Genomic DNA, 57,409 nt, shown 5'->3' with positions numbered 1-57,409 from the left:
TTCCCGTATCGAGCAACCTGCCGATCTTGACGTGGTGCGGACCTCCTACGACCGCGTCGCGGACAACTACGTCGAGATGAACCTCGGTGACATCACGACGTACCCCTGGTTGCGGACGGCGATTGATGGCTTCGCAGCCGCGGTGCACGGTCTTGGCCCGGTACTAGACGTCGGATGCGGTCCTGGAGCTGTGACCGCCTACTTGGCGGAGCGCGGCCTCGATGTCTCCGGGGTTGACCTGTCGGCCCGGATGATCGACCACGCCCGGCGGTTACACCCCGACCAGCGATTTGACGTTGCCTCGGCAACTGACCTGAATCTGGTCGACTCGTCGCTCGGAGGGATTCTCGGGTGGTGGTCACTGTTCAACCTGCCCCGGCACATTCTTCCCCTGGTACTGGGGTCCTTCGCCCGAGCCTTGGTTCCGGGCGGGCACCTCATCATCGGTACCCACATGGGTGACGGCGATATCGAGCGAACCGAGGCGTATGGCGCGGTTCCGGTTGCGTGGACTACTCACCTCTGGCAGCCCGACGATCTATGGGCCCTCTTGGCTGCGGCGGGCCTCGATCCGGTGGCTGAACTGCGGCTCCCCGAGAGTGTGGCCGGGGTTCCCTCATTGGTGCTTGTCGCGCAGCGCGCCTGCCACGGAACTGGCGTCAGCTTGACCCCTTGAAGGCATCGGAGGTCTCCGAGGGGAGGTGAAGGGGTGTCGCGGGTACGGTTCCTCTCTCGCCGGTCGGCCACCAGAGGCTGACTCCCGAACCTGCTCGCCGGCGCAAGCCCAAGTCGCACGCGATCGACAAGTCAGGCCCTGCGCCGGCGACCACTCTTGGGGGCCGTCTCCCGTTCGAGCCAAGCGCTCGCGACTCAGATACCGAACCGGCTTGCCGAGCGCCTCCGCGTAGGCAATCTCCCGTCGGGTTGACTCACCTACGTAGCCGCCCGGATCCACGATGTACACCTCGTCAGCCATGCGAATCTTTTGGAAGTGCACGCCGCCAAGCCGCCCCTTCAGGTCCGAGCTGTCGGCTGTCCAGTCGTAGTCCGGCAGATCGGGGAGGCTGAACATTCCGAGGCTGATCACGACGCAACCTTCCATCGTGAGCCGCTGGTTGACCTCCGCGAACTCAGCCTCAAACTTGGTCGAGCCGCAGAGCGTGATGACCTTCGCCTCACCCTCGGCCGACTGCGACGCCTGCTGGTCGTCCATGAGGTTCATGATCGGTGAACGGCAGGACGAGTCTATCGCCGCCCCCTGGACGTCCGCTCATCAGCGTAAGGCGCTTTGTGTCAAGCGCTTGGTCGGCGCCTCGTCCGTCGCCTGTCCCTGCATAGCGGTGACGGGGGTGTGCCCGGCAGCGTGTAATCGGGTTGAGGAGACGACGGACGGGGCTGCCCATGATGAGCGTCGAGGTCATCGATGTGCCTCAATGCCGCGTAGGGCTCGCCCCGACCGTCCGCTTGATCCGCCGCGGCGAAGGTTCAGGCGGCGAGGTCGGTGGTCTTGGGGTGTCGTGTGCCGTGGGTCGCGATCAGCGGGTCCCAGGCGACGCTGGTGGTGATGACCGCGTGCAGGTGCCGCAGGATCGCGGCCGCGATCACGGTCTGGGCCTGGGTCGGGGTGAGCCTGTTGGTCTCCCGAGTGGTCAGGTGGCGGTAGCGCGCGGCGTAGACGGTGTCGGTCTGCAATGCTCCCCAGACCGCCCGCCAGGCCGCAACCCGGAGCCGTGGTCGGCTCTGGCCGGTGAGCTTGGTGCGGCCGGTGTAGGTGCCGGACAGCTTCTCCGGCGGGGCCAGGCCGGCGTGCTTGACCATCGCCCGGGCGGTGAGGAAGCGGTTCGGGTCGCCGGTCTCGGCCAGGATCGCGGTTGCGCCGACCGCGGAGATCTCGGCGATCGAGGTGGCCAGCTCGGTCAGCTCGAGCTCGTCGAGGACCGCGACCATCCGGGCCTCGGTGTCGGCCAGCCTTCGCTGGTTGTCCGCCCAGTCCTCCAACAGCAGCTGGGTCCGCTCCAGGGCGCCGCGGCGGTGGGCGAGCACGCCGGTCGGATCGGTGAGTGCGGCGAAGAGCTTGCGCACGATCCGCAGGCAGGGTTTCTGCCCGCCCCGCTTGATGATTTCCCGACGCACCGCGGTCTCCAGCCGGGCCAGGCCGAGCCTGCGGGTGCGGGCGAAGTCGCCGCCGTCACGGTCCAGGATCACCGACATCGTGGCGGCCCAGGTGCGCGACCGGAACGGCTGCCGGGCGGTCTTGCAGGGCGGCCGGCCAGACGCATTCGAGAAGGTCGCGCATCTGCTGGACCTGGGCCACCGCCTCGACGATCAACCGCTCCCGGCGGGAACCCAGGTGCCGCAGCCGGCCCCAGGTCTCCTCGACCGGCTCGGGCACGTAGCAGCGCAGCTGGGCGGTGAGCCGGGCGATCAGGATCGCGTCCTTGTCGTCGGTCTTGTCGAAGGTCAGGTCCTCGCTACGACGGGCCCACGAGGTCTGCATCGGCTGCACGCATACGAACGGCATCGACCGGTCCGCGGCCAACTGGCCCAGCACCCGCCACCGGTGACCGGTCGGCTCACACGAGACCCCTGACCTCGGCGAACCCCTTCGCCTCAGCGCGCTCGGCCGCCCAGTCCAACGCCACCCCGAGATCCCATGCCCGGCAGCGAAAGGTCCTCCGGGCCAGCACTTTCGAGTCGTGGTCGCTGTCGTGCGTCAGACTTTCTGGCACAGGGGTTAGTTGATCCCTGAGTCAAGGAGTTGGTGATGAGTAGACCTCCGGTGTTCCCGGTGGAGGACAAGGTCCGGATCGTGTTGTCGGTGCTGGCCGGCGAGATGACGATGGCGGACGCGGCCCGGCGTCACAAGGTGTCGGAGACCTCGGTCGGTAAGTGGAAGCAGCAGTTCCTCGACGCTGGGCGTGCCGGGTTGGCGGCGGGCACGTCGAAGGCGGCGGCGTCGCGGGAGTCCCAGCTGGAGGACGAGGTCGAGGAGTTGAAGGCCGCCCTCGGCGAGGCGCACGTCGAGCTACGGGTGTGGAAGAAGAGCTCTGAGTATCTGGCCCCTTCGAGGACCTCGAGGTGATCCGCGAAGACGCGGCGATGCCGGTCTCGAGGTTCGCAGCGCTGATCGGCATCCCGCGCCGCACCTACCACCGCCGGCTGGCCCGGCACCGCCATGGCGAGCCGGTGAAGGGCCCTTGGCCATCGCCGCAGGTCGAGCGGATCGAGCCGGTCGCGGCGAAGTACGCCGGCCACTGGCCGGCCTGGGGTCACCGCAAGATCCACGCGCTGATGGCGGTCGACGGCCACCTGGCCTCGACATCGACGGTGGAGAGGGCAATGCGCCGGCGTGGCCTGCTGCAGCCGATCGGCTACACCGGCGAACGTCGCGAGCTCGCCAAGGCCCGCAAGGCTGCCTTCGCCGAGCCACCGACCCGCCCGAACCAGGTGTGGCAGCTGGACTTTTCTGAGTACGAGACCACGACGGCAGGCACATGGCGGCTTGCCGGCGTGACCGACTACTTCGCCAAGTACGAACACGGCTGGCACATCTCCCCGACCTGCACCGGCACCGACGCGATCGCCGCGGTCGAGATCGCGATTGCCGAGGCTGAGCGGCTCGGCGGCAAGCCGCTGGTTCAGCTGCTGCCGGTGAACCCTGAGACGGGCAGACCGGTGCGGATCAAGCTGGTCACCGACAATGGCGCCGCGTTCAAAGGTGCGGCGTTCGCCCGGTTCATCGCCTCCCAACCCGAGCTCGTGCACATCCGTACCAGAGGCCGCAGCCCCGGCCAGAACGGTGTCCGCGAACGAGCCTTCGGCTCGCTGAAGTACGAGCACCTGTATCGGCTGGCAGACCAGATCGCCACCCTCGACGACCTATGCCGCGAAGCAGACACCTACCTGCGGATCTTCAACCAGATCAGGCCCCACGAGGCGCTCGCGTTCCACCGACCCATCGAGGTCTACCACGACCCGTCCCTGCACCCCATCCACAACATTCAATCCAAAGATCTTGTGCCAGAAGCTTGACGCGGGACACGGCGACCACCACCATCTGCTTCTTGTCGGCCAGGTCGATGCCGACGATCGCGTTCTCCAGTGGCACCAGCTCGCGTAGTCGAGCCAGCCGCGCGTTGCGGTTCCGATCACCCCTGGACACGCCGTTAGCGTTGGTCATGAACGTCCTCCTGTTTGCGATGGGACACCAAGCCCGACAAGCGCATCAGGAGGACGTTCCTACGCCCCGGATCGACACGCAGAACGTCTTTCTATGCCGCGAGTCGATCGCTCTTGCCGAGAACGCAGGGCGCACCACCGGCGGGATCCCGGTTCGCCCCTCGGAAGGTGATGAATCTATGAACCGCCTCGTAGCACAGGAGCTGTCCGCATGGGCGTTCGGGGATCGTCGAGGGTGAGGTGTCCGATTGCCACCCCGACCTCACGCCACCGCGGGGAGTCGGGATTACCGGGCATGTGAACTCCAGACGTTCCGAATTCGGGCCTCGTGCTGGTTTCGTTGAGCAGGGCGTCGAAGGCGGTCCCGGGATCTCTGAACCTGTCGATAAACGGGAGCCCCTGGCTCATCAAACATGTGGCGGCGTCACGGGCACAGTCTTCAAGATTCCGGCCGTCCTCCATGACATACCAGACGTCAGGGCGATCCGTCGTCGTTGGAGAGCCGTAGGGATGGAACACAGGCTGGCGCAGAGTCTTCCCGAGCGTCGCCGTAAACGTGAGCTCGTAGTCCTTGGGCCGTTCCTTGTCGGGGTCGAAGCAGAGGTAGAACACACCGACCTCGCCTGTGAACGAGTAGGTGGTGCAGCCGACGCCGTGCGCGGTGTACGACGTGAATGACCGAAACGTCACGTAGTCGATGGTGTGCTCGGATCGGCGCCATGCTTGCCGACCTGCGAACTGATCGAAGCCTGCCGACTTCAGGAGCGGACGGACCTTCTCCTGGAGGGCTCGTCCGACGACACGCCCGTCGGGTGGCACCGCGACGGTTGGCTTCGAAGGTCGCCGGCCAAGCATGGTGCGACCCTATGACGAGTTACTGGTCCATGGCACCGTCAGGCGCCGGCCGGAATCGTCCGGATCTGCCGCGGAGAGGGAACGCGGAACTGCCGATGAGCATGCTGGTGCAAATCTGCCCACGCGCCCGGTCGGTCCGGCCTTACGCTGCCGCTCGTGGTCGTTGACGCAGCGGACAGCGAGGTCATCCGCCAGTGCTTGTGGGCCGCCGCCGACGGTCCGTTCTTCCCTGACTGGGAGTTCCACACTCTTCTGGGGTTCGAGCGCGATGAGATCCGCCGCATCGCCCAGCGTTGGCCTGACTGGGATGACGATGTCGAACAGTCGGACGCCGTAAACAACGTCCTCAACCTCCTGGGATACCCGCACGGTCGATGGGACGCATGGCACGACTACATCTCGCCTGTGTCCGAGGATGTGGCTCGCATTTACGCGAGATGGCGTGACGAGGATGGGCAGGACGCCTCAGGCAAGGGCTACTTCGACCGTCTGAGGTAAGCGCACGCACATGCCGCGGAGAGTGAGGCGCGGACTGCCGATGAGGGGGCGTCAGTTCAGCGGCTCTCTATAGAGAACTTCCACGTACGCAATGTGATCGTCAACAACGTCGAGGATCAGCAACCCTGCCCATGGCGCGTCGAGCAGCACATTGCGATGCCCCGGCCCGTAGGCGCCTTCGGGCTTGGGCTCCGTGTAGAAGCTCTGACAGAAGTCGTCTCCGCAGCCGCACTGCGCAACGACAACCAGCGTGTCTACTTGTCCCGCCAGGGCCACCTCGCTCTCGGCCAGCAGGGCATGGCGAAGTTGAGTCGCGAGGGCCGGCCATCGGTCCACGACTAGCTCCATCTCGGGCTGACGCCACTTTGGCTCACGCTCGCCCCTACCGCCGTTCGACCTAGTCAAGGTTGCGGTCTCGCCACCAGTTGGCTCCCTTAGCGGCAAAGGGCGACGGCGTGGTCGCACGCATGAATCTGTCGTCGAGTGCCTTCACCTTGCGACCAATTCGTCGCGCGCGTCCGCCGCCACGGACTAGCAGCGCCTCCAGTTCGTCGCGAGCGTCCAACCCGTCATCGCCGTCGCACTGCGGACATCCGGTGACGTGGCTGGCGATGCCGGCTTCAGTTCGCTCTACGAGGTGTGCCCAGTCCGCGAGGAATGCCTGGGTCCAGGGACCGTTGTCAGTTCTGGCGGGCCGCGGCCGGGAAGGGATGCCGCGTGAATCTGATCGAGTCATCTGCAGCGCCGTGACGTGGCGCGTCCGGTGAGGTTGTCCGCAAGGCTAGTCCGGGCTGGCTGAAGACGCCACCTGATCCGTCCGGTCATGCCGCCGAGCGTGAAGCACGACCATGCCGAGGTGGTGGCGCCGGCCCGGTGGCATGGAACGATCTGCGTGTGACCGCGAGTGAGCCTGTTCACGTCGACTTGATCGACGCACACACCTTCGTCACCACCATGCTCGACGCCGGCGTTGACCTGAGCGACGTCCAGGTCGCCGCCCGCCGCGCCGACCCTGCGTCGCAGCGATTTTGCGTGATACTCCCGGGGAGAGTCGCCCATAGGTCACACTGCCAACTGTGACGGCCCCTGGACACGCCCTCGACGACCTGATCGAAACGGTTCCTTGGTCGAGGCTGGCCCACGCATATGACGTGGCACTCGATGCGCCGTCGTGGCTTCGGGTACTCGCAGCTGGCGTGGAAGGCAGTACCTCCGAGGGCCTTGAGGGGCCGGAGGATTGGCTGCTGACTACTGTCGTGCATCAGGGGACGCCGTACTCCGCTACAGCGCCCGTCCTTTGGATTGCGCGCCGGATCCTTGGCGATGGGTCGACGCACCCGGCTCTTGCCTGGCGCCTGCTGGCCATTTCGGAGAGCGCAACAGCCTTGCGCTGGAGCGCCGAGCGCGAAGATGACCGTCCCGGCGAGGAGCCCGAGCCCCAACGCAGCGCCGCGGGCCAGCCACCGTGGGCAACCTACCTGCCGCTTGGCCGCGAGCTCGCCAAGAAGCAGGGCGGCCGAGTCCACGATGACTACTTCGTCGCAGCCGGGGCGGACGTCGACACACTCACCGCCTGTGTCCTGGGCTGGGAGCAGACGGTCGTGGATTGTGTGCGCGATCGACGCTTCCTCGACGAGGCCATAGATGCTGGAAGCGCAATGGTGCGCCTTGCGCCGTCGTCGGCCCTTGTTCACACGCTACATTCGCTCGTCAGTGGCCCAGAAGACAGCGGACGACGTGCCGCCTCGGCCTTCGCACTTGCGGCATCGGGCTGCGCGACGCCCGACGTTGACGCCCTAATCGACCACGACGGCCGCGCCATTCGGGTGGCTGCGGCCCTGGGATGCCCCGACCATCCGCGGGCCCTGGAGACTCTTGTCGGCGCGGCGCGGCTGCAGACCGCAACTGGGTTCGAGCCACCTTTCCGCGTGGGTTCATAGGTCCCGAACCTTGGCTCGCGTCCGCCCTGTTGGTGACCGTGTTAGGTCGCGTATCGCTCGATGCGGCGGATGACCGGCTGGTCGATGGCCTCGAACAGCAGCTGGCGACGGTTGCGTACGGACCTCTTGGCGCTACGTATGAATGGGGACGCCTTCTTGCCTGGCTGTTGCCGGACCGCTGGCAACCGGCTTCGTACATCGACGTGCCGTCGTCCGACGATCTGTCGAACACCCACGGCCGGCTGCTCGCCGCTCTCGCGCGCAACGACGATCCTTGGGAGCAGGGCGCGGGCAACGCATGTCTCGTCCTCGGACAAGTTGGGCTCCCGCACGACCGTGCGGTCGTCGCCGCGCTCGCAGGCGTGGAAGTTCCCGGCCGCCCATCGTGGTGGCGTCGTTGGACTTCCTGAATCAACTGGTCAGCCCTGCACGGCGCAAATCGGGCCGTACGCACTCTCAGCCGCTCTAGGGGGATGGGTTGACGGTGTGCTCTTGCGACCCGGTACTCGGTATATATGGACACCTACACTTCTGCTTCGGTGCCGGCCGTCTCCGGCGTTGTCGTCGCTACAAGCCCGCTGCTGCGGATGGCCGTCGCCGCGTACTTGGCGCGGTTCAAGGGTCAGTCGCGGATCCACACCGAATCGGACCTGCGCGGTTACCTGAGCTGGTGTGAGGACCGTGCCCTCGATCCCTTCACAGCCGCACGACCTCACATCGCTCTACATCCGGTGGATGCAAGAGGTCCGCGGTTACCGCCCGTCAACGGTCTCGCGGCGCGCGTCGGTGGTCGCCTGGTTCTACCGCACCTGTGTGATCGACGGCGCCCTGGAGCACTCGCCGGCCGAGGCCGTCCTGAGTGCCGGGCCGGATGCTCGATCGAGTTGCATCCGTGGATGCTAGCGAGGCGACCCCTGGCCTGGTCGCTGTGCCAGCCTCCTGCCGCTGGGCCACTCAAAGACCGCTTCGTGGTCTCCCCACTTGAAGGCACGATCCGCCGCGTATACGCAAGCCCAGAAGTCAGCCGGGTTCCGGGCACCATTCAGCAGTTTGTCCAGTCCTGACAGGGAAACTGAGAACCCAAAGCCGTCCTCGAACCACACGTTGTACTGACGCCTCCATCGCTCCGGGAGCACGGCTGGACCCTTGTCGCGGCGCTGGATGTACGAGGCCATGTACCGCATTGTCGTCAGGACGTCGCCTGGTGAGCAACGCACGGACCTGCCGCGAGCACGAGAAGGCGCTGGGCAAGCTCGGAAGTCTGCTCAGCCCAATCCTCCTCGTCAAGTGCTGGGGAGCATAGCGTCGAACGACGACAGTCTGATCAGGTCTCCAAAGGAGTCGGCTGGGAGGCGGTTGGTTGCGGATCAGCGCTGTCTGGGCTGCGTCTGCTGGCTCGCCTCCTGCTCGCGGTGCTGACCGGAGCCTTCCGCCGTGCGCTGGACGGGAATTGAATGCGGCTTGGCACGTTCCTCGCGGACGGGTACGGACACCTCAAGCACCCCCGCGTCGTACCGTGCGTTGATCTGGTCCTCGTCGGCGCCCTCGGGAAGGACGACGCGCCGTTCGAACTGGCCGTAATGGAACTCGGTCGTGCCGCGCTCGTGCTTCTCTTCCTTGCGTTCGGCACGGATGGTCATGAGCCCGTTGTCGACCTCCACCGTGATGTCCTTATCCGGATCTACGCCGGGCAGTTCCGCACGGACGGTGTACGTGTGGTCCTCGATGAACTGCTCGACCCTCATGCTTCGCGCGCCTTGAGTCATCGGCTGGTTCGCCCATGCCAGTGCTTCGGGAAGCCTCTCGGCCCAGTCGAGGAGATCGGGAAGTGTACGTCTTGCGGGGCCACGCCACACTGTCGTCATCGTTCTCATCTCCTTTCGTTCACCGCAAGCCGATCACGAGTGTCCAGGTGACTTAAGGGGCATGTGGCCCTCGCCGCCCCGGGCTTTCGCCTGCCGTACTGGTCGCGCCGAAGCGTCGCGTGTCGACAGTCAGACAAGCGTGCCGAAGATCTGGAAGGCGCGTTCCCAGTGGTCGGTCTGCGGATTTTTCAGGGTGGGATCGATGATTTTGAACGTACGCGCAAGGGCGAGGCTCAGACCGCCGGCGATCTCGGGAAGTCTGTTCTGGGCCTCCTCGCCGAGGGCAGCATCCAGCGGTGGTCGGGCTGCGGTGAGCTGTTCGAGGATGGGGGCCAGCTCGATGTCTTCGTCCAGCTTGCGGAACCCATGAATGCTTTCCTGCAGCCCTTTGGTGATGGGGAGGTCAGACGGCTGGATGATGTCACGTCCATTCGCGTTCGCGGCGGCCTGGCCGATGAGAAGGAGATCGTAAATCTTCGTGTCCAGAAAGTCGTTGTATCGCTTGAGATCGTTCTTGTCGACGTCCAGACGTGCGGCGGCGCGGAAGAACCGCTCGAACCGGCTGACTCCCATGATTGGCATCTGACATCCCCCTTTGTCCTTGCTGGACAGAGTTTCCTTCCACCCAGATCGAGCCGACGGCGGGCTTGCGAATCGGCGTCGAAAGTTTCCAACCCGAGGGCCAGGCATACTTTGCGCGAAGCTCACGACGGAGTAACACTTGCCATCGTAAGGGCTGGTGGAGTCGTGACGTCGGTCGCGTGGAAGCGTGGTGAGCCTCGGGTTCCGCTCGTTCGAGGCGGCCTGGCGCCCGTCAGTCGGAGTCGTTTGCACAACCTGCGAAGCATCGACATCACGCCCGTCATGGAGTATTTCACCTGCTCTGACGGCACACTGCGAACAGGGATGGCACGACATGGCCACCGCAGTAGGCATCGATCTTGGTACGACGAACTCAGTGATTGCCGCGATGGAGAGCGGAAAACCCTCGGTGATCCCGAATGCGGAGGGATCGCGAACGACCCCGTCGGTCGTGGGGTTCACCGAACAGGGAGAACGACTCGTTGGCCAACTCGCGCGCCGGCAGGCGATTCTCAACCCCAAGGGCACCGTCTATTCGGCCAAGCGATTCGTTGGCCGGCGGTTCGAGGAGGTCGAAAGTGAGGCGCACGCCGTGTCATTCGACGTGGCCGAAGGTCCGGACGGCACGGCTCGTTTCAAGATTCGCGACAAGCTCTATTCTCCGGAGGAGATTTCCGCCCTGGTCCTGCGCAAGCTCGCCGAGGACGCGTCGAAGTATCTCGGTGAACGGGTACGAGAGGCGGTCATCACCGTTCCGGCGTACTTCAACGATGCGCAACGCCAGGCCACGAAGGACGCGGGCCGTATCGCCGGCCTCGAGGTGCTCCGGATCATCAACGAGCCGACCGCGGCGGCGCTCGCGTACGGGCTGGACAAACGCGAACATGAGACGGTCCTGGTGTTCGACCTCGGCGGCGGCACCTTCGACGTGAGTCTCCTCGACGTCGGCGACGGTGTCGTGGAGGTCCGCGCGACCTCCGGCGACTCACACCTCGGTGGTGATGATTTCGACCGGCGGCTCGTCGACCACCTGGCCGAGGAGTTCCAGCGGACCGACGGCATCGACCTCCGGCGTGACCCGCAGGCGTTGCAGCGGCTGTTCGAGGCCGCGGAGAAGGCGAAGGTCGAACTCTCGTCGGTCACCCAGACCACGGTCAGCCTGCCGTTCATCACCGCCGACGCCAGCGGCCCCAGGCATCTGAACACGACGATCAGGCGGTCGTCGTTCGAGGAGCTCACCCACGACCTCGTGGAGCGGTGCACCCATCCGGTCCGGCAGGCGATGGAGGACGCCAAGGTCACCGCCGACGACATCGACGAAGTGATCCTCGTCGGGGGCGCCACCCGGATCCCGGCTGTACAGGCTCTGGTCCGGCGGTTGACCGGCGGCAAGGACCCGAACATGACCGTCAACCCCGACGAGGTCGTGGCACTGGGCGCGGCGATCCAGGCAGGGGTGCTCAAGGGCGAGGTGCGAGACGTCCTGCTGCTCGACGTCACGCCCTTGTCATTGGGCGTCGAGACGCTCGGTGGCGTGATGACGAAGGTCATCGAGCGCAACACGACGATTCCCGCCCGGCGGACCGAGACGTTCAGTACCGCGGACGACGACCAGTCCGCCGTCGACATCGTGATCCTGCAGGGCGAGCGCGAACGCGCGGCCGACAACCGCGTCCTCGGCAGGTTCAGATTGGAGAACATCCGGCCGGCGCCACGTGGCGAACCACAGATCGAGGTCACCTTCGACATCGACGCCAACGGCATCCTCAACGTCACGGCGCGCGACAAGGACACGGGCGCGGAGCAGCGGATCACCATCACAGAGAGCTCCAACCTCGACCGGAGCGAGGTCGAACGCATGGTGCAGGAGGCCGAGCAGCACCGGTCCGAGGACACGCGGCTCCGGGAGACGGTCGACGCCCGCAACGAGCTCGACACGATCGCCTACCAGGTCGAACGCCTCCTCGACGAGGTCGGTGACGCCACGCCGGAACACGAGCGGGCTCGCGCCCAGATGCTCGTCGCCGACGCCCGGCAGGCGGTCAAGGACCAGAGCGTGCCGCTCGACCGGCTGCGGTCGTTGACCGGTGATCTGCAGCAGGTGTTCCACGGCATGAGTGCCGCCGCTTCCGGTGCTTCCCGCCCCGGCGGTCTGGGCGCCGGTGGGCGTGGTGGGGACTCGGGCGCAGGGGAATCGGGTGGCGGGGACCATGACGTGATCGACGCCGAGTTCACGACGGAATGATCACCATGGCAGACCCTGCGCGACCGGACGCCACGGCGACGGAGGCTGGCGCGGCGATGGCGGACGACGACACCGCTGCTGTCAGGACCGCGGAGCTGGAGGAGCGCGTGGCGTTTCTCGAAGACCAGTGGCGGCGCGCCCTCGCTGATCTCGACAACGTACGTAAGCGGACCACGCGTGAGCTCGTCCAGGCACGCACCGACGAACGGACCCAGGTGGCGGCCCAGTGGCTGCACGTCCTCGACAACCTCGACCGCGCCCTCGAGCACGCGGGTGATCTCGAGCGCCCAGGCGGCGGCCAACATCCTCTCCTGGAGGGGGTCCGCGCGGTGCGAGACCAGGCCGTGGCACTTCTGGCAGGTCTCGGCTTCCCGCGTCAGGAGCCCGAGATGGGGGAGCGGTTCGATCCGAGGCGGCACGAGGCGGTGGCGACAACGCCGCGCAACGATGTGCCGGAAGGCACCGTGGTCGGTGTCGTCCTTCCAGGATATGGCGAGGGTGAGCGGCAGCTGCGGCCGGCCGCGGTGGTGGTGGCGACAGCCGCGGACGATGGCGCCGCCGGCGCCATGTCCCGGCCGAAAGACGCGGGTTAGGGGTCCTCATGGCGCGGCGGGACTTCTACGAGGTGCTCGGGGTGCCCAGGACCGCGAGCCAGGAGGAGATCCAGCGGGCCTACCGCAAGCTGGCCCGTGCCCATCACCCGGACGTCAACAAGGATCCCGAGGCCGAGGAGCGGTTCAAGGACATCTCCGAGGCGTCCGACGTCCTGTCCGATCCGGACCTGCGCCGGCGCTACGACGCGTTCGGGCCCGACTTCCGCCAGGTTCCCGAGGGCATCGACCCGGAGACGTGGGCGCGCGCCCAGGCAGCCGGGCGAGCCCGTGCCGGTGCCGGCGGCCGGAGAGGGGCCGAGGGTGTCCGTTTCGGTGGACCGGAGGGTATGGACATCGACCTGGACGAACTGTTCGGCGGGATCTTCGGTGGGGCTGCCGGCCGCGGCTGGGGGCCGATCCCTGGCGCCGACCAGGAAGCACAGCTCGACGTCAGCGTTGACGAGGCGTACCACGGCGGTCGACGCACCGTCACGCTGGCCGGTCCAGGTGGCACCCGGCGGGTCGATGTACGCATTCCGCCCGGGGTGACCAACGGCCAGCGGATCCGGGTCGCGGGTGAGGGCGGCCAGGGCAGTACCGGCGCACCGCCCGGTGACCTGTACTTCGTCGTACGGCTGGCCCCAGATCGGCGGTACCGGGTGGAGGGCCGCGACCTCTACGTCGACCTGAGACTCGCGCCCTGGGAAGCGGCACTGGGGGCGATCGTCGCCCTGGAAACGCCGGGCGGAGAAGCGAAGGTGACGATCCCGGCCGGCACGTCCAGCGGCCGCAAGCTCCGCCTGCGCGGACGTGGACTCCCGAACCCGAGCGGTCGGCCCGGCGACTTGTACGCCGAGGCCCGTGTGATGGTGCCGCCCCGGATCACGGCCGAGGAGCGGCGGCTGTTCGAGGAGTTGGCTGCTACGTCCTCGTTCAACCCACGCGACGGATCCGATTCGAGGAGGCGACGACGGTGACCTCTGCGCTCGTCCGGATCACCCAGGTCACGACGCGGCCGGCCACTAGGCGCGACCGCGGACCGTTGCTCGATCTTGATGCGTTCGCCCGCCAAGGCGGCGTTCATCCCGAGTTGGTCGGCCGGCTGGTCCGGCTCGGCCTGCTCGAGGCCACGACGGGACCTGACGGCCGGCTGGCCCTGACCCCCGCCCAGGTGGCGCGGCTCGGCCGGATCAAGCGGTTGCACGCCCGAGCCTGCCTCAACTACGCCGCCATCGGCCTGGTCCTCGACCTGCTGGACCGCATCGCCGAACTGGAGGCAGAGCTGGCGATGACATCCCGACCGCCCCAAGACAGACCAACCGGAGGCCGCTCATGGATCCGAACCGACTGACGCAGAAGTCCCAGGAAGCCCTGCACGACGCGCAGACAGCGGCGCTACGCCTCGGCCATACCGAGGTCGACGGCGAGCACCTGCTCCTGGCGCTGCTGGATCAACCCGACGGACTCGTACCGCGACTGCTCCGCCAGGCCGACGCGGACCCGGAGGCGCTGCGGTCGGACGTGGAGGCAGAACTCGGCCGGCGCCCTCGCACGACCGGGCCGAGCGCCCAACCGGGACAGGTCTTCCTCACCCAACGCCTCGGCCGGCTGCTCGAGGCGGCCGACCGGGAAGCACACCGCCTCAAGGACGAGTACGTTTCGGTCGAGCACCTCGTCATCGCGTTCATCGACGAGGGAACGGCGACGGCGGCCGGCCGGCTGATGCACAACCAGGGACTCAGCAGGGACAGGTTCCTGTCCGCGCTCACGACGGTCCGCGGTAGCCAGCGGGTGACGTCAGCGAGCCCCGAGCAGGCGTACGAAGCCCTGGAGAAGTACGGTCGCGACCTGGTGGCCGACGCGGCGGCTGGCAGGCTCGACCCGGTGATCGGCCGGGACGCGGAGATCCGTCGGGTGATCCAGATCCTGTCGCGGAAGACGAAGAACAACCCGGTCCTGGTCGGCGATCCGGGTACAGGCAAGACCGCCATCGTGGAAGGGCTCGCGCAACGGATCAACCACGGCGATGTCCCGGAAGGGCTGCGGGACAAGACGATCTTCGCCCTCGACATGAGTTCGTTGGTGGCCGGGGCGAAGTACCGCGGTGAGTTCGAGGAACGCCTGAAGGCGGTGCTTGCCGAGGTCAAGGCGTCCACTGGCAGGATCCTCCTCTTCGTCGACGAGGTGCATACCGTGGTCGGTGCGGGCGCGGCCGAAGGTGCGATGGACGCCGGCAACATGCTCAAGCCGATGCTCGCCCGTGGCGAACTCCACATGGTCGGCGCGACCACCCTCAACGAATACCGCCGGCACATCGAGAAGGATGCCGCCCTGGAGCGCAGGCTTCAGCCGGTGCTCGTCAACGAGCCGTCGGTCGAGGACACCGTCTCGATCCTGCGTGGCCTTCGCGAACGGCTGGAGGTCTTCCATGGGGTGAAGATCCAGGACAGCGCCCTCGTCGCGGCGGTCGTGCTGAGCCACCGTTACATCGCCGACCGGTTCCTGCCAGACAAGGCGATCGACCTGGTAGACGAGGCGTGCGCGATGCTGCGGACGGAGATCGACTCGATGCCGGCCGAGCTCGACGAGCTCACCCGCCGGGTGACCCGGCTGGAGATCGAGGAGGCTGCGCTCGCCAAGGAGACCGACCCGGCCAGTCAAGCCCGCCTTGACGAGCTGCGTAAGGAACTCGCCGACCTGCGCGCCGAAGCCGACTCCATGCGGGCCCAGTGGGAGGCGGAACGCTACGCCTTGCGCCGGGTGCAGGAACTTCGGCAGGAGATGGAGCAGGTACGCCTGGAGGCAGAGCAAGCCGAGCGCGACTACAACCTCAACCGGGCCGCAGAGCTCCGCTACGGCCGGCTCGCCGAACTCGAACGCCGGCTGCACGCCGAGGAGGAGCAGCTGGCGGCCAAGCAGCACGGCCAGCGACTGCTGCGCGAGGTGGTGACGGAGGATGAGATCGCGTCCATCGTCTCGCGGTGGACAGGCATTCCAGTGACTCGACTGAAGGAGGGCGAGCGCGAGAAGCTGTTACGGCTCGACGAGATCCTGCACCAGCGCGTCGTGGGTCAGGACGAGGCCGTCCAACTGGTGGCCGACGCGATTATCCGCGCGCGGTCGGGGATCAAGGACCCGCGGCGCCCCATCGGGTCGTTCATCTTCCTGGGACCCACCGGCGTGGGAAAGACCGAGCTCGCCAAGTCGCTTGCTGCGGCACTGTTCGACACCGAGGACAACATGGTGCGTGTCGACATGAGCGAGTATCAGGAACGTCACACCGTGAGCCGGCTGGTCGGGGCGCCACCCGGATACGTCGGCTACGAGGAGGGTGGCCAGCTCACCGAGGCCGTGCGCCGCAAGCCGTACTCCGTCGTGTTGTTCGACGAGATCGAGAAGGCGCATGCCGACGTCTTCAACGCCCTACTGCAGGTACTGGACGATGGCAGGCTCACGGACGCTCAGGGCCGCACGGTGGACTTCCGTAACACCGTCATCATCATGACGTCCAACGTCGGCTCTGAGTATCTCACCGAGAGCACGATTTCCGGCGGAGAGATCAGCACGCAGGCGCGGGAGATGGTCACCAGCTCCGGACACATTTCCGGCCGGAGTTCTTGAACCGGATCGACGAGATCGTGCTCTTCAAGCCCCTGACACAGCAGGAGATCGAGAAGATCGTGGACCTGATGTTCGACCAGCTCCGCGACCGGCTCGGCGAACGCAGGATCACTCTCGACGTCACCGAGGAGGCGCGCCGGTTCATCGCGCGCGGCGGCTACGACCCCACCTTCGGCGCACGGCCGCTGCGTCGGTTCATCGCGCGGGAGGTCGAGACCAAGCTCGGTCGGGCCATGCTGTCCGGCGACGTGCAGGATGGCGCGACCGTCCGCGTGGATGTCCGGGCTGGTGAGATAACAGTCACGTACGAGAACCCCCAGGTCGCAGCTCACGCGGCCTGAGGAGGTGAGAACGATGCCCGCAGACAGCCAGGCAACTATTGTCGCGTGCGAGCAATGTGGCCGGCGTAACCGCGTCCCGGCGGTCGCCACGGGCCTACCCCGTTGCGGAAACTGCCGACGCCCGTTGCCCTGGATCACCGATGCCAACGACGAGACGTTCGACGATGCCGTCGAGGCAGCGCATGTGCCGGTGGTCGTGGATCTGTGGGCCTCCTGGTGCGCACCGTGCCGCACAGTCAGCCCTGTCCTGGAACAGATCGCCAAAGACCTTGCGGGACGGGTGAAGCTCGTCAAGATCGATGTCGACCAGGCTCCCGGCGTCTCCGAACGCTTCACGGTCAGGGCGATCCCCATGCTGCTCCTCATGAAGGGGAGCAGGGTGATCGCCACCCACACCGGCGCCGCGCCGGCCACAACGCTTCGCCGCTGGGTGGAGGACGGACTAAGAAAAGTGCCTGAATCCGCGGCTACTGGCGCCGGTCGGCGTACGCACTAGCCCCCTGCCGAAGGGGTCCTTGATGACCGATCCACGCACGCACCGGGAGACGCCCGACTTCTATGGCGCCTACCCGCGCCTGTCGCAGCCGCAGATCGACGCCCTGGCTGGGGGCGGGCAGCGGCGTCGGGTCGCGACTGGTGACGTGCTCTTCCGCGAGGGTGATGAGGGTTACGACTTCTTCGTCGTCCTGACGGGAATGGTCGCCAATGTCGAGGACTACGGCGTGGACCAGCACGTGATCAGTGTGCACGGGCCAGGCCGCTTCGTCGGCGAGTTGAGCGTATTGACCGGACAGCCAGCGTTCTTCACCGCTGTGGTGGTGGAGTCGGGGGAGATCCTTGCTGTTCCGGTGGATCACCTGCGGGAGGTCGTCTCCGCTGACCTCGCTCTCGGGGACCTTCTACTGCGAGCTTTTCTTCTCCGCAGGTCCATGTTGATCGGCCGCGGCGCGGGCTTCCGGATCGTCGGCTCCTGCTTCTCTCCGGACACCCGCCGGCTTCGAGACTTCGCCGTCCGTAACCGCCTGCCGCACCGATTCGTCGACCTGGAAAGAGATCCAGAAGCCGAGACGATGCTACGCCGGCTCGGCGTCGCGCCCAGCGAGACGCCGGTCGTCATCTGGCGTGGCCGTGAGGTCATGCGCAACCCCGACGACGCGGCGCTGGCTCGGCTCATCGGCGTTCGTGCGGTCGGTCACGGTGGCTCGCTCAGCGACTTCGTCATCATCGGAGCCGGTCCCGCCGGTCTGGCGGCGGCGGTCTATGCGTCGTCCGAAGGTATCGCCACCGACCTTCTCGACGCTGTTGCGACGGGCGGGCAGGCCGGCACATCACCGAGGATCGAGAACTATCTTGGCTTCCCGTCTGGTATCTCCGGTTCCGACCTTGCCGAGCGCGCCATCATCCAGGCACGGAAGTTCGGAACCGCTCTGCGGATTCCCGCCGGGGCCACAGCCCTGGAAGGCCATCCGGGGCACCACACCGTTCGGCTCGAAGATGGTAGCTCCATCACTGCGCGGACCGTCCTCATCGCCACCGGCGCGCGCTACCGCACACTTGGCCTCCCCCGGATCGAGGAGTTCGAGGGGACCGGCATCTACTACGCTGCGACCCAACAAGAGGCCCACTGGTGCCGCAACGACACGGTAGCCGTCGTGGGCGGTGGCAACTCCGCCGCCCAAGCCGCCCTTCTCCTTGCTGACACTGCTCGATGCGTCCACCTGATCATCCGGGGTGGAAGCCTGGTGGCGCACATGTCCCGCTACCTCGCAGACCGGATCGAACGCACCCCATCGATCGAGACGCATCTCCGCACTGAGGTACGCGAACTGATCGGTGATCGCACACTCGAAGCGATCCTCGTCGAGCACGTGAAGTCGGGTGAACGCCAGTGCCTCGACGTGCGCGCTCTCTTCGTCTTCATTGGCGCGGCACCCCATACGGGATGGCTGACAGACCAGGTCGCCCTGGATAGCCATGGCTTCATCGTCACCGGCGCTGAGAGCCCGGCCAGCAGGAGCTTTGTGGACCAGACCGGCCGGTCGCCGTTCCTCCTCGAGACCAGCCGACCCGGAGTGTTCGCCGCCGGAGACGTACGCAGCGGATCCATCAAGCGCGTGGCTGCCGCGGTAGGTGAAGGGGCGATGGCAGTCCGGTTCGTGCACGAGCAGCTTGGGTGGGGCGGTCCAAGCGTCCCGGACGAACCTTCACAGACAACGGGAGGTAGCCATGCCTGATCGTCTCTTCCGAGACCGACGGGATGCCGGTCGCGCCCTTGCGGCACGCCTTGACCACTACCGCAACCGTCCGGGTGTGATGGTGCTCGGCCTGCCGCGAGGAGGCGTCCCGGTGGCGTATGAAATCGCCACGGCACTGGGCGCTCCGCTTGACGTGTTCGTCGTACGCAAGCTTGGGGTTCCTGGACACGAGGAGATCGCGATGGGGGCCATCGCGAGCGGCGGCGTTGTCGTGCTCAACGATGACGTCATCCGCGGACTGGCAATCCAGCCTGAGGTCGTCCGACAGGTGGCCGAGTGCGAAGGTCGCGAGCTGCACCGCCGCGAAGTCGCGTACCGCGAAGGCCGCTCACTGCCGGACGCTACTGGCAAGACCATCATTCTCGTCGACGACGGCCTGGCCACCGGTGCAAGTATGCGGGCAGCCGTCCAGGCGCTGCGGCAGCTCAACCCCGGCCGGATCGTCGTCGCCGTCCCGTCGGCACCGAAGTCGACCTGTGAGGAACTCACCGATCTCGTCGACGAGGTTGTGTGTGCGACTACCCCGACGCCATTCTTCGCCGTGGGTGCGTCGTACTGGGACTTCCGCCAGACGACCGACTCGGAGGTCCGCGAAGTCCTGCGGGCCGCGTCGACCACCGTGGGCGCGGGGCCGGGTGCGCAGGGGCCGCGGGAGGTGACGGCAGTCCGGTCCGACTCCTTGCCGGTCGAGGATGGGGTGCCACCGGACGACGTGCTCTTCGACCTGATCGGTGACGCCCACCTCGTTCTGATCGGCGAGGCCTCGCACGGGACCCACGAGTTCTACCGGGCCCGCGCCGATATGACCCGGCGGTTGATCGAGGAGAAGGGATTCTGTGCAGTCGCCGCGGAGGCAGACTGGCCCGACGCCTATCGGGTCAACCGATGGGTGCGTGCCCGAAGCGTGGATGCCAGCGCCGAAGAGAGCCTGCGCGGCTTCCAGCGCTTCCCGACCTGGATGTGGCGCAATGCTGTGGTACTCGACTTCGTGGGCTGGCTGCGCGAGTACAACGACCGAATGAGCGACGAGCCGTCCAAGGTGGGTTTCTACGGCCTCGACCTCTACTCGCTCTACCGGTCGATCGATGAGGTCATCGCCTATCTCGAACGCGTCGACCCCGATGCCGCCCAGCGCGCTCGGGCCCGCTACGCCTGTTTCGACCACGTGAGCGGCGAGGATGGACAGGCGTACGGCTATGCCGCGGCGTTCGGGGCCGGCCCGACATGTGAGGACGAGGTCGTCGAGCAACTCGTCGACCTGCGTCGCCACGCGCTCGACTACGCCCGCCGGGACGGGCTACTCGCCGAGGACGACTTCTTCTACGCGGAACAGAACGCGTGGACCGTCCGGGCGGCGGCCGACTACTACCGCAGCATGTTTTCCGGACGGGTGTCGTCGTGGAATCTGCGTGACCGCGCGATGGTACGGACGTTGGAGGCACTCGTCCAGCATCTCGGCACGCAGCGAGGAGAGCCGCCGCGGATCGTCGTATGGGCGCACAACTCCCACGTGGGTGACGCGCGCGCCACCGAGTCTGCGGCCCGCGGCGAGCTCACCATCGGCCAGCTCCTTCGCGAGCGCCATCCCGGTGACTGTCGCCTGATCGGGTTCACGACCTACGGCGGGACCGTGACCGCGGCGAACGACTGGGACGCCCCCGCCGACCGCAAGGTCGTACGGCCGGCCCTGTCCGACAGCGTCGAGGAGCTGTTTCACGAGGTCGGGGAGAAGGAGTTCATGCTCCCCGTCGGGCAACGGACGACCCGAGCCGCCGAGGTGCTGCGTTCGGCCAGGCTGGAGCGCGCGATCGGCGTGGTGTACCGGCCCCAGACCGAGCGGCAGAGCCATTACCTGCAGGCGCGGGTGACCGACCAGTTCGACGCAGTGATCCACATCGACGAGACACGCGCGGTGGAACCCATCGAACGGACGGCGCGCTGGGAGACGTGGGAGGCCCCGGAAACCTATCCATTCGCCGTGTGAGGCGTTTGTCGGAGAGATCTCGCCGCCCTCCGACAACCCGCCTCATTCGGGCCGCAACTGATCGACAGGAAGGACGCCACCATGGCCGAAACGGGATTCTCGTCGTTCAACACGACGACGGACAAGACGAATCGCATTCTGAAGGAGATCGAGCAGGCGTACGGCTGGCCCAAGGAGCGGCGGAACATGTCCTACGCCGCCCTGCGCGCCGTACTGCATGCCCTGCGGGACCGCCTCACGGTCGAGGAGGCTGCGCAACTCGGCGCCCAGCTGCCGATGCTGGTCCGCGGCATCTACTACGAAGGCTGGGATCCCAGCCGGGTACCGATGAAGATGCGCCGCGACGAGTTCCTGGAAAGGGTCCAACGGGAGTTCCGGTTCCGGGTCGAGGGCGGCGCCGAGTCGCTTGTGCAGACCGTCCTTGCGGCAATGCGCGATCACATCACCGAAGGCGAATGGAACGACATCAAGTCAGGTGTGTCACGCGACCTCGCATCGGTCCTTCCGTAGGCCCCGGCGTATGTCGATCCCTTCCCGCAAGAACGCATGCCGACGAGGAATGTCCACGAGCGTGGCGGCGAGATCGACATGCAGCACCGCACCAGCAGCACCCTGCAGAAAGGACCGGCGCATGACCAGCGAACGGTCGGAGACCGCGGTTCGCGATGAGCTGCGGCGTGTCGAGGAGCAGCAGGCGGAGCTTCGGCGCATGGCGCAGGAGCTCCGCCGACAAGTCGCCCAGCGCGCGGATGCACCGCGGGACGAGGTGGACGTTGCGACGGAACTCACCGCGGCCGAGGAACAGGAAGCGCTGATCGCCAAACTCGAAGACCGGCGTCAGGCACTTCGCACGCAGCTCGGCGAGGCCTGACAGTCTGGGCAATTAGACAGCCGGGGCTTCGAGGCAGGGGAGGTCGGTGCCTCGCCATCGTGGGTATGTGCCTTGCGGAGAGGGCGAACGCATGTGGCGAGACGTCTGGCAGGGGTTCCTCGTTGTTGTGGTGACGTGTGCCGGCACGCTGCTCGCCGGCTGGCTGTCGGCCATCGTGGTGCGTTGGACAGCCCGGCGGCGCCGGTCGACGACATTGTTCCGGGTGCACCGCACCTGCCGACGCGCGTGGACCGCCGTTTTGGTGACAACCGGACTCTTCGTCGTCCTTCCATTGACAGAGTGGGATCGAGCCATCGTCTCCCAGCTCCGGCATGCGCTGATCCTGGCGATGATCGCGGCCGCGGCTTGGCTCGTCCTGCGGATGCTGTTCGTGGTGGAGGACGCGGCGTTTCAGTGGCTCCGAGTGGACGTCACCAACAACCGGCGGGTCAGGCGCCGACGGACCCAGATCGCGATCCTTCGCCGCCTGACGACTGGGCTCGTGGTGGTGATCGCTTTTTCCGCGATGTTGATGACATTTGCCGGACTCCGCGCGCTGGGCGCCTCGTTGCTCGCGTCGGCAGGTGTCCTCGGAGCGATCGCTGGATTCGCCGCGCATGCCACGCTCGGCAATGTCTTCGCCGGGCTCCAAGTCGCGATGACCGACGCCTTGCGCTACGACGACGTCGTGGTCGTCGAGAACGAGTGGGGCCGGATCGAGGAGCTCACGCTCACGTATGTGGTCGTGCGACTCTGGGACGAGCGTCGGCTGGTCTTACCGACCGCGTACTTCACCACAACGCCGTTCCAGAACTGGACCCGCAACGAGGCCAAGGTTGTCGGAACGGTAGAGCTTCAGCTGGACTATCGGACGCCGATCGCGGAGGTGCGTGCCGAAGCTCGACGAATCATCCAGGCTTCCCCGCTCTGGGACCGCCGTGAGTGGCTAGTACAGGTTGTTGAGTCAACTCCATGGACGATGGTCGTGCGGATCCTCGCGTCCGCCGCCGATGCTCCCAGCTCGTGGGATCTGAGGTGTGACATTCGTGAACGCTTGATCAGCTATCTGCAAGCGCATCATCCGGAGGCTCTACCCAGGCCGAGCGGCGGGCAGCAGCACCCCTAGCTCAGCTCCGAAATGTGTGCACCGTGTTCCGGCCTCTGCGCCTCTTCGCTGCCGTCGCCCTCGATGTCGCAACCGCGGCAGTCCCTTGGGCCCGCGCTTGACCCACATCGTTGGGGCATGGAGTGATACGACCGTGCGTCGGGCGGAGCTAAATCAGCGGGGCGACCTCGCCGGTGAGCCGGGGGTCAGACCTGCGAACGGCTTCGCGCCCGGGCACGTCCGAACCTTGCTCAACCGGTCGGCGCATCCGCGATCGCCCCGACTGCGGCGGCGAACAGCTCGGGGTGGAGGTCGAGCATCGCCACATATTGCTGGTCGATGCTCTGCGTCGGATCGTCGGGATCGTCTGCGTTGTAGAGCGGCATGTTGCGGTAGAGAGGATCGGATGCGAATGGTGACGGGTCGCCTTCGCACTCCGGGGACGTCCGTACGTCGATGATGCGGCTCACAGAAGCCCCCCGTACCGCTTGGACGCCGGCCTCTGTCAACCGTGAAAGATTGTCGGAACGGATCAACACACCAGTACCGATCCGGCGACCGTCGCTCGTGGGCAGACCACCGAGATCGCGGACGTTGAGGCAGTTGGGCCACGTCAGCCGCATTGCTCCGGTCACAGTGTTTGAACCTCTTCCTTCCGTCAGCCGAGCGCGGATTCGTCGGCTGCGCGGACACGAGTCTGCGCCACTGGACGCCGAAACATAAGTCTTGAAGTTGCAACCCAAGCCGTGAAAAATGGGTTATGAAGAAACTCGCCGTTTCTGCTGAATGCATCGGCCGGGTTTGTGCCGATGTATTTCGACTTTGTACGCTGTAGCGCAATACTAAACTCGGACGTTCAACGGAGCCGACTGCGCTCGTCTGTCCGTAGCACGGTTTCTGCCGCTTTTGCGGTGACCAAGTTTTCACCCCTCCAGGATGAGGCCGGCGAGAAAGGCCAGCCGCAGGTTTGTGTTGGACCTTCGCCTTCTGCGGGGGTGCGAGCCAGCGGAGGAGGTTGGCATGGGTACAGACAGGGAACGCCGCGAAGCCGGCGCACCGGCGCAGGAGAAGAGGGCCGAGGTGCCGGACCAGGCAAGGCGGGACGAAGCTGTGGCGGCGCCGGCGGCGCGAAGGCCTGCCGTAGCGGAGGAGGTCCGACCGGTCGGCGCTGGCTGGATCATGTTCGCGGGCGCGGTTCTGGTGGTGGTCGGTGTTTTCGACGCGATCTGGGGCTTGGCGGGTCTGTTCAAGTCGACAGTCTTCGTCGTTGAGTCGAGCGATCTCGTCGTCGCCTTCAACTTCACAGCGTGGGGTTGGGTCCATATCGCTCTTGGCGCCCTGCTCGTGCTGACGGGTATCGCCGTTCTCGCGGGCCAGCCGTGGGCACGCTACATCGGCATCTGCCTGGCGGTGCTGGGATTGATCGCAAATTTCCTCACGCTTGCCGCGTTTCCGTTCTGGTCGCTGGTCATGATTGCGATCGACATCCTCGTCATCTACGCCCTTACCGTCCACGGACGAGAGGTGGCACAGCTCCGGACCTGACCGAGCGCCCAATGCCACCCACGTGCCCACCAAGAGTGGATGGGACAAGCATCGGTGGGCAGATTGTGAAACCGTCGGCGATGTCCGAGATGATCGGGTCGATAGATGGGAGCCCGCCCTCCTCCGGGTATCGGTCCAAACGACCGGCCACCACCTGGGCGAGGGCGGCGTGGGTCAGGCGGGCGCCGTTGGCGGCCTGGGCGGATCGCAGCGCGGTGCGTGCCCTCCGACCTCGGTGCCCCGTGCTTGGCGATGGTGTTGGCCAGGGCCCGGCGGATCCAGCCGACCTCACGCGCCGAGAGCGATCGGCTGTCTTGTGGGCAAGCCTTCAGGGCACGAAGGAGGCGGGCGAAGTTGCTTTTGGATGCCGCCCGGCCGCGGCGTGCCCATCTATGCGGGCAGTCTCGACGTCGGCTAGCAGGGCGCGTCGGCGCTCGGCCCAGTCGGCGGGCCATACGCGGCATGGCCAGCCACCGACCACCTGGTCATCTGCTTTCTCTGCCGTGTTGGCTAGCGATGGCAGGTCACCGTCCACGGTGTCGCACCACAGCGCGACGAGCCGGTCATAGAGCGGGTGCCAGACCAGGAGTGTTTCTCGCATCCTGGCTATCTCTGGTGGTATCCGAGTGCCGCGGATGGCGGCCTTGACGGTGGCGACGGTCTCCAGCCGTACCACGGCGCCGGACGGGGTCGCAGTCGCCGCCAGATGGGGCGTGAACCGCAGCCGATGCATCAGCGGCCGCTCTGCCACCAGGTCGAGGGCTTCCTCGACGTGCCCACGGTCGAGCAGCCAGGCGACGACCAGCAATGCTGACTCCTCAGGCATGTCAACCCGGTATTGCTCGGTCCGCAGGGCACGCAGCAAGGTCGCTTGTCCCTCGTCGCCGAGGTACCACAGGTTCAGCCGCTCCCGGTCAGTGGTTCCCGGCGCAGTGGCAGGCAGGGACCGCACCCGATCCAGTTCGTCGTCACGCAGCGGCGCCTCGGCCAGGTAACGGCCCGTCGCGAAACCGCCGTGCGCCACCTCCAGCGTCACCCAGGCGGGGGTGTCTGCCACAGGCGTGCGGGAACCGATCTCCAGTTGGCCAGACGCGATCCCCGCGATGACCGCCTCCCACACGGCGGTCTTCTGTCGGGCGCGCGCCCGAACCTGCGGGTCGTCGGAGTTCGCCACAGCGTCAAGGGCGCGCTGCAGCCGGCCGAGAGCATAGCCCGGGGAGGCCGTGAACCGCGACTCGTACGACACACGACCTCCCACTGCATCAGACGGACTTGGAGGCGGGACTCGAACCCGCGCCCTCCCGGTGAACAGCCCGGGTGATCTGCCGCTGATCTACTCCAGGCTGACTTCAGCTTCGACATAGAGGCGGGACTCGAACCCGCGCCTTCCCGGTCCCGAGTCGGGTGCTCTGCCGCTGAGCCACTCCATGAGAAGCCGACAGCACAGTCGCCCAAGGCCAACAACCACGACAATCAAACTGGACGTCCCCAGCTCGGGCGACCCGGAAGCGAACGGAGTACTTGTCGGTGGTCCCAGCCAGTGGCGTCGAGGGTCTCACGCGGCTGGGACTCGGCTTCCACGTCGTCGGCACCAGAGCCAAGTGCACTCGATCATGTCGGCGCCGACGTTGAGCCAACCTCTCGGCGCGGGCCAAAGCAACCAGCCTGTGTGAGTTGCGGGGTGCCCTCGCGGTCCGGAACGCGCCACCGGAGTCGCCTCGAGTTGAGCTGTTTTGCCAGGTAGGTGGCTTTTCATCCAGTAGCACGGCCTTCATCGATGCACTACTGTCACGTCCCGCCCGGTCGGGTGTGTTGAAGGTGGCGTAACCACGGGGAGCGCGGCTTGGTGTTCCTCGCGGATTCTGGACAGGAGAATTCGGTGGTAGCTCGTCTTGGGCGTCGGGTAGGGCGGGTTTTTGGTTGCCTCATCGTGACGATCGTTGTCCTGGCGGGCCTTGGTACCACTGCGTCGGCAGCGCGGCCACCGGGTCCACCCACCGGCCTGCAGGCCAGCCCGCTGTCGATTTCGGAGATGAAGATCTCGTGGAACCCGGTGGCAGGGTCGGAGGGCTACCAGATCTCTCGCGCCACCACTTCGGGCGGCCCGTACGAGCCGGTGACAAAGGTTAGTGCGACATCGACGTCGTACGTCGACAGGAACCTGTCACCGGGCACGACGTATTACTACGTCATGTCGACTCGCTATCGCTTCAAGTACTCCAGCCACTCGGCAGAGGCGAGCGCGTCGACGCCGGAGCCCGTTGGCGCGCCGGACAACCTCACCGCGACCAGCACCGACTCGACCATGGAACTGAGCTGGGATCCGGTGCCGGATGTGGAGCACTACGAGGTTATGCGGGTGCTTGCCGACGACACCGAGGTGCCCCTTGGCACCACTACCGGTACTCGGTTCAGCGACGCTGGGGTGGTGCCTGGGTACTGGTACTGGTACAAGGTCCGGTCCGTTCGCGGGCTGGCGCTCGCGGATTCGGTCACCCTGTATGTCGCTGCAGGCCAGCCGACGACCACAGCGTTGTCGGTCTCGCCGATACCCAACGAGGAGGGCCAGCGGGTCGTCCTCACCGCCCAGGTCCGCCTGCCCGGCCAGGAGCACCTCATCTATGAGGGCGACGTGGAATTCTTCATGGACGGCGAGTCCGTGGGACGGATCTCGATCGACTACTACGACCACGACGCGATGTTCCAGGTGAACGGTCTCTCGGTGGGTCGGCACGTCTTCCAGGCGCAATATCGGGGCGGAAACTGGGAGGAGACCGGTGCCAGCGCCTCGTCACCTGTCGAGCAGACGACCATCCCGGCGTACAGTGGCGTGTCTTTCGACGTGTCGCAGGTGCACGCCTTCGGCGTGGATTCCATGCCGACCAGCGTCGCTATCGCAGACGTCACCGGAGACGGGCGCAACGACGTCCTCATGACCACGCAATACCATTCCGGCAGCGAGGACACCGACTTCAAGCTCGCGGTCTTCGCACAGCAATCCGATCGCACGCTCGGTACGCCGGTGGTGCTGCCTTCCCATGCTTCGACGTTCCAGGCCTCGATGCGGATCGCCACCGGCGACTTCGACGCCGATGGCGATACCGATGTCGCCGTCGCCGGAAACTCCGGAGTCGACGTCTACCACCAAGTCGGTGGCGCGCTGAGCGAGCCCACCCTGCTCACCAACCCTGTGCCAACAGGCGATCTCGTCTCCGCCGACCTCAACGACGACGGACGCAGCGACCTCGTGGTCAGCGACGCCACACCGCGAACCCTGGCCTACCTAAGCGAACCGACCGGCTTCGCCGCTCCTGTCGTCGTCTCCACCACTGGCGGGTGGGTCGACACGGCCGACCTCAACAGCGACGGACGAACCGACATCGTGTCCAGCGACACCCACGATGTCGTCGTCCACGCGCAGACGCCTGACGGTAACTTCGTCCAGGAGACGCGCATCGCCGACGTGCCCGACATGCGTGCGATCGCCGTCGGCGACATCACCGGTGACGGGCGGGCCGACATCGCGACAACGAAGTCCAGCAACAGCCCCTACGCAGGCGTCTTCGTGCATCCACAGACATCAACGGGCTCCATCAGCGAACCCGTACTCTACGGCCTTTACGACCTGCCCGAACCGCTAGTCCTCGCCGACGTCGACCGCGACGGCCGCCGCGACCTGGTCACCGCACATGGAGGCTGGAACTACGCCAGCGTCCTCCTCCAGCGCCCAGACGGCCTCCTCGGGCGATCCCAGATGATCCGCATCCCCAACGTCACCAGTCACTACGACAACCGCGGACTCGCAGTCGGCGACATCACCGGCGACGGCAAACCCGACCTGGCAATCGCCGACTACCTACGCGGGCTCGTCATCGTCCCCCAACTCTGACGCCAGGAACCGCGGATCGACGTCTGTCATGGTCATCCGGGTGCCTGCTCGACCACGGCCCGCAACAGGCTGGCATGGTTGATGCCGTTCGCGGCTGCACCCGAGAGCACCGCTCCGTCGTCCAGATCGGCGGACGGCATGGTTCACCTACGTGAAGTCCCTTGCCTGGCTGGAGGTGCCGGTTGCCCTCGGTCAAAGACTTCTCGACCTGGGAGCCGCTGCTGAAGCTCTTGCGAGTGGGCAACGCGGATAGTCTTCCGGCGGGTGGCCATGTAGCGGGACGGATCGGTCGCCGCGCGACGCGCTCGATACTGATGCAGTGAACGTTTATGCCTCCGTCAAGGGGGCACTTGCCTTGACCGTCTAGGGCGACCTAGACTAGCCTACGTGAAACGCCGAGACCTGATCCGAAAGATCGGCCGCGAAGCCAAGGAACAGGGCAAGCGGTGGGAGATCGGCCGCGAGGGAGCTCAGCACACCGTCTACAAGCTCGCCGGACTGACGATACCGATCCCGAGGCACAACGAGATCGGCGAAGGCCTAGCCCGGGAGATCTTCAAATAGTGCGAACCTGTCCTGGGGAGGGGATGGTGGCGGTAATGGATACCTACCATGCCAAGGTCGAACGTGATGGCCGGTTCTGGCTGATCCGTGTTCCCGAGATCGGCCGGTCAACCCAGGCTCGTCATCTTCGCGAGGTCGAGGAGATGGCCCGTGACCTGATCGCAGTTATGCGCGACGTTGCGCCGGACTCGTTCGAGTTGGTGGTCTCACACCGGCTACCCAAGTCGGTTCAATCTCATCTTGCCCGCGCGGAGAAGCTGCGGAAGGAATCTGGCCTGGCCAAGTCGCGCGCGGCCCAGGAGTCGCGCGCTGCCGTACGGGAACTCGTCGACGCCGGACTCCCGTTGCGCGACATCGGCCAGCTTCTCGGCATCTCCCATCAACGTGCCGCGCAACTCGCTACCGACACCGCACCGAAGGCGTCATAACCCACTGCTACTCGGTCATCGGCGGAGTCGAAGTTGTGCCGGCCACGCTGGCCCACAAATGAGACCAGCCAACCAGCCCAGATAGCCCATCAGGTGCGTTTGCGCAGGTCAAAGGCGGTGGGGAGGGACGGGATCGAACCGTCGACCTTCGCTATTAGGGACCAAGCACCCACGTCCGCGTACGTCCGGAGGCGTCCATCCACGCTCGGCAACGCCTCCCGTGGATCCCGCCCGAACGGTCACGAACGTAAACGAATGAGACCACGTCTGAGACCAGGCAGGACGTGCCGTCTGAGTGGGCCTCGCTGTCATCGACACCTCACGCCAGGCCCGCAGGACTACCAGGCGTCGCAAGCTGGCTACTGAGGACCGCGGCGGAGGCAGTGCCGAGTACATCGACGCCGGTCATGCGGGTACCGCGAGCACGTCCAGCTCACCGACCAGGAGTTGTACGGGCTGCCCGGAGTACTGAACATGCGACCACTGTGGCTGGCATCCGTTGACTACCGCGCCATGGTGACGGCGCGGGCTGACTGGCCCTCGGCTCCGAACGAGTCCACTGCCCGGGGTCGGGTCCGGCGGATTCAGCGACGTGGCTCCTCATCGGCTGTCGGTTTGTGGAGGTGGATCCGGTTGGGTGGAACGTGGTTGGTGAGCCAGGTGCCGTTTGCGGCTTGGTAGAAGGGGATGCCGCCGTGGTACATGCCCGCGGCGTCGATGGTGAGGATGACGGGTTTGCCGCGGCGGGCTGCAACGGTGTGGGCCGTAGCAGGGTCGGGGGAGAGGTGGACGTGGGTTCGCTGTTGTGGTCGGAGACCGTTCGTGAGGATGCTGGGGAGGAAGCGGTCGACAGTGCCGTGGTAGAGCACGCCTGGTGGTTCGGTGGCGTCGAGTTGGAGATCGATGTTGATGGAGTGGCCCTGTGCGGCGCGGACCCGTGTGCCGAGGACTTCGAACCGTTTCTTGTCTGTGCCGGCCACCAGCCGGTCGAAGAGCTCGCGGTCGATGGGGCGGCCGTGGTGCGCGAGGGCGGCGAGCAGGGTGTCGATGGAGATCCAGCCGGATGGGTCGAGGCTGATGTCGATGGCGGCGGGGTTGTGTCGCAGGACGTAGGCGAGGAACTTGCTCGCTGCGACGCGATCCGCGGTCATGGTGTTGCCAGGTGGGTGATGAGGTCGTTGACGTGGGTTCGTCGTTGGCTGCGCCAGGCGGCCCAATACCTGATCTTCGGGAGGTCTGTCACCGGTATGGCGGCTAGACCGTCTGGCACGGCCACGCATCCGTTGACAATTGTGGCGCCGATGCCCAGGGCTGTGCAGTGGACGAGCAGGTCCCAACCGTCGACTTCGGCGGTGACACGCCAGGACGCTCCGACGTCGGCAAGTGCCCGCTCGAGGGTTCGGCGGTGGGGTCGCCCACTGGCAGGCAGGACCAGCTCGAGGCCGTCGAGGTCGAGCAGGCTGACATCGTCTCGGTTGGACAACGGGTGGTCGACATCGATGACCAGCACCTGTGGGTAGCTGGCGATCTGGCGTGAGTCGAACTGTGGAGGTGGGGGGTCGTGGGCGATCACCGCGAGGTCGACGTGACCCGCTGACAGTGCCGAGATCGCTGACTCCCGGTCGGAGGTGAGGACACTGATGCTGCGGCCGGTTGTACTGATGCGGCGAATCGCTTCGGCGATCACCCAGCGCAGCGCGCCGCGTCCGGCGGCGATGCCCAGTGGTCGGCTTGTGCCGTGCAGGTCGCCGAGGAAGTCGTCCAACCGTCGATGCGAGTCCAGTGCAAACGCTGCCAGCCGTTCGCCGGCGGCGGTGAGCGTCAATGCCCGGCCGCTGCGTTCGTACAGGTCGACACCTAACGCGGCGGCGAGCTTCTTGATCTTCACGTGCAAAGAGGGCTGGCTGATGCGCAGAGCTGTGGCCGCGGCAGTGAAGTTGCGGTGTTCGGCGAAGACCGCAAACGAGCGAAGCGCGTCCGCTTCCAGCATGTCCCGGTCAATCATAGGAAAGGACTATAGCTAGTCGGCGGAAAAATAGTTCAAGTCAAGGCTCGGCTGGTGGATGCTGTCTAGCATGGAACAGCGCCGCGAACCACGCTTGGGTATCGACATCGGACGAGTGATCATCGACGGATCCGCGCGGCCGGATGGTGGGGACACGGCGTTCTTCACCGGCGACGAGGCGACTTTGCTGGCGACGCCTGAGATGGCTGGCGCGGTGGCCGCGATTGCCCGGCTCATCAAACAATTCGGCGGGCAGGTCTGGCTGATCTCAAAATGCGGTCCGCGGGTCCAAGCCCGCACCGAGCACTGGCTAGAGGCGCACGACTTCTACCGCCGCACTGGACTGAAACGCGAACATGTTCGGTTCTGCAGGGCGAGAGCGGACAAGCGAATGCATTGCGTTGAACTGGGATTGACCCACTTCATCGACGATCACCCCGACGTGCACGCAGCGATCAGGGGCACCGTGGACCACCAATACTTCTTCGGAGTCCAGCGACAACCTGTGCCCGGCTACGGTCACCACACGCCGGCCTGGGCCGACGTGGAACAACACATTGCCGACTCGTTCGCCTCGCGGTGCGTGTGACTCACCAGAGGCATCTCACGGGACTCCCGGTCGTAACGTCTGTCGCTTCTCTGGCATCGCTGCTCCTTATAGCTCAAACCGTCTACCTTCTGCTTTTCAGTCCCAAGGACGGTCGTTCGCCAGCGTTCAGGAGCGTCCGCTCACGCTCGGCAGCACCACGCAAGGACACATGCGGACAGTCCTGAACGTAGGCGAATGAGACCACGTCTGAGACCACTCGCACGTTGCGACGCGCGGTCCATCGGAACTGGCGGTATGCCAGTACTCTCGGGGCTCCTCGTGACGTGGATCGTGAGCGTGCACAGGACGCCACGTTTGGCGCGGTGCAACGAGGGCGCCTCTGGCAGCCCGATGTCAAGACGAACGATGCCGCCGTTCGCGCGTACGGGCGGGAGCTACAGGGAGCCGGCGGTTAGTCCGCGGCACGCAAATGGGCATGCCCAATCGCATCACAGGAGCACACCCGATGAGCACCCTGGCGGAGTCTGTCGGCGGCTCGGGCGAACGTGAAGGGCCAGGACCTACCTATCCACGTGGAAGGGCAAATGACGCCGCCCGTGTTCGACGCGTGTGTTCGGAGCGCCTGAGCTCGGCTTTGGTCAGCGCGCGAGTTCGAAACCGCTCCGACCCCGCCGGTTGCCCTGAGGCGTGCCGGCGGGGTCGGAGCGCTTCATCTGGTGTTCTGGTGGTGATTGCCTTCTTGTTTAGTGGCGGATCACGCTGCGGAGTTTGAGGCCGGCGAGGCCGACTCCGGCCAGCAGCAGGGCGATGACTGCTCCCCAGCCCAGTTTGGCGGCCGGGTTGTTGTCGGATGCGGTTTTGAGGTTTGCTGAGGCGGCACCCTCGGCATGGGCGGGACCGGCTTCGGCTGCGGCTCCACCTCCGGCGGCGACACCGGATTCGTCCGCCGATGCGCCGGCACCAGCGTCGAGGCCTCCCGCGGACGTTCCGGCTTGGACGTCTGCGTCTGCATCGGCGGATGCGGAGGCGTTGGAGGTGCAGGTGACCTTGCCGAGTTCGATGTCGATCAGGCCTGGGAGGGCGGTCTCGACCCCGAGCGCGGTGACGGCGATTGCGGTGGCGTCGGCGGTCTGGGCCCCGACCTGGATGGTGGCCAGTTGTACCTCGTTGAGTTGGTCGGCCGGAACCGCGGCCAGGATCTGGTCGACCACGGTGCCTGCTTGGGCCGGAAGCTGGCTTTGAACCTTACTGAGGATGTCGGCCAGGGTCAGGTCCAGACCGTCGGCGGTCAGGTCGGCGACCGGAACCTGCTGTCCAGCCACAACGGCGACGACCTGGGCATCGATCGGTGTCGCCTCGCCGAAGGTGTCGGTCGGGGTGGACAGGCACCGGGAGGTGATCGCTTCACCGACCAGCATCAGTTCGATGTCAGGCAGTCCCCCGGCAGGCAGGGCAAGCTCACCTGTCAGGCCTTCCAAACCGAGGTCAGCCAGCCCAAGGTCAGTCAGCGCCAGGTCAGGAACAGCCGGGACGGGCAGGTCGCCCGGCGCCGGCAGGTTGCCCGGAACCGGCGGGTTGCCGGTCTCGGGAAGGCTGGTCGGCAGGGGCAGATCACCGGTTGCCGGGAGGTCCGGCAGTGCCGGGAGCCCGGGAAGCTGGCCACCCAGCAGGGCGGCGAGGCCGAGCTGGTCGAGCGTGCCGAGCGAGACCTGCATGCTGCCCTCGCCGGAGATCAGGCAGGTGTTGTCGCTGCCGACCTTGATGACCCCGGCACTGCCGACAACGCCGGCGCAGGCCGCGGCGTAGCCACTGGCGGTGGCAGCGGCGTCTTGACCGAGAGCACCTACGACCACAGCCTGCTGGTCGTCGATGACCGGCAGATCGGGAGTGCGGACACCTTTCACGGTCTCGAGTACACCGTCGTTGACTGCGACGAAACCGCCACTGCCCGCAACCTGTCCGGCCATACTCAGGTTGAACGCGCTGGCGGTTGCCTGGCTGACCGTCTCACCTTCAGCGCTTACCTCGTCACTGGCTGCGGCGGGGGCCACAGTCAGTGCCGACACCACGGCGGCACCGACGCTGATGGCGGCGGCGCGTCGGGCCCACACTCTGGCCTGGATGTGCTTGTCCGGGGGCAACCCCGGTCCACGCATCACCATTGGTTTGTCACGTCCCTCCTCTGGTGGAAATCGCCAGCCCCGAACGGCACTCCTGTGCGACCCCGGAGATTTCCGCGTGCGGTCGAAGGAACGAATCCCCCGGCGGTGAGGTTACGGGCAACCACCGAGTAACAAACCCACAAAACAGATGTGCCACGCTGGATCGGTCCACCCAAGCCCACGGGGGTGCACTGGCCGACGCCGTGGGCGCATGTCCTCGACATGCCTGGATCCGACGAGTCCTAGGCCGGCAATTTTCTCTTTCGAAGAATGCGTTCCCGTCACAACCCGTGAGCCGACCTTGCGGTGTTGCCGGCCTGTCCGCGCGAGCAGACGAACGGTCGTACCCGGTGGCGACCTGCAGCGACAGGCGATTCGATGTCCCAGCGCAGCGGCATCAGCGGCAAGCCACGTCTCGTGAGGTTCACTGCCCTGCGCTGCCGAGTGGTGGCCGCCTGCGGACATATCTGTCCGGGGAGTGGAACTGGGAAGATCGCGTAACCCGGCAACTGCAGCCTCGTTGGAGATTCAAAGAGTCGAAGTACCGGGTCTCCCGCGAATGGCTTTCCTGTCATACGGTGGGCTGCGGCTTCGAAGCAAGCGTGGGAGCGTTTGCACTGCGTGGTTGATGGTTTCGACCACGGCGCCTATGAGGGCTGCGAACGGCGCGGTAGACAGGCCGGGCAACATGATTAACCGATGAGGACCCGGGCGTCCTGTAGCCGAAATCTGAGGAAGGAAGTCTCCATGGGATTTGGATCAGGCGTTCTCCTGCTCGCTTTAGGGGCCGTCCTGACCTGGGCAGTTGATTTCGACCTGCCCTACATCGCCGATGACTCCTTGGGGCTGATTCTGCTGTTGGCAGGCATCGTCGCCTTGGTTGGTTCGGTGATCATGCAGGCGGACCGGCCAGAGGCCGGTGTCGGTACCGGCATTGTGCTGATCGTGGCCGGTGCGATCATCACCTGGGCGGTGGTCTTCGATGTGCCTTACATCGACGACGACGCCCTTGGGGCGATCTTCATGGGCGGGGGCGTCATTGCGGTCGCCGGCACGGTGCTGATGAGCATGCACGCCGCCGAACCTCTGGTGGAGACGACCGCCGGAACTACTACCGTCGAGATGGTCGGCCTCTGTACGACCGCCACTGACGCTCCACCACCTGGATTTCCCGAGCCGCTGCTCCGGCCGCAGGCCACCTGGGGTGGTGTGAGCGCGGACGCAGCGGCGGAGCACATGCCGCGTAGCCAGGCCGATGCCGCGGCAAGGACCGGCAGCGGCCGTGCCTGGACATGCGGTGACAGGCAGGGGCCGAGCCCCCTGGCGTGGCGCGTTGCGGACGGCAGATGATCGGACGGTGAGCATGGCCGGGAGGCATCAGGCAGAGGGGTATCCCACTGCAGTGACCGAGCCCGGCGTTGCACAGGACCTGGTTCACGGCCGCTATGAGGTGGGTGAGGTGATCGGTCGTGGGGGGATGGCCGAGGTCCGCATCGGTGTCGACCGCCGGCTTGGGCGCACGGTCGCGGTGAAGACGCTGCGTGCCGACCGTGCCACGGATCCGACGTTCCAGGCGCGGTTTCGTCGAGAGGCGCAGTCGGCAGCCGGACTGAATCACCCGTCGATCGTTGCCGTCTACGACACCGCTGAACATGTCCTAGAAGGCGTGTCGGTGCCGTACCTCGTGATGGAGTATGTCGAGGGCCGGACGCTGCGCGAGGTCGTCCGGGAGGGCCGCCGGGTTCTGCCTGAGCGGGCGCTGGAAATCACCGCGGACATCTGTGACGCGTTGGAGTACAGCCACCGCGCCGAAATCGTGCACCGTGACATCAAACCCGCCAACGTCATGCTGACAGCCGATGGCGACGTGAAGGTGATGGACTTCGGCATCGCCCGCGCCGTCAGTACCGCCACCCAAACTGCCGCCATGACTCAGACCGGCGCGGTGATGGGCACCGCGCAGTACCTTTCCCCGGAGCAGGTGCACGGTCAGTCTGTGGATGCACGCAGTGATATCTACTCCACCGGCTGCCTGCTTTACGAGCTACTGACCGGACAACCACCGTTCGTCGGCGATTCACCGGTGTCGGTGGCATACCAGCACGTCCAGCAAGGCCCACGACCGCCATCGACACTCGCCCCGCAGCTACCTGCGGTCGTCGACGCGATCACCCTCACGGCACTGCAGAAGGACCCGGGTGACCGGTACCAATCAGCCGCGCAGATGCGTCTGGATATCGAACGCGGACTGTCCGGCCAGCAGGTGGCTGCACCAGTGATGCCGATCGACGCGACTGCCCCGTTCATGGCTGGCGACGATCCCATGACACTGATGGGTGAAGCGTCCCAGGTTTGATGCCGCATCTTTCTGAGTTGGAAGGATGCATGTCATGCCAAAGAGGATTGATGAGCAGGTCAAGGCCCGTGCCGTGCGGCTGGTGATCGACCACCAGCAGGAGTACCCCACCCTGACCGCGGCGTGTGAGGCGGTGGCGCGGCAGGTCGGGGTGGGCAAGGAGAGCGTGCGCCGCTGGGTTCGACAGGCAGAGGTCGACGGTGGCCAGCGTGAGGGCAAGACGAGCGAGGAGCTGGCCGAGATTCGGGAGCTCAGGCCAAGGTGCGCCGCCTCGAGGAGGACAACGCGATCTTGAAGTCAGCGACGGTTTTCTTCGTCGGGGAACTCGACCCCCGCAACCGCTGATCATGGGGTTCATCGACACCCTGCGCAGCCAGGGCCACGCGGTCGAGTCGATCTGTCGGGTCCTGCGCGAGCAGGGCTGCCAGGTCGCCGCGCGGACCTACCGTTCCTGGCGTGCCCAGCGCCCGGCGGCACGCACGATCAGCGACGCCCATGTCGTTGACGCGGTCCGAGACATCGCCTGGTGCACCGACGCCGCCGGGCGGCGCAAGCTGACCGCCGAGGGCCTTTACGGGCGGCGGAAGATGACCGCGTACCTGCGACGCACGGCCCTGCCCGAGGTCAGTGCCGGTTCGGTGGATCGGGCGATGAAGACGTTGCGGCTCAACGGTGTTCGCCGCGACAAGGGCGTGCGAACCACGATCCCGGCCAAGGACGGCGTGCGGGCCGGTGACCTGCTGAACCGGGCGTTCACCGCCGCAGCGCCGAACCTCGTGTGGGTCGCCGACTTCACCTACGTCCGGACCTGGGCGGGGTTCTGCTACGTCGCGTTCATCGTCGATGTGTTCGCCCAGAAGATCGTGGCCTGGCACGCCTCGACGTCAAAGGCCACCGACCTGGTGATGACACCGCTGCGGATGGCCCTGTGGCAGCGCGACCGCGACGGGCACCCGGTCGTTCCCGGGCAGCTGATCAAGCACTCCGATGCCGGGTCGCAATACACATCCGTGCGGTTCACCGAGCACCTCGCCCTGCAGGACATCAAGCCCTCGATCGGGTCGGTCGGCGACGCGTACGACAACGCCCTGATGGAGACGATCAACGGCCTCTACAAGGCCGAGTGCATCCGCACCACCGTCTTCCACAACGGCCCTTACAAGACCCTCGCCGACGTCGAATACGCCACCGCCGGCTGGGTCGACTGGTACAACAACCGCCGGCTCCACTCCACCCTCGGGATGGCCCCGCCGGTCGAGTTCGAGCAAACCCACTACGCTGGGCGCTCGGGCCGCCCGTCGCCGTTGGCTTGCATGAGAGCCGGTCAGGCTGGTTTGCCGTAGAGGACGATCTCGGCTGCGGATCCGTATCCTCCGACGCCCTCGCGCGCTTCCAACCTGAGGTAGCGCACCGCCATGGCGTCGACGGCTGCGGTCTTGCGGGTACGGTCGGCCGCCCAGGTGCCTTCGGTGAGCTCGGTGAAGGTCTGGTTGTCGGCGCTTCCGTAGATGGTGTATGCGGTGATGGTGCCGTTGAGGTTTCCGCTCGTCCGCGGCTGATAGACGAGTTCGGCGATGTCGTACGATCCGCCGAGGTCCAACGTGATCGCCTGGGGAAGGATGTCGCGAACGGGACTGTACTGCGTGTGCCACATCGTCGTGTCGGTGCCGTCGATGGCGAATCGGGGACCGTAGTCGGGTGATGCCTGGGCGCTGGTGGCCGTCGCAGTCATGTTCTCGCGCGGGAGGCATCGGGTATCGGGCGACGACGTCACCACGGTGATGGGCACATGGAGGGTTTCGCTTCGGCCGGTGTGGAAGCCCACGTCGTACGTACCGGCCGCCGCGTCGATGGTGGCGGAGATGCGGATGGAGACCTCGACGGTGCTGTGCGCTGGTACGTAGGTCGTGACGCCTGGTTTGGAGGCCTGTAGCGGCTGCTCGGCGGTGATGGTGACGTCGACGAACTCTGCCTTGGATCCGTTGTTGGTGATTCCGAGCCGGATGGTCTCGGGTAGACATGGCCGGACCGAGAGCTGCTCGACGTTCGAAGACAGTGAGATCCGGTCGCCTGCTCCTGATGCCGGCCGGGCCATGGCCAGACCTGCGGTGGAAAGCGGAAGGAGGGCCGCGACGAGCAACGCGATGCCCGCGAGTACGTGGCGTCGTCCGCGCCGACCGAGCGGTCGTGCGCACCGCATGGTCTCAGCGCGCATCGGAGTTCTCCCGTCCGCGTCGCATGGCGTCGCTGTTGGGGAAGTCGGTTGAGGCCGACGACGGCGGCTGGGAGGGTACGGCGTTGTCCGCGACCTGGTGCAGGCCAGGATTGCCGTTCTCGGTGACGAAACTCGCCCGTGTGTAGATGGCGGCACCAGGTTGGGAGATGTACGGCACGACGCGGTAGTCGGCCCGCCACTGTTCGGGCGTCAGAACGCAGCGGACGTAGCCGCGTTGGGCGTTGTTGAACTTGATGTGCGGGTTGGCCGCCATGATCGGTTCGATGCCGGGTGTGGTATCGATTCCGTCGCCGTTGGAACTGATAGAGGTTCCGACATGCTCCACGCCGAGGGTTGCCGAGTCAGGGTCGCGGAAGTCGGCCTTGAGGTCGGCGGCGAAGCTCTGATGCAGGTCACCTGCGATGATGCCGATGTTGTCGACGCCCTGGTCCTGGATGGCCTGGAAGAGTCGGTCACGGGTGGCGGGGTAGCCGTCCCAGGCGTCCATGTAGTACGCCTCACCCTCGTCGATGTCGTAGTCGATCTGGGCGACTTGGATCTGTTGGGCGATGATCTTCCAGGTCGCCGCGGAGTCTCCCAGTCCGCGGTGCAGCCACTCCTCCTGCTCCTGGCCCAGGATCGAACGCGCGGGGTTCACCCGGTCAGAGCTGCCGGCAGCCACCTGGTCGTGGCGGTACTGCCGGGTGTCCAGAACGCTGAAGTCGGCGAGTCGTCCGTAGCCGAGCCTGCGGTAGATCCGCATGTCCGGACCGGTCGGCACCGACGACCTGCGCAGCGGAAGATGCTCGTAAAACGCCCGGTAGGCATTGGCGCGCCGCACGTGGAACGCCTCGGCAGTCGGCGTCGCGCTCGACGTGTGCGGGACCAGCCCGGCGTAGTCGTTGTCGACGTCGTGGTCATCCCACGTAACTACCCAGGGAAACGCCGCGTGGGTGGCCTGCAGGTGCACGTCCAGCCGGTACTCGGCGTGCCGGACCCGGTAGTCGTCCAGCGTGATCGCAGGCCCGGGGTTCTCGTAGATGTAGTCGCCCAAGTGAAGCACGAGGTCGAGGTCTTCGTTGGCCATGTGCTGGTACGCGGTGTAGTGGCCACCATCCGGTGCCTGGCAGGAAGCGAAGGCAAACGCGAGCTGCGCCACCCGGTCGCCGGGCGTCGGCGCGGTCCTGGTCCTGCCGACCATACTGAGGTGGGTACCGGACTCGAACTGGTAGAAGTACCAGCGACCCGGCCGCAGACCACCCACTTCGATATGCACCGCATGCGCCAGCTCCGGCCTGGCCCACGTGGTGCCCTGTTGGACGACACGGCGGAGGCCTTCGTCCTCGGCAACCTTCCACCGGACGGCGACCTTCGCAGCGGGCATGCCACCCTTCCCGTCCAGGGCAAGCGGATCGGGCGCGAGCCTGGTCCACAGGACCACGCCATCGGGCAACGGGTCGCCGGAGGCGACGCCGAGCGTGAACGGGTAGGCGGCCAACGTCGTTTCCGCGTATGCCTTGTCGGTGTACGGCCCCACGCCGAAGACGACCGCAGCGGCCCCGGCAGCAGTCAACGTCAGGAAACTCCTGCGCTCCGTCTCACCGAGGGTGGTCCTTGGGCGATCACGTCGGTTGCTTCGCAGATTCGGTCCGTGCACGACTGTCGACCTCCTTGGGGCCAACTGGCTAGAATTGTCATATTTAATCAGTAGTTTGGTGAACCCGAACAGACCTGTGTGTGAAGACTCGTGGCAGATATCGGCATCGGTAGGACGGTGGGGCGTCGTAACCGCTCGGCAAGGGAGGTACACCATGGACGGACCGGACGAGATCGACCTGGCCAGCCGTTGGAAGCTCCGCCTCGATCCCGGCGACAGTGGCATCACAGATCGCTGGTGGCAGACCAGCTGGGGCTACCCGCCCGATCAGGTCGAGCCCGATCACATCGACCTTCCGGGATCCCTGCAGTCACAGGGCTACGGAAACGAGGTCACCGCGCAGACCGACTGGGTGGCGCACCGCGGCGTCGAACGGTCGACGTTCCCGGACTGGTGGACGCATCCGATGTACGCGCGGTATCGCACGCCCGGCCAGGTGAGGTTTCCGTATTGGCTCCAGCCACTCCGCCACTTCGTTGGGGCGGCGTGGTACCAGCGCGAGGTGGCGATCCCGGACGCCTGGCACGACCTGCGTGTGGTCCTGAACCTCGAGCGTTGCCACTGGACTAGCAGGGTGTGGGTGGACGGCCAGGAGGCCGAAACTGCCGACAGCACAGGCATGGCCGACAGCCTTAGCACGCCACATGTGTACGACCTCACCGGCATCGCACCCGGCAAGCACCGGATCACCCTGCGCGTCGACAACCGGCTCGCGTTCGGAATCGGCATCGACAGCAGTAGTGTCACTGACCACACCCAAACCTCGTGGAACGGCGTTGTCGGCCGCATGGCCCTGCGGGCGACGCCCCCCGTCTGGATCGACGACATTCAGATCTATCCGGACGCCGATGGAGCCCGGGCGCGCTTCGACGTCGAGATCGGTAACACCACCGGCCGACCGGCAACCGCCTCCTTGACGGTTGCTCTCGGTGAAGCCGAGGCCGGCGAACCACCAATTCGCCCCGTACCGGTCGAGGTGTCTGCGACAGGGAAGACCCGGGTGACGGTGGAGCTTCCAGTGAGTTCCGCGCTGCTTCGTTGGGACGAGTTCCAGCCGGTCCTCCATGAGGCTATCGTGCGACTGGACGTCCAAGCCGATGGCCGGCGTCTCACCTCGATCTGGCGGTCGCGGATTGGGTTGCGCACCTTCGCGAGCAACAAGACGCAGTTCACCGTGAATGGCCGTACCGCGTTCCTGCGTGGAACTGTCGAATGCTGTGTCTTCCCACGTCACGGCTATCCGTCCACCGATATCGCCGAATGGCGGCGAGTCATGGCGACCGTACGGCGCTACGGATTGAACCACGTGCGCTTCCACTCCTGGTGCCCACCAGAGGCGGCATTCCAAGCAGCGGACGAGGAAGGAATCTATCTGCATGTCGAGTGCCCCTTGTGGGCCATCGCCGACGACGCCGGTCTGCTTGACTACCTTCGCCGCGAATCCATACGCATCCTGCGCGCTTATGGCAACCATCCGTCGTTCGTGATGTTCGGCCTGGGCAACGAGTCCTTCGTCGAGGAAACCGACCTGCGGCACTTGCTAAAGACCTGGAAACGTGACCCGCGTCGTCTCTACACCGGGCCGGCCAATGACAATCCGAGCCTGATCGACGCGTACGACTTCTACATCGCTGTCCACCTGGACGGGCAGAGGGTACGTACCCAGATGGGGTGGCCACCCAAGCCGTTTGATAGCTGGTCCGTGGCCCTCACGCCCGGGACGTCCACGGACTACCGCGCCGCCGTCGACACGTACCCGAAACCGCTGCTCTCGCATGAGGCTGGTCAGCGGTGCGCCTATCCCGATTGGGATTCGGTACGGGCCTACGACGGCTCCCTAGGTCCTGCATACCTCGAGATCGCCCGTGACCAGCTGACCGCCCGAAACATGATCGACAGGGCCGGCGACTTTGTGACCGCATCCGGAGCTTGGCAGGTCGAGCAGTACAAGGAGGAGATCGAGGCCGCGCTCCGCACGCCGGGATTCGGCGGCTTCCAGCTGCTCCAACTGAACGACTTCCCCGGCCAGGGCACCGCATTGGTCGGTGTACTCGACGCCTTCTGGAACGAGAAGGGTTATGTGACGGCACAGCGGTGGCGGAGCTTCTGCGACGCGACCGTTCCACTCGCCCGGATGCCCGCGCGGGTCTGGACGGACTCCCAAACCCTGGAAGCCCCGGTGGACGTGGCGCACTTTGGTCCGTCCCCGCTCGCCGCGGATTGCGTGCGGTTTGAGGTACGTGCCGCCCATGGCACGCTGGCCGCGTCGGGAAAGCTCGCGCATAGTCGGATCGATGCATGCGGACTTCATCGGCTCGGGACGGTGACGGTTCCCTTGAGCGATCTAGCGTGCCCAGCGAAGTACCAGCTCGTCGTCACCGTGGCCGGCCATGCGAACAGCTGGGACTTCTGGATCTACCCGAGTCGGCCGGCGACGCGGGAGGGCGACGTCCTGATCGCCTCACACCTCGATCCCGACACCGTGGCGAAGCTGGAGGCTGGCGCCCATGTCCTGCTCCTCCCTCACCACCCGACGGCCGAGGGGACGCAATGCTTCACGAGCGCGTACTGGAATGCGCCCTGGACCGATGGTGGCGAGACGCAAACCCTCGGGATCATCGCCAACCCTGCGCACCCGGCATTGCATGCGTTCCCCACCGATGCTCACACCAACTGGCACTGGCACGAACTCCTCACATACACGCAGCCGCTCGTTCTCGACGGCTGGGGCGTCACCGACCCGTGGCCGGCGGGCGGCGACCGTCCCATCGTCCAAGTGATCGACGACTGGAACACCAACCGCAAGCTCGCCCTGATCATGGAAGCGCGCGTCGGCCGGGGAACCGTCCTGATCTGCGCCGCTGACCTCACGACCGACCTCACCCGCCGCGTAGTCGCCCGCCAGCTCCGATACAGCCTCGTCAGATACCTCAACAGCGCCGCCTGCGCGCCAACCACCACAGTCACCCGCGTACAACTCCAAGCGCTGCTGTCCAGACATGCGTTTCAGGTGGCAGCGCCGTGAACCGTCCGGCCCAGATCGATCTGATCTGAATCCACCGACGCATTGGACGCACTGGCCATAACCCCCGCGCCGACCTTCCGCTTCCAAATCAGACGCTTGCAGGCCGTTGACCAGGCACGATGCGCCGAGTGGTTTCAGTTTCCGGGCCTGGTGGTCTCAGTTGTCTCGGCTCCGGGGGGCACACGCTGGAGGCGCTGCAAGCCGCTGACCTGCGCAAACATGGTGGGCAGGGACGGGATCGAACCGTCGACCTTCCGCTTTTCAGGCGGACGCTCGTACCGACTGAGCTACCTGCCCATCAACTGCGGTGGCCGGCTTGCACCGGCCACCGCAGCGACCCCGACGGGACTCGAACCCGCGACCTTCGCCGTGACAGGGCGACGCGCTAACCAGCTGCGCTACGGGGCCATGCCTTACGTACCGGCGCCGACGAATCTATCGCACGGCGGCGGTCGTGCCCCCAACGGGATTCGAACCCGTGCTACCGCCTTGAAAGGGCGGCGTCCTAGGCCTCTAGACGATGAGGGCAAGCTGCAGCGGATCTTTCCGCCGTCAGGGACCGCCCAAGTCTATGGGTACGCCGTTCGCCACTCCAAACCGGGCACACCCCGGAGTCCCCGGATCGCGAGTGGACCGCCGACGCAGCCCCAACCGACCGCCGACGCACCGCCGACGCACCGCCGACGCACCGCCGACGCACCGACGCACCGCCGACTAGGCCGGCCTAGCGCGGTGCGGCGGGGCTTTCCGGCTCTGCCTCGCCGGAGTCGGGCGTACCAGTCGATCCTGCCCCAGGCGAGGACGGGGACGACGGTGAGGACGAGTCGGACGGCGAGGACTCTTCCTCCGGTAGGCGGGTGATCGTCGGCGTCGGGACAGGGCTCGTGGGCACTGGACCCGAGGGACGCGGGATCGGGCTGGGCGTGGTCGCCTCCTCGTCAGGCTGCACCTGGTGCCGGTCGATCTTGGCCGAGGTGAGGCCGAGCCCGCCCAGGGTGATCTCGTCCCACGCCTGGAGCTGGCGGGTCGACCGGTCGAGATAGAGCACCGAGAGTTCGATAGGCGCTGGTTTGTCCTTCTCGAGGGCGCGCAGCCCGGCACCGCCGGTCGTACCCTCCTGCATCAGTCGACTGCCGCCGGGGAGTACGAGGTTGAGCCGTTCGTGGCCGTGCCCCGTCAGCAGCAGCGACGCGTGTCCGTCGAAGAGCGCCGCGCCCGCGCTGTCGTGATAGACGATCGCGTCGACCGCGGGCTCAGACTTCTTCGCCACGTTGGCGATGGCCGCCGCCTGTCGGGCGACCGCCTCGGTCTCCCCGGCGATGTCACGCCCGTCCCGGTCCGGTGTGAAGCGGGGATCACCCGCGCCGAGGAACCGGATTCCCTCCACCGTCTTTACGTTGCCGTCCATCACGATGACGTTGGGCAACTGGCGCATGGCTTCCTCGGTCTCCACGGAGTCGTGGTTGCCGCGGACCCAGACGTACGGAACGCGAAGAGAGGGGATCCGCTGCAGGAAGTAGTTTTCGGCGGCCAGGCCGTGGTCGGTGATGTCGCCGGAGTCGACGATCACGTCGACGGAGTATTGCCGGGTGACCGAGTCGATGATGTCCCAGGCGTGCTCGCCGAGGTGGAGGTCGGCGACGTGCAGAACGCGGATCACGTCGTCCTCGGGTTCGTACGCAGGAAGGGTCGACGTCACGTCATAGAGCTTGGTGACGTTGGTGACGAGCCGGGTGAGCTCGTCGGCGTAGGCGTCGAAGTTCTCGGCGATGTCGCGCGCATTGCCGATGAGGGAGGGCGCGCCGGTGAGGAGGCCGGTGTACTTCGGTTCGGTGACGGCGCGCGGGTCGACGGTCATGCTGGCGAGCCCGAAGACCGCGAGGATCGTGACCGCCATACTTCCGCCGGCGATGATGGTCGGCGTCCGGCGGCGGGCCACGATGAGGGTCACCAGCATGGCACTGAGGGTCCCGATCACGAGCGCTTTCGTCGCGGTGGCGTATACGCCTTCCCGCAGGTCACGAATGATCACCGGCTCGATCTTGCTGAGCACCTTCGGGTCGGCGAGGATCCGTTCCGCGGCCTCCTGGTTGATCCGGTCGACGGAGACCTGGAGCTGGACCGGGCCGTTGTGGGTGTCGAGTTCGAGGGTGCCGAGTGGGGGGAGGGAGAGGACAGACTCGCCGCGCCACGACGGGATGAGCCGCATCGTGGTCTCGACCGGCCCGACCGGCTGCTGGGTCGCGCCGAAAAACGCGATGCCGAACCATGCACCGGCGTACGCGACAACTGCGAGGACCACGATCATGGCCGGCCGCCGCAGTCGCGGGACCACCCGGCCCGCGAACCGCCGCAAATGCCGCGTGAACTGCCAGAGCGCTCCGGCGACAGCGATCGCGCGCCTTCGAATGTCGGACACCGGGTGGTCGGGCATCCCCACCGTTGTACCCCACCTGCGGGGCGACCTCGCAATCAGGGCGGGTCGAGAATGGCGATGTGCTGGAGATGTCGCGGGAGAAGTTCGAAGGCCTGGTCGCCGAGGCGCTCGACGAGGTGCCGCCGGATCTTGCCCAGTTGATGGACAACGTGGTGGTGCTCGTCGAGGACGATCCGCCGCCGGGGGAGGGTGACCTTCTCGGGTTGTACGACGGTACGCCGCTGACCGGACGCGGCTATTCCTACGCAGGCGTCCTGCCCGACCGGATCACGATCTTCATGAACCCGACCCTGCGCATCTGCGAGACCGTCGAGGACGTCGTCGAGGAGGTCCACATCACCGTCGTCCACGAGATCGCCCATCACTTCGGCATCGACGATGACCGCCTGCACGAGCTGGGCTACGGCTGAGCCATGCCTCGGCCAGGGGGTGGGGAATGATCACGTTTGCGTGATCATTCCCCACGATGCACGGTGAATTGGCCGTGCATCGTGGGGAACTGGCGGGTGAGGCGGGGCAGGAGCGGTCGTCCGTACGCAAGCAAGCCCCATGCGGGTCAGCCGTTCATGGCGGCTGGAGCGCCCGAGCCAGTCGACGAGCCGGGTCGACGCCGCAGAGATGTGGTGTCCGATCCAGAGACCCAGCCGCGTTCGGCTGCCCGGAGCCCGGCCTCGAACCTGCTCCGCGCGTTGAGCCGGGTCATCAACTCGGCCATCATCCGCCTGACGGTACGCAGGGATATCCCGAGTTGGCGCGCGGCCGACGCGTCGGTCATTCCTCGGCTGAGCAGACGGAGCAGATCACGCTCCTGAGGGGTCGGAGCGTCCGCCCGGACCTGAGCCGGGGCGGGTGCCGCGAGCCGTGCCTCGCCCCAGACGTGGTCGAAGAGTTCGGAGAGGGCCGCCGCGAGGGCGCGGTTGTGGACGACGAACGCGGCCGCCGCGCTCGGTTCGGCGGGAACGATCGCCGTCATCCGGTCGACGACGAGCATCGCGGGCGGCAGGGACGGAGTAGTCCGGGCGCTGCCACCGCGGGACACCAGCCAGCGCGCGTGCGCCCGGCCCGCGTCGTCGGCCAGGATGCTTCCGGCGTAGATCGCGCGGACGGACACGCCTCGGTCGATCGCCTTCTCGATCGCGGCGGGGGACACGCCGAGTGCGATCCCGCGTGCGCCCTCGGCGAGGATGCACATCACCGCCGACCGTGACGCCGCGAGCATGTCCTCGACCCGACCGCGTACGGCGGCGCCGCTCCGCGACAGCTCGTCCGGAGCGGTTGCTCGCGACCCGTCGTACGCGGTGTAGGCGGCGACCAGGGCCGCGAACGCCTCCTGGCTGCGGGACAGCTCGTGCTGTTGGGCGAGAAGCTTCGCCTGTCGACGCGCGATGGACGGACCGAGGCCACGTCGCGGGTCGAGGGGAATGAGCCGGCTCGGGTCTTCCGGCGACGCCGCCGCGAGGCCGGCCGCGACAAGTCGCGCAACCACCTGGTCGCCCTGCGCGCGTGAGATGCCGAGACGTTCGGTCATGCGCGCTGCCGTGGACACGTTGCCCTGGAGGAGGAGGTGGTACGCCTCGCGCATACTCCGATCGAGGCCAAGCACGTCGGACATGGCCAGGTTCCTTAGGTATCCGCCCGCTGAGAGATACCTCTGATTGTGCTCCCATTGCGGTGCCCCTTGACGGGAGCAGTACGCGGACCTGTGGAAAAGTTCCGTCTTCGTGAACACGATCTGAGGCGGTGTACGCCCGGCAACGCGCGCCGCGGTAGGGCTTGCCCCGACCTCGACGATGAGGCGGTGTACGCCTGGCGAGAAGCCGCCAGGCGTTCACCGAGGCGTTACCAAGGCGTTCCCCAAGAGCCCCGCCGGGGCGCTGGGGTCAGGCTGCCCGGACCTCGACGATCTCGACGGTGAGTTCGCCCACGGGCGCGTCGTAGGTCACCTTGTCGTTGGCCTGGCGACCCATCAGTGCCTGGCCGAGCGGGCTGGTCGGCGTGAGTGCGACGACATCTCCCGCCTGCTCCTCGATCAAGCCGACCTGGTAGGTCTCGGTGCTTCCGTCGTCGAAGCGAAGCGTGACGACGGAACCCACCGCGACGGTGTCGTCGGGCGCGTCGTTCGCCACTGTCGTCGCCGACAGGAGGTCGCGAATCCGGGCCAGACGCCGGTCGATGGACTCGATCTCGATCTGCTGCGTGGCGAACGACGCCTGGTCGACAAGATCGCCGCCGGTGTCGCTGCCTTGTTCGGCGACAAGCTCGGCGCGTCGTTGCGTCAGCTCGATCTCATCCTTCTCCAGGCGGGTACGCGCGGATGCGGAGAGCTGGTGGACTTGATGGTCGAGAAGACTCACGGCGACCACACTCCCTCGGTTGCCCCCAGACGTCGGCCAGGAATCGAAGACACAGATATATGACCCCGGACCGCCGTCATCGACGAAGGCCCCCATCCTCTCACGCCGCGCCCACATCGGATGTCGAGTATCAAGGTCCGGACGCCCTAAGTGAAGAACTCGTTACGCACCGCGGGTAACAGGGAGATATCGGTGCTCCGGCAGGTATTGCGTACCAGCATGCTGTTCGTTCTGGCCTCTCCGGGTCCATCCCCGACCGTCCGGGACGTCCGCACTGCGCACAACCTCCGGCAGACGTGGGTCGGGCGCGCACCGGCAGGTCGTCAGGGGCAGGCTAAGGGGCGTGCCTACTCAGGAAAGTGGCGACGAGGCCGGAGGCGGCGGGTTGATCCACGGCGACAACCCGTTCCTGCCGCCGCCGCACGAGCGTGATCCGGTACGCCGGCTGCGAGGCCGGTTGGCCGCGCCGGTGACGTTGTGGTCGGCCGGCGTCGCGGCCACCGGTACCGCCGGCGAGTTGGCGGCCGACACCGCTGGCGTCGCGGCCGCCGGTCGTTCCCGTCGGGCCGCTCTTCCGGTGTCCGCCGTCATCGTGGCCGAGGGTGAACCTGGCCTGATTCTCGGACTCGTCGACGGCGACTCCGAACTGTGGCCGCTGCTCGAGTCCACCGGTCGGTTCACGGTCTCCGTTCTGCGCTGGGAGCACCGTGCGCTGGCCGACGCGTTCGCCGGTCTGATGCCGGCGCCGGGCGGGCCGTTCCGGCTGGCCGAGTGGACGGACACGGACTGGGGTCCGGTCCCCACCTCCGTACAGACCTGGGCGGGGTGCCGACTCATGCGGGCCCGGCCGTTCGGATGGGCGTTGGCGGTCGAGGCAGAGCTCGAACGCATCGAACTGGGGGAGGAGAACGACCCGCTCCTGCACCGTCGTGGGCGCTACTTCACGGCGCCGGGCGGCTGAACCGCGGCACGGCCCACCGACCGGGACGTCACATCCCGTACGTCTCGAGCAGCCGGAGCCACAGCTCGTTCACGGTGGGATAGGCGGGTACGGCGTGCCAGAGTCGCGGCAGCGGGACCTCGCCGACGACGGCGACCGTGGCGGCGTGGAGGAGTTCGCCGATCTCCGGACCGACAGCGGTGAACCCCACGATGACCAGGCGTTCCTGGTCGACGACGATCTTCACGTGTCCGGTGTAGCCGTCGGCGCGGAGCGCGGCGCCGGCGACGTTGCCGACGTCGTACTCCACCGCTTGCACGACCACACCCGTGTCCCGCGCCTGTTCCTCGGTGAGCCCGACGGTCGCGACCTGCGGGTCGGTGAAGACGACGGCCGGCACCGCGCCGTGGTCGGCGGTGGCGGCGTACGGAGACCACGCGACCGGTGCGGCGTGCTCCCCGTGCGCCCGTGCCGCGATCGCGTCCCCGCAGGTGCGGGCCTGGTACTTCCCCATGTGCGTGAACAACGCCCGATGGTTGACGTCCCCGGCAGCGTAGAGCCAGCCGCCCTCGACCGCGGTCACGCGGCAGCTGTCGTCGACGTCGAGCCAGGAGCCGGGTTCGAGGCCGACGGTCTCCAACCCGACCGCCGCGGTGTTGGGTTCGCGACCGGTCGCGACGAGGAAGGCGTCGGCGCTGACGTCGTCGGCGTCGGTGGAGAGGATGGCTGGCCCGTCGTTCTCGCGGGCGACGGAGCGGACCGCCGTGGACGTACGCACCTCGACGCCCGCGGCGCGGAGCGACTTCGCGACGTGCTCGCCGGCGAAGGCCTCGAGCGCCGGCAGCAACCGGTCGGCCATCTCCAGCAGGGTGACGTGCGAGCCGAGATCGGACCATGCCTGGGCGAGCTCGCACCCGACGACGCCGCCGCCGAGGATCGCGAGCCGTTTGGGCGCCTCCTTGGCGCTGGTCGCGTCCCGGCTGGTCCATGGGCGTGCCTCGCGGAGTCCCGGGATCGGCGGCATGGCGGCCTTCGATCCCACGCAGACGCCGACGGCGTGGCGGGCTTCGAGCACTCTGGGCGACGACTCGTCGGTGGGCTGGACGACCACCCGCTTCGTACCGTCCAGTCGTGCGCTGCCCCGCAGCACCGTGATGCCGGCGTTCTTGGCCCACTCGATCTGGCCCGAGTCGTCCCAGTGAGAGGTGAACGCGTCGCGGCGGGCGAGGACGGCCGGAACGTCGAGCTGCCCATTCACCGCCTCGGCGGCTCCGGGTACGGCGCGCGCGGCCCGTAACGCCTCGCCGCTGCGCAGCAGGGCCTTGCTCGGCATGCAGGCCCAGTAGGAGCACTCGCCGCCGAGGAGTTCCGACTCGACGAGGATCGCGCTGAGACCGCGCTTCACCACCCGCTGGGCGAGGTTCTCGCCGACGGCTCCGCCGCCGATGACGATGACGTCGTACACATTCTGGTCCGCCGCTGTCTGGCCAGGCTGGCCCGTCTCGTTTGGCTTGCCGGTCGCGTTTGGCTGGCCCGTCGCGTTTGGCTTGCCTGTCTCGCCGGGTTCGGTCGTCTCCTCGCTCATGGCGGCCCGCGACTCTCCTTCGGACATGGCGTGTTGGGCATGGCGTGTCGGACATGGTGTACCAGGTCTCACCCGTCAGCGTAAGAAGTTGGTAACCGTTCAGGGGGCATCGAAACCTTGGTCGAGTCGTTGTGGTGGACATGACGCGGAGGAAGCAGAGCTTCTGGCGACGCCGGCGGGGCGTCCTGACGGTGGTGACCGTGCTCGTGACCGCGGCGGTCGCAGGTGGGCTGGTGGCCTTCGAACCGTGGCGGCTCTTCACCAGCAGCACGGTGAACGAGGAGATTCCCGTGTCGGTCGCCGAAGAAGCGGCGACGCCCACAGTCCGGAGTACGGCGCCGAGCCCGACTCGGAGCGCCAGCGCCACGCCGAGCCCGATTGGGACCGCCAGCGCCAGCGCCAGCCCGACGCCGGACGACACGCCGGCCGGGCCCAGGGAGCTCGCGAGCGGGCGGTTCGTCACCCAGGAGCACGAGACGACGGGCACTGCCCGGATCCTGCGGCTTGCCGGCGGCGAGCGCTACCTGCGGCTCGACAGCTTCTCCACCTCCGATGGTCCTGACCTGCACGTCTGGATCACCGACCAGGCGGCGGGCGGGTCATGGGGAAAGTACGACGACGGCCGCTTCCTCCGGCTGGGCGAGCTGAAGGCCACTGACGGCAACCAGAACTACCGGATCCCGGCGGACGCGGACCTGGCAGGGCTGCGGAGCGTGGTGATCTGGTGCGACAGGTTCAACGTCGCGTTCGGATCGGCGCCCCTCGAGTCGTAGTGGCGGGACGCCTGCCTGTCGGCGCAGGCGTACCGGCTGAGGTGCGCAGGCTGGTGTGGCGTGCAGGCTGCTGTGGGGTACGGGCAAAGGCGTACTGGCTGAGGATCCACTGTCGGTGGCTGCTGTTTGACTGACGCCGTGAACAGAAGCGCGAGTGTTCAGGCTGAGCTACCGGTGCTCTCGTTCCCGACGACGGTGGCGTTCGGCGCCTGGCTCGCCGACCATCACGAGACCTCCGCCGGGCTGTGGCTCAAGATCGCCCGGAAGGGATCGGGCGGAGAGTCGGTCACCTATGCCGAAGCCGTCGATCTCGCCCTGTGTCACGGCTGGATCGACAGTCAGGCGAAGTCCTTCGACGACGCTCACTGGTTGCAGCGCTTCACCCCGCGCAAGCCACGCAGCAAGTGGTCGAAGGTCAACTGCGACAAGGTCACCCGGCTGATCGAGTCCGGCGAGATGCGTCCCGCCGGACTCCGCGAGGTCGAGCGGGCGAAGGCCGACGGTCGCTGGGACGCCGCCTATGACAGCCCACGAACGGCGACCGTGCCAGACGACCTGCAGGCCGCGCTGCAGCGTGAAGCCGTGGCGCGCGAGTTCTTCGCGGGTCTCGACAGCCGGAACCGCTACGCGATCCTCCACCGCATCGCCGACGCCAAGAAGCCCGAGACGCGCGCGCGGAGGATCGAGAAGTACGTCACGATGCTGGCCAGGAAGGAGAAGCTCTATCCCTGACGGTCCGGCTCCGGGTAGCGGAGCTCCACGTCGTGCTGGTGGTTGTGGCCGGCGGCGACGTGGATCTCACTGGCGCAGGGCGGATACATGCTCGCGACCAGCGTGTAGTCGCCTTCGGGCAGCTCGTCGAACCTGTAGTGCCCGCTTGGCCCGGACGCGGTTGCCCGCACCACGCGTCCCCAGCCGTCGACCAGTGTGAGCCTGACGTCGGAGATGCGCCCGGCGCGGCCGCCGCTGACCGTGCCGTGCAGCCGTCCGCCGCCGGTCAGCTCGACGTCGCACCGCACCTTCTGCGTCTCGGGGATGTGGACGACCTGTGCGGACGCGCGGTATCCCGGGGCGGTGACGGCAAGGGTGTACGTGCCCGGCTCGACATCACCGAGCAGGTAGCCGCCGCTGGTGGCCGTAGCACCGCTGAGCACCACCTCGCCGTCATGGTCTGCGAGGGTCACGGCCGCGGCCGCGACCGGCTCACCGGTGGCGTTCTTCACCATGCCGTGGATGCCGGTCTCGCCGGTCATGGTGAGCTCGACGGTGGTCGGGTCCTGGCGTACGTCGACGACCTGCGCATGTGGATGGTGGGCATGGGCGCTGGCGATCAGCAGGTACGGAGCCGGGGAGGGTGCTGTCAGCTCGTAACGACCTCCGCCCGCGGCCACACTGCGGGCGACCTGTTCGCCCGAGATGTCGCAGAGGGTGAGGACGACCCCGGGGAGAGGGCGGCCGTCGGATCGGCGTACGACTGCCTGGATCCGCCGGGGACCCGGTGAGCCGTGGTCGCTGTCGCCGCCAGGCGCCTCCGGTACGGTATCCAGTGCTGTATCCGGTTCCGTGGTCGATGCGACGGGCGGTGTGGCGGCCGGAGTCTGTGCTGGTGGCGTGGCGGCCGGAGACGGACCGACGTGGTTCGGGTTCCGGCTCTCGGTGTGGGGGCCTTCTTGGCTGCGGTCTCCTGGGCCGCGTTGTTCCGGGCTCGAGGGTTCCGGGCTCGAGTGTTCCGTCGTGAGGGTGTCCCCGGGCCGGTCACCAGCACGCGCGTTCCACGCGACATGACGAGAGGTGCGGAGTGTGCTCTCCTCCAGTACGCACGCGATCAGCAGGCCGGCCAGCAGAACGGGGACGGCGTACCGGAACGTCGGCGGCAGGCCGGCCGCGAAGGAGGCGATCCCCTCCGCGTCGAGGTGGGGGAGTAACCAGGCGAGGCCATCAGCGGTACGCGCAAGGCCCAGAGGAAGCTCGCCGTTGTCGTCGAGCCCGGCCGCCGAACCAGCCGTGAGGGCACTGACGTCTCCGCCCAGTCGGTCGTGGACGAGGGCGCCGGTGGCGACCGCACCCAGGAACGCGCCACACTGCCAGAAGTAGTTCGTCATCGCGGTCGTGACTCCCAGCAGGCAGGGGCCGGCGACATTCTGAGCGGCGAGCACGACGACCGGCATGACCAGACCCGCGCTCACGCCGATGGCCGCCAACGCGACGGTGACCTGCCACTGTGGTGTGTCGGCCGTGAGTGCGGAAATCCGTCCGATGCCGACCATGGCAATGACAATTCCGAGCGCGAGGAATATCCGGTACGAAACAGTCTTACGCATGGTCGTACCCGCAACCAGTGCGGCGAAGAAAAAGCCGCCGCCCAACGGCAACAAAGCTGTTCCGGTTTCCATGGGTGAGGTGCCTCGGATGAGCTGCAGGCTCACCGGAAGGTAACTCGCGACGCCGAATACCGCGACGCCCATGAGGGCCGCGACCATGCTGGTGACAACAAAGGAACGATCACGGAAAAGCCGTAGCGGAACTGCGGGCGGCCGGACGTACCTCTCCACCACCACGAACACCGCGATGGCCACGCCTGTACCGCCAAGGAGGCTGAGCGTCACCGCCGAGTCCCATGCGTACCGTGTCCCACCCAGAATCACCAACAGAGAAACGCACGCGGTGACACACGACAGCAGTAGCGCGCCGACCACATCGGGCCGCACCTTCAATGCGCGAGGTGGTCCGGGAATCCTGCCCGCGAAGCCCACGCAGACAAGGGAGAGGACGATGACAGGTATCTCGACATAGCAGCACCACCGCCACGTGAGACGGTCGACAAGTACCGCACCGAGAAGTGGGCCGGCGAAAAACGCGAGTCCGAATACGCCGAGGACAATTCCCAGGAGCCGGGCGGATCGGCGTGGCGTGGTGAGTCCCGCGACGATGGACTGTGCGCCGACGAGGATGCCTGCGGTGCCGATTCCCTGCATCATTCTGAAGGCGATGTATTCGGAGAATCCGGGCGACCAACTCGCAAGGGCGGCGCCGAAGACAAAGATTGTCGCCGCGACCATGAAGAGCTTCTTCCGTCCGACGGTATCGCCGAGGGTGCCGAAGATCGGCACTCCGGCGGCGACGGCGAGAAAATAGCCGGGGGCCACCCAGGTCCACTGGTTGCCGGCGTTCAGATCGGCGTCGACGGCCTGCAGGACGGATGGCAGCATCGTCGAGTCGAGCGTCGCGGCAAGGGTGGCCAGCGAGAGACCGGTCACGATGGCGGCCACGCGGCCTCGGCTGAGCGGCGTAGGTCGTGGGTCGCGGGCCGGGCCAGGCGGCGCGACGGTAGGGCCCGTCGCGCGTCGTACCTGCCGGCCCACCCTTGGTTGTTGCGGCGAACCCACCTTGGTCGAGGTCGCGGTGTTGCTGGTATCGGTCGTGGTCACAGTCACACCCCCGGAGACTCAGTCACCGAGATCACTGTACGGCTCCGTGCCAGTACGGATAGCAACCGAGGGGTAGGTGTCGCGTACCGATGCTGAGAGGCGGGTCGCCGCCACCGCCCTTGGCTCAGGCTCCGCCGCGGTCCCGATAGGCTGCGTTCACTGCCGGGCCGTTAGCTCAACTGGCAGAGCAGCGGACTTTTAATCCGCGGGTTCTGGGTTCGATCCCCAGGCGGCCCACCCTGTTTGACCAGGCGAAACGAACGGCCGGCCGTAATCGACCGCCCCGCTGACCCCCGCGCCTGACCCAACGGCACACTCCCGTGCCGTCGTCGAAGAGGAAGTTGAGGCGGTCGACGGCCGTGCGTTGGACTCGCTCGGTGACGTCGACGTAGATGAGTTTCGTGATGGTTGGGGGTACCAGGCCGTGATCGTTCCACGCCTTACCGGCCGCCTCCTTCGCCTCCTTGTCCTGCCGCGCTCGATGTTCCTCGAGGGCGGTGCGGCAGGCGTCAGGGATGGCAACGGCCCGCTCGGACCATCCGTCTTCACCCGCCCGAGCTGGACTTTTCCGTCGGTGCGGTAGAGGGCCTGGCGGACACGGATGACGCCGCGCACCAGGTCGACGTCGTGCCATCGCAGTCCGAGGGCTTCCCCGCGCCGCAGGCCTAGAGACAAGGCCACTACGCGTCGCCCGCTATCTGTACGTCCCGTTTTCGGCACTTCTCCGGGTCGCCGAAGAAACCACGAGTTGGAGTTCGCGATTTTCGTCAGCGGATTGTGGCGTGCCAGTATTTCGCTTGTCCGGCGATCGGGCTGAGCCGTTCCACCCAGGTGACTGTTGTTCCGGCCAACCTGACCGAGGCGACGGAGGGGTGGGTTTTGCCTAGGGTGTGGAGGCATCTGGTGCGCAGGTCCAGCAGATAGTTGGCGTTGGCCTTGAAGCTAATGGCGTCACGTCCAGCATCGAGCCAGCCCGGGTGGGGTGCACGCGCCTGGGCGATCTGTCGAGCGTCTTTGTAGACTTTGACGGTCTTGTGGTCTTCGACCCATGCGGCCGTATCCCCTTCGGCGACAAGGAAGAAACCGCTGCTTGTCCTGCTGCTGTAGATCAGCTCGGTCTTGCCAGTCCGAAGCGACTTGCGGTGGATGGCATAACCCGGCTCGTTCGGACGTTCAAGGTGGATGGCTGCGTAGTAAAGCCAGCCGCCGGTGGCGCTGGGGCTGACCGCGTCCCTGACCTCCAACGTGGTGGGTTCGGACCCGTCGACCACCCGGCTGTAAATGTTCACGACTGGCGCCTTGCCCTTAACGGGATTCGGCCGGGCCTCGGCCCAGTAAACCTTCCCTTCGTAAAGATCTGGAATCGTGTAACCGGGAACGGTGGGCGCAGAGTCGAGCTCCTCGATCTTGGTCGCCCTCGCGAGTTCGATGATCTTTCCAGTCGACCGGTCGGCCGCGTACATCACCCAGTTCGACGTGCTGAGGACCTGATCGGATTGTTCCAGCCACACCACATGGTCGGCGTCGAACGCGGAGAACGTGGTCTGGGTGCCTTCGTGGCGGTCGTGTTGGCCCCGTATCGTCTGCTGCTTTCCGGTGGCCGGGTCAAGGATCGTCAGGATGCCGGGGTGCAGACCGGATGGCTCGTCATGCCGTCCGCTTTCGAGTAGTACCTCGCCCGACTCGGCCAATGCCTGCAACCCCGTCGGCTCGGAGCGGATCTTGTCGGGGAGGGTCAGCGCATCGTTGAGGATTCCGGCTTCTCCGGCCGGCACGGCGTCTCGTGGTCGCAGACGCATTGGGTCGCACTCAGCCCCATCGTGGCCAACCGAACTCGCCGCCTTTGATGCCTCGGGGTCTTGTGGTCCACGGTCGTGGGGTCCGGACGAGCAGGCGGTCACGGACAAAGCCGTGACCGCCAACGCGGCGATGATGCGTGTCACCAGACGATTCGCCTTATCTTTTCATCGAATGTAGGAATTGACGAAGTAGTTCATGGTGCCACGGTTGAAAACTGCCCCGATGTCCAGGGCAATACAGAGTCGGCTGAGGGGTCCGCCATATGCGTACGGTCCCAACCGTCGGAGTCGACGAAATATCCGTAGGCGGCGACCCCAGTGGCCGATACTGATGGTTGGGTAATTGTTGTAGTGCGGGTTTGCTTCCCCCAATTTCATATGTGGATACCGCGACAGACACCCGGTGTCGATGTCATCGGTGACGGCGGCTTTGAACTCAACGGGAGTCGGGTCATCCTTGACGACGTACCAGGCTAGATCTGCGCCATAGAGCCACCTATTTAAGCCCCGCCTCATGTGCTCATGTAAGGTGCCGTCCTCGCCAGCCGGCGCATCCAGATACGTACGACTTGCCTATGAGTCCCGCCCTGAGCCGCCCCCGGTGAGGGGTACCGTATCTGCCCCTCTTTGGGACCTGCTAGTGCCTCATCAAGGAACGTTGGCGTTGTAATGGCAGGCTGTGCCTGGAGGTGAGTGATGGCACGTCGGCCTGAGGTGTTCGTTCGGGAGTTGGAGCCGCAGGAGGCTGAGCGGCTGGTACAGA

50 protein-coding genes, 6 tRNA genes and 2 pseudogenes (1 of these 58 cut by a window edge) are annotated in these 57,409 nt (G+C 66.5%); 32 read left to right on the top strand and 26 right to left on the bottom strand.

Features of this window, described 5'->3' with window-relative positions; all coding sequences use genetic code 11:
- A protein-coding gene (locus tag ABN034_RS32470) for a class I SAM-dependent methyltransferase (protein ID WP_349694781.1) crosses the window boundary here: on the top strand, positions 1-676 show its 3' portion. 56 nt of this gene lie to the left of the window's left edge; 676 of the gene's 732 nt are visible here — the last part of the coding sequence; the start codon falls outside the window, past its left edge; the stop codon is at positions 674-676.
- Here ABN034_RS32470 and ABN034_RS32465 read toward each other — a convergent pair.
- The 4 genes from ABN034_RS32465 to ABN034_RS32450 form a co-directional block, all read right to left on the bottom strand.
- Positions 617-1,213: a hypothetical protein gene (locus ABN034_RS32465; RefSeq protein WP_349694780.1), complete on the bottom strand. Its 597-nt coding sequence runs from the start codon at positions 1,211-1,213 to the stop codon at positions 617-619. The two genes, ABN034_RS32470 and ABN034_RS32465, sit on opposite strands and share 60 nt — an antisense overlap.
- 272 nt (positions 1,214-1,485) lie before the next feature.
- Entirely contained in the window at positions 1,486-2,205 is a 720-nt protein-coding gene (locus tag ABN034_RS32460) for a transposase (RefSeq protein ID WP_349694779.1), read from the bottom strand.
- Positions 2,189-2,551, bottom strand: coding sequence for an IS110 family transposase (locus ABN034_RS32455; protein WP_349694778.1), 363 nt, complete (start codon positions 2,549-2,551; stop codon positions 2,189-2,191). The genes ABN034_RS32460 and ABN034_RS32455 overlap by 17 nt, the downstream gene beginning before the upstream one ends.
- 22 nt (positions 2,552-2,573) lie before the next feature.
- Positions 2,574-2,729 carry a hypothetical protein gene (locus ABN034_RS32450; RefSeq protein ID WP_349694777.1) on the bottom strand — a complete coding sequence of 52 codons (156 nt, stop codon included), beginning with the start codon at positions 2,727-2,729 and terminating at the stop codon, positions 2,574-2,576.
- A 35-nt stretch (positions 2,730-2,764) separates the two neighbouring features.
- Here ABN034_RS32450 and ABN034_RS32445 point away from each other — a divergent pair, with 35 nt between their 5' ends.
- Positions 2,765-3,082 carry a transposase gene (locus ABN034_RS32445; protein ID WP_349694776.1) on the top strand — a complete coding sequence of 106 codons (318 nt, stop codon included), beginning with the start codon at positions 2,765-2,767 and terminating at the stop codon, positions 3,080-3,082.
- Positions 3,079-4,032, top strand: a complete 954-nt coding sequence (locus ABN034_RS32440; protein ID WP_349694775.1) for an integrase core domain-containing protein — start codon at positions 3,079-3,081, stop codon at positions 4,030-4,032. Before ABN034_RS32445 ends, ABN034_RS32440 begins: the two co-directional genes overlap by 4 nt.
- A 324-nt stretch (positions 4,033-4,356) precedes the next feature.
- On the opposite strand, the gene ABN034_RS32435 is transcribed toward ABN034_RS32440, so the two are convergent.
- Positions 4,357-4,869 (bottom strand): hypothetical protein, encoded by a 513-nt coding sequence (locus tag ABN034_RS32435; protein WP_349694774.1) that lies wholly within the window; start codon positions 4,867-4,869, stop codon positions 4,357-4,359.
- Between the two features lie 321 nt (positions 4,870-5,190).
- On the opposite strand from ABN034_RS32435, the gene ABN034_RS32430 reads away from it, so the two are divergent.
- On the top strand, positions 5,191-5,532 hold the full coding sequence (locus ABN034_RS32430) for a hypothetical protein (protein WP_349694773.1): 342 nt from the start codon (positions 5,191-5,193) through the stop codon (positions 5,530-5,532).
- Positions 5,533-5,583: 51 nt separating this feature from the next.
- Here the strand turns inward: ABN034_RS32430 and ABN034_RS32425 are convergent, their stop codons facing one another.
- Complete coding sequence (locus tag ABN034_RS32425; RefSeq protein WP_349694772.1) at positions 5,584-5,868, bottom strand: hypothetical protein; 285 nt, start codon at positions 5,866-5,868, stop codon at positions 5,584-5,586.
- 815 nt (positions 5,869-6,683) lie between these two features.
- On the opposite strand from ABN034_RS32425, the gene ABN034_RS32420 reads away from it, so the two are divergent.
- A complete protein-coding gene (locus ABN034_RS32420; protein ID WP_349694771.1) occupies positions 6,684-7,472 on the top strand; it encodes a hypothetical protein in 789 nt (262 codons plus the stop codon).
- 32 nt (positions 7,473-7,504) lie between these two features.
- On the top strand, positions 7,505-7,882 hold the full coding sequence (locus ABN034_RS32415; RefSeq protein ID WP_349694770.1) for a hypothetical protein: 378 nt from the start codon (positions 7,505-7,507) through the stop codon (positions 7,880-7,882).
- 957 nt (positions 7,883-8,839) lie between these two features.
- Here ABN034_RS32415 and ABN034_RS32410 read toward each other — a convergent pair.
- Both ABN034_RS32410 and ABN034_RS32405 read right to left on the bottom strand, forming a co-directional pair.
- Positions 8,840-9,217 carry an Hsp20/alpha crystallin family protein gene (locus tag ABN034_RS32410; protein ID WP_349694769.1) on the bottom strand — a complete coding sequence of 126 codons (378 nt, stop codon included), beginning with the start codon at positions 9,215-9,217 and terminating at the stop codon, positions 8,840-8,842.
- A 249-nt stretch (positions 9,218-9,466) separates the two neighbouring features.
- Positions 9,467-9,919 carry a DUF1931 family protein gene (locus ABN034_RS32405; protein WP_349694768.1) on the bottom strand — a complete coding sequence of 151 codons (453 nt, stop codon included), beginning with the start codon at positions 9,917-9,919 and terminating at the stop codon, positions 9,467-9,469.
- 334 nt (positions 9,920-10,253) lie between these two features.
- On the opposite strand from ABN034_RS32405, the gene dnaK reads away from it, so the two are divergent.
- The 12 genes from dnaK to ABN034_RS32350 all read left to right on the top strand — a co-directional run bounded on the left by dnaK (position 10,254) and on the right by ABN034_RS32350 (position 22,955).
- The gene (gene dnaK / locus ABN034_RS32400; RefSeq protein ID WP_349694767.1) at positions 10,254-12,164 is read left to right on the top strand and encodes a molecular chaperone DnaK; all 1,911 of its coding nucleotides are present in this window, start codon (positions 10,254-10,256) and stop codon (positions 12,162-12,164) included.
- Positions 12,165-12,169: 5 nt separating this feature from the next.
- Entirely contained in the window at positions 12,170-12,757 is a 588-nt protein-coding gene (locus ABN034_RS32395) for a nucleotide exchange factor GrpE (protein WP_349694766.1), read from the top strand.
- Positions 12,758-12,765: 8 nt separating this feature from the next.
- Positions 12,766-13,734: a DnaJ C-terminal domain-containing protein gene (locus ABN034_RS32390; protein ID WP_349694765.1), complete on the top strand. Its 969-nt coding sequence runs from the start codon at positions 12,766-12,768 to the stop codon at positions 13,732-13,734.
- A complete protein-coding gene (locus tag ABN034_RS32385) occupies positions 13,731-14,108 on the top strand; it encodes a chaperone modulator CbpM (protein WP_349694764.1) in 378 nt (125 codons plus the stop codon). Before ABN034_RS32390 ends, ABN034_RS32385 begins: the two co-directional genes overlap by 4 nt.
- Complete coding sequence (locus tag ABN034_RS32380; protein WP_502879132.1) at positions 14,090-16,378, top strand: ATP-dependent Clp protease ATP-binding subunit; 2,289 nt, start codon at positions 14,090-14,092, stop codon at positions 16,376-16,378. Before ABN034_RS32385 ends, ABN034_RS32380 begins: the two co-directional genes overlap by 19 nt.
- Entirely contained in the window at positions 16,375-16,719 is a 345-nt protein-coding gene (locus ABN034_RS34715; protein WP_502879131.1) for a ClpB D2-like domain containing protein, read from the top strand. The genes ABN034_RS32380 and ABN034_RS34715 overlap by 4 nt, the downstream gene beginning before the upstream one ends.
- 13 nt (positions 16,720-16,732) lie before the next feature.
- Entirely contained in the window at positions 16,733-17,215 is a 483-nt protein-coding gene (trxA, locus tag ABN034_RS32375; protein WP_349694763.1) for a thioredoxin, read from the top strand.
- Between the two features lie 22 nt (positions 17,216-17,237).
- Positions 17,238-18,953 carry an FAD-dependent oxidoreductase gene (locus ABN034_RS32370; RefSeq protein WP_349694762.1) on the top strand — a complete coding sequence of 572 codons (1,716 nt, stop codon included), beginning with the start codon at positions 17,238-17,240 and terminating at the stop codon, positions 18,951-18,953.
- A complete protein-coding gene (locus tag ABN034_RS32365) occupies positions 18,946-20,958 on the top strand; it encodes an erythromycin esterase family protein (protein WP_349694761.1) in 2,013 nt (670 codons plus the stop codon). Before ABN034_RS32370 ends, ABN034_RS32365 begins: the two co-directional genes overlap by 8 nt.
- Before the next feature lie 81 nt (positions 20,959-21,039).
- On the top strand, positions 21,040-21,468 hold the full coding sequence (locus ABN034_RS32360) for a DUF2267 domain-containing protein (protein ID WP_349694760.1): 429 nt from the start codon (positions 21,040-21,042) through the stop codon (positions 21,466-21,468).
- Positions 21,469-21,589: 121 nt separating this feature from the next.
- Positions 21,590-21,829, top strand: a complete 240-nt coding sequence (locus tag ABN034_RS32355; protein ID WP_349694759.1) for a hypothetical protein — start codon at positions 21,590-21,592, stop codon at positions 21,827-21,829.
- A gap of 67 nt (positions 21,830-21,896) precedes the next feature.
- Positions 21,897-22,955, top strand: a complete 1,059-nt coding sequence (locus ABN034_RS32350) for a mechanosensitive ion channel family protein (RefSeq protein WP_349694758.1) — start codon at positions 21,897-21,899, stop codon at positions 22,953-22,955.
- A gap of 230 nt (positions 22,956-23,185) precedes the next feature.
- Here the strand turns inward: ABN034_RS32350 and ABN034_RS32345 are convergent, their stop codons facing one another.
- Entirely contained in the window at positions 23,186-23,557 is a 372-nt protein-coding gene (locus tag ABN034_RS32345) for a tyrosine-protein phosphatase (protein WP_349694811.1), read from the bottom strand.
- 397 nt (positions 23,558-23,954) lie between these two features.
- Between ABN034_RS32345 and ABN034_RS32340 the strand changes: the two genes are divergently transcribed.
- Positions 23,955-24,479 (top strand): DUF7144 family membrane protein, encoded by a 525-nt coding sequence (locus ABN034_RS32340; RefSeq protein WP_349694757.1) that lies wholly within the window; start codon positions 23,955-23,957, stop codon positions 24,477-24,479.
- 328 nt (positions 24,480-24,807) lie between these two features.
- On the opposite strand, the gene ABN034_RS32335 is transcribed toward ABN034_RS32340, so the two are convergent.
- The 3 genes from ABN034_RS32335 to ABN034_RS32325 form a co-directional block, all read right to left on the bottom strand.
- Positions 24,808-25,725, bottom strand: coding sequence for a hypothetical protein (locus ABN034_RS32335; protein WP_349694756.1), 918 nt, complete (start codon positions 25,723-25,725; stop codon positions 24,808-24,810).
- A 24-nt stretch (positions 25,726-25,749) separates the two neighbouring features.
- Positions 25,750-25,822: transfer RNA gene (locus tag ABN034_RS32330), tRNA-Asn, on the bottom strand.
- Between the two features lie 15 nt (positions 25,823-25,837).
- Positions 25,838-25,909, bottom strand: a tRNA-Pro gene (locus ABN034_RS32325).
- 500 nt (positions 25,910-26,409) lie between these two features.
- On the opposite strand from ABN034_RS32325, the gene ABN034_RS32320 reads away from it, so the two are divergent.
- The 3 genes from ABN034_RS32320 (at position 26,410) to ABN034_RS32310 (ending at position 29,360) form a co-directional block, all read left to right on the top strand.
- On the top strand, positions 26,410-28,368 hold the full coding sequence (locus ABN034_RS32320; RefSeq protein ID WP_349694755.1) for an FG-GAP-like repeat-containing protein: 1,959 nt from the start codon (positions 26,410-26,412) through the stop codon (positions 28,366-28,368).
- Between the two features lie 387 nt (positions 28,369-28,755).
- The gene (locus ABN034_RS32315; protein WP_349694754.1) at positions 28,756-28,932 is read left to right on the top strand and encodes a hypothetical protein; all 177 of its coding nucleotides are present in this window, start codon (positions 28,756-28,758) and stop codon (positions 28,930-28,932) included.
- 35 nt (positions 28,933-28,967) lie between these two features.
- Complete coding sequence (locus tag ABN034_RS32310; RefSeq protein WP_349694753.1) at positions 28,968-29,360, top strand: hypothetical protein; 393 nt, start codon at positions 28,968-28,970, stop codon at positions 29,358-29,360.
- A gap of 584 nt (positions 29,361-29,944) precedes the next feature.
- Here ABN034_RS32310 and ABN034_RS32305 read toward each other — a convergent pair.
- Complete coding sequence (locus ABN034_RS32305; RefSeq protein ID WP_349694752.1) at positions 29,945-30,511, bottom strand: RNA 2'-phosphotransferase; 567 nt, start codon at positions 30,509-30,511, stop codon at positions 29,945-29,947.
- The gene (locus ABN034_RS32300) at positions 30,508-31,365 is read right to left on the bottom strand and encodes a LysR family transcriptional regulator (RefSeq protein ID WP_349694751.1); all 858 of its coding nucleotides are present in this window, start codon (positions 31,363-31,365) and stop codon (positions 30,508-30,510) included. The genes ABN034_RS32305 and ABN034_RS32300 overlap by 4 nt, the downstream gene beginning before the upstream one ends.
- A 70-nt stretch (positions 31,366-31,435) precedes the next feature.
- Here ABN034_RS32300 and ABN034_RS32295 point away from each other — a divergent pair, with 70 nt between their 5' ends.
- Positions 31,436-31,954 (top strand): hypothetical protein, encoded by a 519-nt coding sequence (locus tag ABN034_RS32295; RefSeq protein ID WP_349694750.1) that lies wholly within the window; start codon positions 31,436-31,438, stop codon positions 31,952-31,954.
- Between the two features lie 704 nt (positions 31,955-32,658).
- Here ABN034_RS32295 and ABN034_RS32290 read toward each other — a convergent pair.
- Positions 32,659-34,071 carry a hypothetical protein gene (locus tag ABN034_RS32290; protein ID WP_349694749.1) on the bottom strand — a complete coding sequence of 471 codons (1,413 nt, stop codon included), beginning with the start codon at positions 34,069-34,071 and terminating at the stop codon, positions 32,659-32,661.
- Positions 34,072-34,824: 753 nt separating this feature from the next.
- On the opposite strand from ABN034_RS32290, the gene ABN034_RS32285 reads away from it, so the two are divergent.
- The 3 genes and pseudogenes from ABN034_RS32285 (at position 34,825) to ABN034_RS32275 (ending at position 37,776) form a co-directional block, all read left to right on the top strand.
- Entirely contained in the window at positions 34,825-35,427 is a 603-nt protein-coding gene (locus ABN034_RS32285) for a hypothetical protein (protein ID WP_349694748.1), read from the top strand.
- A 13-nt stretch (positions 35,428-35,440) separates the two neighbouring features.
- A pseudogene (gene pknB, locus ABN034_RS32280) lies at positions 35,441-36,388 on the top strand (Stk1 family PASTA domain-containing Ser/Thr kinase); the annotation flags it as partial.
- 79 nt (positions 36,389-36,467) lie between these two features.
- A pseudogene (locus ABN034_RS32275) lies at positions 36,468-37,776 on the top strand (IS3 family transposase).
- On the opposite strand, the gene ABN034_RS32270 reads toward ABN034_RS32275, so the two are convergent.
- Both ABN034_RS32270 and ABN034_RS32265 read right to left on the bottom strand, forming a co-directional pair.
- The gene (locus ABN034_RS32270; protein ID WP_349694747.1) at positions 37,758-38,648 is read right to left on the bottom strand and encodes a discoidin domain-containing protein; all 891 of its coding nucleotides are present in this window, start codon (positions 38,646-38,648) and stop codon (positions 37,758-37,760) included. The pseudogene ABN034_RS32275 and the gene ABN034_RS32270 overlap by 19 nt on opposite strands.
- A complete protein-coding gene (locus tag ABN034_RS32265) occupies positions 38,638-40,305 on the bottom strand; it encodes an alkaline phosphatase D family protein (RefSeq protein WP_349694746.1) in 1,668 nt (555 codons plus the stop codon). Before ABN034_RS32265 ends, ABN034_RS32270 begins: the two co-directional genes overlap by 11 nt.
- Here ABN034_RS32265 and ABN034_RS32260 point away from each other — a divergent pair.
- Positions 40,280-43,330: a DUF8487 domain-containing protein gene (locus ABN034_RS32260; RefSeq protein WP_349694745.1), complete on the top strand. Its 3,051-nt coding sequence runs from the start codon at positions 40,280-40,282 to the stop codon at positions 43,328-43,330. The two genes, ABN034_RS32265 and ABN034_RS32260, sit on opposite strands and share 26 nt — an antisense overlap.
- A 220-nt stretch (positions 43,331-43,550) precedes the next feature.
- On the opposite strand, the gene ABN034_RS32255 is transcribed toward ABN034_RS32260, so the two are convergent.
- The 4 genes from ABN034_RS32255 to ABN034_RS32240 all read right to left on the bottom strand — a co-directional run bounded on the left by ABN034_RS32255 (position 43,551) and on the right by ABN034_RS32240 (position 45,764).
- Positions 43,551-43,627: transfer RNA gene (locus ABN034_RS32255), tRNA-Phe, on the bottom strand.
- Between the two features lie 37 nt (positions 43,628-43,664).
- A tRNA-Asp gene (locus ABN034_RS32250) sits at positions 43,665-43,738 on the bottom strand.
- A 47-nt stretch (positions 43,739-43,785) separates the two neighbouring features.
- A tRNA-Glu gene (locus ABN034_RS32245) sits at positions 43,786-43,858 on the bottom strand.
- Positions 43,859-44,054: 196 nt separating this feature from the next.
- On the bottom strand, positions 44,055-45,764 hold the full coding sequence (locus ABN034_RS32240) for a metallophosphoesterase family protein (RefSeq protein ID WP_349694744.1): 1,710 nt from the start codon (positions 45,762-45,764) through the stop codon (positions 44,055-44,057).
- A 71-nt stretch (positions 45,765-45,835) separates the two neighbouring features.
- On the opposite strand from ABN034_RS32240, the gene ABN034_RS32235 reads away from it, so the two are divergent.
- Positions 45,836-46,177, top strand: coding sequence for a metallopeptidase family protein (locus tag ABN034_RS32235; RefSeq protein ID WP_502877675.1), 342 nt, complete (start codon positions 45,836-45,838; stop codon positions 46,175-46,177).
- A gap of 146 nt (positions 46,178-46,323) precedes the next feature.
- Here the strand turns inward: ABN034_RS32235 and ABN034_RS32230 are convergent, their stop codons facing one another.
- Both ABN034_RS32230 and ABN034_RS32225 read right to left on the bottom strand, forming a co-directional pair.
- Complete coding sequence (locus ABN034_RS32230; RefSeq protein ID WP_349694743.1) at positions 46,324-47,379, bottom strand: helix-turn-helix transcriptional regulator; 1,056 nt, start codon at positions 47,377-47,379, stop codon at positions 46,324-46,326.
- Positions 47,380-47,647: 268 nt separating this feature from the next.
- A complete protein-coding gene (locus ABN034_RS32225; protein WP_349694742.1) occupies positions 47,648-48,121 on the bottom strand; it encodes a GreA/GreB family elongation factor in 474 nt (157 codons plus the stop codon).
- A gap of 343 nt (positions 48,122-48,464) precedes the next feature.
- Between ABN034_RS32225 and ABN034_RS32220 the strand changes: the two genes are divergently transcribed.
- Entirely contained in the window at positions 48,465-49,082 is a 618-nt protein-coding gene (locus ABN034_RS32220) for a flavin reductase family protein (RefSeq protein WP_349694741.1), read from the top strand.
- 28 nt (positions 49,083-49,110) lie between these two features.
- On the opposite strand, the gene ABN034_RS32215 is transcribed toward ABN034_RS32220, so the two are convergent.
- Positions 49,111-50,646, bottom strand: coding sequence for a dihydrolipoyl dehydrogenase family protein (locus ABN034_RS32215; protein ID WP_349694740.1), 1,536 nt, complete (start codon positions 50,644-50,646; stop codon positions 49,111-49,113).
- 140 nt (positions 50,647-50,786) lie between these two features.
- On the opposite strand from ABN034_RS32215, the gene ABN034_RS32210 reads away from it, so the two are divergent.
- Together ABN034_RS32210 and ABN034_RS32205 are read left to right on the top strand one after the other, a co-directional pair.
- On the top strand, positions 50,787-51,419 hold the full coding sequence (locus tag ABN034_RS32210) for a DM13 domain-containing protein (protein WP_349694739.1): 633 nt from the start codon (positions 50,787-50,789) through the stop codon (positions 51,417-51,419).
- 138 nt (positions 51,420-51,557) lie between these two features.
- Positions 51,558-52,151 carry a YdeI/OmpD-associated family protein gene (locus tag ABN034_RS32205; protein ID WP_349694738.1) on the top strand — a complete coding sequence of 198 codons (594 nt, stop codon included), beginning with the start codon at positions 51,558-51,560 and terminating at the stop codon, positions 52,149-52,151.
- On the opposite strand, the gene ABN034_RS32200 is transcribed toward ABN034_RS32205, so the two are convergent.
- Complete coding sequence (locus ABN034_RS32200) at positions 52,142-54,847, bottom strand: MFS transporter (RefSeq protein WP_349694737.1); 2,706 nt, start codon at positions 54,845-54,847, stop codon at positions 52,142-52,144. The genes ABN034_RS32205 and ABN034_RS32200 overlap by 10 nt on opposite strands.
- 164 nt (positions 54,848-55,011) lie before the next feature.
- Here ABN034_RS32200 and ABN034_RS32195 point away from each other — a divergent pair.
- Positions 55,012-55,084 (top strand) — tRNA-Lys (locus ABN034_RS32195).
- Between the two features lie 530 nt (positions 55,085-55,614).
- Here the strand turns inward: ABN034_RS32195 and ABN034_RS32190 are convergent.
- Positions 55,615-56,622: a hypothetical protein gene (locus tag ABN034_RS32190; protein ID WP_349694736.1), complete on the bottom strand. Its 1,008-nt coding sequence runs from the start codon at positions 56,620-56,622 to the stop codon at positions 55,615-55,617.
- Positions 56,623-57,409 lie beyond the last annotated feature (787 nt).

The sequence above is a fragment of the Actinopolymorpha sp. B11F2 genome, assembly GCF_040195635.1.
GTDB lineage: Bacteria > Actinomycetota > Actinomycetes > Propionibacteriales > Actinopolymorphaceae > Thermasporomyces.
Note: the sequence above shows the minus strand (reverse complement) of the source record. Positions and strands in the feature narration are given on the sequence as shown.

Excerpts from the sequence above, each read along its gene's own strand:
- ABN034_RS32465 (WP_349694780.1), bottom strand. The coding sequence starts at position 1,213 with ATGGACGACCAGCAGGCGTCGCAGTCGGCCGAGGGTGAGGCGAAGGTC.
- dnaK (WP_349694767.1), top strand. The coding sequence starts at position 10,254 with ATGGCCACCGCAGTAGGCATCGATCTTGGTACGACGAACTCAGTGATT.
- ABN034_RS32300 (WP_349694751.1), bottom strand. The coding sequence starts at position 31,365 with ATGATTGACCGGGACATGCTGGAAGCGGACGCGCTTCGCTCGTTTGCG.
- ABN034_RS32270 (WP_349694747.1), bottom strand. The coding sequence starts at position 38,648 with ATGCGCGCTGAGACCATGCGGTGCGCACGACCGCTCGGTCGGCGCGGA.
- ABN034_RS32410 (WP_349694769.1), bottom strand. The coding sequence starts at position 9,217 with ATGAGGGTCGAGCAGTTCATCGAGGACCACACGTACACCGTCCGTGCG.
- trxA (WP_349694763.1), top strand. The coding sequence starts at position 16,733 with ATGCCCGCAGACAGCCAGGCAACTATTGTCGCGTGCGAGCAATGTGGC.
- ABN034_RS32290 (WP_349694749.1), bottom strand. The coding sequence starts at position 34,071 with ATGCGTGGACCGGGGTTGCCCCCGGACAAGCACATCCAGGCCAGAGTG.
- ABN034_RS32235 (WP_502877675.1), top strand. The coding sequence starts at position 45,836 with ATGTCGCGGGAGAAGTTCGAAGGCCTGGTCGCCGAGGCGCTCGACGAG.
- ABN034_RS32395 (WP_349694766.1), top strand. The coding sequence starts at position 12,170 with ATGGCAGACCCTGCGCGACCGGACGCCACGGCGACGGAGGCTGGCGCG.
- ABN034_RS32370 (WP_349694762.1), top strand. The coding sequence starts at position 17,238 with ATGACCGATCCACGCACGCACCGGGAGACGCCCGACTTCTATGGCGCC.
- ABN034_RS32445 (WP_349694776.1), top strand. The coding sequence starts at position 2,765 with ATGAGTAGACCTCCGGTGTTCCCGGTGGAGGACAAGGTCCGGATCGTG.
- ABN034_RS32295 (WP_349694750.1), top strand. The coding sequence starts at position 31,436 with ATGGAACAGCGCCGCGAACCACGCTTGGGTATCGACATCGGACGAGTG.
- ABN034_RS32285 (WP_349694748.1), top strand. The coding sequence starts at position 34,825 with ATGGGATTTGGATCAGGCGTTCTCCTGCTCGCTTTAGGGGCCGTCCTG.
- ABN034_RS32365 (WP_349694761.1), top strand. The coding sequence starts at position 18,946 with ATGCCTGATCGTCTCTTCCGAGACCGACGGGATGCCGGTCGCGCCCTT.
- ABN034_RS32405 (WP_349694768.1), bottom strand. The coding sequence starts at position 9,919 with ATGCCAATCATGGGAGTCAGCCGGTTCGAGCGGTTCTTCCGCGCCGCC.
- ABN034_RS32230 (WP_349694743.1), bottom strand. The coding sequence starts at position 47,379 with ATGTCCGACGTGCTTGGCCTCGATCGGAGTATGCGCGAGGCGTACCAC.
- ABN034_RS32345 (WP_349694811.1), bottom strand. The coding sequence starts at position 23,557 with ATGCGGCTGACGTGGCCCAACTGCCTCAACGTCCGCGATCTCGGTGGT.
- ABN034_RS32390 (WP_349694765.1), top strand. The coding sequence starts at position 12,766 with ATGGCGCGGCGGGACTTCTACGAGGTGCTCGGGGTGCCCAGGACCGCG.
- ABN034_RS32310 (WP_349694753.1), top strand. The coding sequence starts at position 28,968 with ATGGATACCTACCATGCCAAGGTCGAACGTGATGGCCGGTTCTGGCTG.
- ABN034_RS32240 (WP_349694744.1), bottom strand. The coding sequence starts at position 45,764 with ATGCCCGACCACCCGGTGTCCGACATTCGAAGGCGCGCGATCGCTGTC.
- ABN034_RS32355 (WP_349694759.1), top strand. The coding sequence starts at position 21,590 with ATGACCAGCGAACGGTCGGAGACCGCGGTTCGCGATGAGCTGCGGCGT.
- ABN034_RS32360 (WP_349694760.1), top strand. The coding sequence starts at position 21,040 with ATGGCCGAAACGGGATTCTCGTCGTTCAACACGACGACGGACAAGACG.
- ABN034_RS32340 (WP_349694757.1), top strand. The coding sequence starts at position 23,955 with ATGGGTACAGACAGGGAACGCCGCGAAGCCGGCGCACCGGCGCAGGAG.
- ABN034_RS32215 (WP_349694740.1), bottom strand. The coding sequence starts at position 50,646 with ATGAGCGAGGAGACGACCGAACCCGGCGAGACAGGCAAGCCAAACGCG.
- ABN034_RS32210 (WP_349694739.1), top strand. The coding sequence starts at position 50,787 with ATGACGCGGAGGAAGCAGAGCTTCTGGCGACGCCGGCGGGGCGTCCTG.
- ABN034_RS32380 (WP_502879132.1), top strand. The coding sequence starts at position 14,090 with ATGGATCCGAACCGACTGACGCAGAAGTCCCAGGAAGCCCTGCACGAC.
- ABN034_RS32305 (WP_349694752.1), bottom strand. The coding sequence starts at position 30,511 with ATGACCGCGGATCGCGTCGCAGCGAGCAAGTTCCTCGCCTACGTCCTG.